This window comes from Leptospira kobayashii, from assembly GCF_003114835.2.
Lineage (GTDB): Bacteria > Spirochaetota > Leptospiria > Leptospirales > Leptospiraceae > Leptospira_A > Leptospira_A kobayashii.
This window is the reverse complement of record NZ_AP025029.1, coordinates 173014-230684: the sequence shown is the minus strand read 5'-3', so window position 1 is coordinate 230684 and position 57671 is coordinate 173014. Positions and strand designations below refer to the sequence as shown.

Below are 57671 nucleotides of genomic sequence, written 5' to 3'. Positions count from 1 at the left end.
GCTGTCGGAGCAACAACTACTGTTCCTGAAGATGTTCCGCCTGTAGTTGTCGGTGGAGCCGGGATTTGAACCGGAACAGTTCCTGTTACTTCTTGTACTTCTCCCGTAGTGGGATTCACACCGATCACACTGATTTGAACTTCCGTAACAGTCGGTGGAACGGAAACCGGAATGACGGCAGTTCCCTGGCTATTGGTTGTTCCTTGCCCGAGGATATTGGTTTCTCCGTTGGATTGGGTTTCAGAAACAGTCACTGGTGCATTTACAACGGGACCATTTTCATTTTCCAAATGAACTGTTACGGGAACAGTTACGTTGGTTTCAAAATTGAATCCGCCGTTTCCATTGGTTTGGTTTACCACGGTAGTAGTTGTATTATTGGTAACTGTAGTGTCCGCTACGGGAGGAGTAGTAACTACTTCAGGAGTAGGAGTTGTCGTAACCGGAGGTGTAGTTGTTTCTCCACCGGAAGTTGATCCTGATCCGGAATCACCGGAACCAGTACTTCCCGAATTATTTGTTTGGTCGGTAGAAGAAGGGGAAGAGGAGGAAGCGTTCCCAGTCGCGCTGCTGCTATCACTTGTTGAGGAGGAATCGGTTGCTGTTGATGATGGCGTTGTAGCGGCAGTATTAGTCGAGCTCGAGCTATTGTTCGCTACTTGGTTAGTGTCGGTTTCTCCCAAACTAACTACGGTGAAAGCGTCCTCGCTTGAATTACTGGTTGCTGCTGTTGTTGTCGCTGCGGGGGTTGATGCATCTCCGGATCCTCCCAAGAACGGGAAGAGAAGAAGTCCTCCTTTCTTTTTGTTCGAACAAGCGAACAAAAGCAAGGGAATCGTCATTAAGATCATCCACTTTTTCATTTTCGTTTAACCTACCTATGCTTAAGTATGACGACAATTTGCCTAAAAATTCGAATTTATTTTCGTTTTTTCTGAATTTTGTAACGTTTTTGGCTACAAACACAAAAAAAAAGGGAACTTCTTCCGAAATTCCCTTTTTTTCTGCAAATTTGCAGTAGGTCGATTGTGTTTATGCAGTCATGGAAAGAATCATCTTTCTACGGAGATAGAATCCGATACTTGCTCCGATCACAATCAATGAAATTGCCAATTCCCAAAGATGAACTCGGACGGAATCAATCAGAACGGCAGTAAACGGTTTAGGCAAATAATTGGATTTGATATCCACTACGTAGGCGGCTTGCGCCGAAGTCATCGTTTGCTCGAACCAGTTTCTGGATTTGGTTCCTTTGGAACTCGCCCATTCTTTGAAAGCAGGGTATCCTGTTTTTCCTTGGTTGTTTGGATCTAGAATGTTAGTGACTTCTCTCGGAAAATTAAAAACTCCCGGAACAATCACTCCGAAAGGAAATCCTGTAACACGATCTATGTAAAGATCATAACCGGAACTAGTTTCTGATGATTTCACAAAGCCCGGACGGAAGATCTTTTCTCCGGTTCCACTCACTCCTAAGAAGTAATTCAAGTGTCCGCCGGAAAGATTTTTCGCCGCGGCAAGATCCACAGGTTCGGAGAAAGTGATCGTAAAATTCGCAGTCATTCCCAATACGAAATTCAATGCTCCGCCTACACCGGGGGAGTTCTTGGAATTATAAAGAGTGTTCTGAGAATTGGGAAGGATGAGTATTCCTTTTTTCAATTGGGCGGAAGTCAAAGTTCCCCCCACACAATCTCCTGCATTTGATCCGGAGGCGAGCGCCAGAGAACAATTCATGGAAGAGATGGTTTGTCCGTTATTTCCTACGTAAGAAATAGCAAGATTTGCGGAAACGGGAACATCTAAGGAGAGTCTCAAATCATGATTGAATCCTGCACCTTTTCCAACATGTGTGAAAATGCCCCGAATTGCTTTTGCTTTTCCGGTAGGAGTGTAATCGATTTCAGTTGAGAATACGGTTACATGGTCGTTTAGGTCCATGTCATTGTTCGGATTTGCAGTTGCGTTTTGGATATGGGATGATTGATAATAGTCTTCCCAAGCAAGGGTGTGGCGCCCTGTTCGAGTGGTCCACCCCAGTTCCGCATCTGTCGGAAATTCGTCATCTGCATCCAATACTCCGTCGCAGTCCGAATCCAGATTTTGCAAACATCCTGCCACAGCTCCGAAATTCACAGTGCTGAGATCGATTTCCGGAGCGACTACAACTGTTCCTCCACCTCCATTATCACCACCACTTGAACCTCCGCCATTGCCGCCGGAACCGCCACCTACGTAGGATTCGGGAACTTGGATCGGAATACGGCCGGTAATCTCTTGAGCCTTGCCTGTTTTGGGATTGATGCCGTAAATCGTAACGATGACTTCGCTAACGGAGGGAAGAACCGTAATTCGAATAGTCACCAAACCGTCATTACCAGTCAGTCCTTGCGATAGGAACTGAGCGACGCCAGGAGTGGATTGGTCTTCCGAGGCTTTTACATTGATCCCGGATAAAACACCATCTTCATTGGAAACTTTGATGGTAATATAAGTGCTGATCGTATTATCCCAAAGAAAAGTGTCGTTAATCACTTGAAAATGGATATTGGAAAGTACTTCTGTCGGTCCGGTAGGAGTTGTGAAAATTCCGTCTCCCGAATTTCCGCTTCCACCGTTGCCGGTACTTCCGGAACCGGATTCGTCTCCGGTCAAAGGAACTACAGTGAAACTATCTCCTGACTCTGCTTGGGAGACAGTTGCGGGAGACGCCGGCACGGAAGCCGTTCCGCCGCCACCTAACATAAGTAAAAACAAAGGGATCCCTTTTTTCTTGGAAGAACATGATGCTTGTAAGCCTATCATGAGGGTGATAATTAATAATTTTTTTAACATGGTGATCCTCGCATGGGACGCGACATAAAATACAATCGTAATTTATTGCCTAATTACAAGATCGCAGATTTTTGGATAAAAATCAAGGGGAATCATGAAAAAAAGGACAAAAATTCAAATTGTAAAAAAATAGCATATGTATTGCAGATATGATAGAAACCGTGATCGTTTTTCCTTTGTGCCATCTAACATAAATTAAATTTGGAACTGTAATTATCCATTATGTCCATCTATCGTCTGTCAGTTTTGACATTTCTTTTGCGTATTCGTACTAAATTTTTTTTCCCAAAAGAATGAATTCATTAGCTGTTTCCCTTATGAGAAACTTGCAATGACATAAATGAAGCAGAATTGTCTTATTTAAACGTTCATCGGAGTTTTATTTTTTCGCTACATGCCCGACTGCATTTCCGAATACAAAATTAGTAAATCGAACGGAATGAAATCCAAGCTCTTCTAATATTTTTTTTAAATTTTCCTGATCGGGATAGGATTTTGCGGAATGAGGAAGGTAATCGAACATTTCATGTTTGCTTCCGTACAGCAAATACCCGAAAATAGGAACGATTTTGAAAAAATAAAAATCGGCGAAATACTTTAAAAATTTGGGTCTGACTCTTCCTACATCCAAATTGACAAAGACTCCTCCCGGTTTCAGAACCCTTTTGATTTCCGATAAACATTTTTTCAGATCGGATACATTGCGTAATCCGAAACCCATTGTAAGAATATCTACCGAATCATTTTTTAAGGACTTCAAGTTCATTGCATCACCCACTTGAAGTTTGACACGGTTGTCGAGAATCAGTTTGGTTTTTGCATAAGAAAGCATATTCTCGGAAAAATCAATACCTGTCACGGATTGAAATGATTTAACTCGCGATAGTCGAGCTGTAATGTCTCCCGTCCCGCAACAAAGATCGACTGCGATTTTCGGATCGGAAGATTCTTTGAGAGCTTCCTTTACGACCCAGTTCTTCCAGGATCTATGGAGAAAAAAACTATTCCAATCATTGAATCTATCATAGGCTTTCGCAATATGATCGAAATTCGATTTTACATATTCCGGTTTCTTTTCTGGAGAGGGGAGTTCGTATTGGTTCATAGGGGTTGTTTCTTCCATGAATTGGTCTTTTTCTGAGACGGCAAATTTCATTTTATTTATTTTATGCAGTTTTTCCATTTCTTCCGCTGCTATTTTTCTTTATTCCCTGTCCCGCATTCTCAAACTTTCCAAATTTTTGAAACAGGAGGGCACGGTTTTGCCTAAAGAAGAAGAATACGATCTGATCGGTTCTTCCATAGAGCGGGTGTTAGACTGGCTTCCTTCCTTGGCTTCCATTTCCATGTTGCTCGGGCTTTTGGGTACTGTGATGGGTATCTATACTTCTTTTGCCGAGATGCAGTCTGCCGGCAAAGCGACCATTGACGTACTTGCGGGCGGGATTAAAGACGCTTTGGTCACTACGATTTTCGGATTGGGAGTTGCGATTCCTTCCCTTTTGTTTCATCAGATTTTAGAAACCTTATTGCAAAAAACAAACGAAGTTTATTTTCAAAAGAAAATAGACCTTTAAATAGATGAAGCTGAAACGGATTCGTAAAAGAAAACAAATAGATATCAGCAGTTTAATCGATGTTCTGTTTATTCTTTTGATTTTTCTGATGGTATCGGTTCGATTTACCGAAACCAAATCTTATGTGGAATTGGATTTGCCTAAATCGGAAAACAGCAGAGTGGGTGATTTTGATTCGCAAATTGTATTGTCTTTGGATTCGAATGGGCAGTGGTATTGGAATGGGGCTGCCAAAACAAAAGAGGAATTGATCCTGGCGATTCAATCGGGAAAAGGTATTACTTCTGCTTCAAAGGTGATCCTGGAAATCGATAAATCTTCCGCCTTCGGTGATTTTTTTGAAATCGTCAATCGGTTGAAAAATAAAAATATCAACCAGATCGAAATCGCTACCAAACTACAAAAATAATATTCGTTAGTTGATTGATTGGATAAAATCGATCAGAAATTTGAATTTTCTATCTTTCGCCTTTTCTATCAGAATATCCTTGCCTTCCCAATCGGAAAGATCATCTTCCAGAACCAAGATCAATTTGGAATAGTCTTGGATGCGTATCAGATGCAAAATTTCCTTTTGTCGGTCTTCCGGAAGATTTTTTATATAAGCAAGAATCGCATTATTTTCATTAGGTTCTTCCTGCTTGATCGGTTTCAGATCGTTGGAATTCGTAGGTCCGATTGTTCTCGAAGGTAATTCGGCATCTTCGTTGATTCTGATTCTTCTGAGAGGGATTTTAAAAGAAAAAACAGACCCTTTGTTTTGTTCGCTTGTAACTCCGATCGTTCCGCCCAAAAACTCAACTAATTGATGTGATATGGCGAGACCGAGGCCTGTTCCTTCTTTGTAAGATGATCCTTGTTCCGTTTGTTGAAATGCTTCAAAGATTAAACCCAATTGGTTTTCAGGAACTCCTATTCCGGTATCCGTCACGGAAAAATGAACCAAATCAAGAGCCTGCGGGTCTTTTCCTTCCTGGATGGATATACTGAGTTTGATTTCACCCGATTCGGTGAATTTAAGGGAATTCCCAAGAAAGTTAACGAGTATTTGGCGAATTTTCTGGATATCACCGTCGTAGTATTTGCCTAAAATCGTTTTTGGGTCTTCCAAATAAAAACCAAGTCCTTTTTCCAAAAAACGATAGGCAAACATGGAGAATAAATTGTCCCAAAGCTGAACCAAAGAAAATGTTTCTTTGGATTCGGTCATTTTCCCCGCTTCTATTTTGGAAAGATCCAGTATGTCATTGATCATTCCCAAAAGATGGACTCCGTTTTCATACAATGAATGTACATAACCCTTCAGATGAGTCGGAAGATTGGGATCCTTTTCCAAAATCTGGGAGAAACCTATCACTGCATGAAGGGGAGTCCTTAATTCATGTGTGATTTTGGAAAAGAAAATGGATTTTGATTTGGTTGCAAAATTCGCTTCCTCCACTGCTTTTTGCAATTCCAGATTTTGGTGTTCAATCATTTGAGAATATTCATTTAACTTCTGTTCGGCTCTTTTTCTTTCCGTTATATCGAAAATTGTCGCCCTGCTGATTGTGAAGTTTCCATCTTTATCGTAAGATGCGGTCGAGTTTAAACTAACGATGAAAATAGTACCGTCTTTGCGGATGTATTCGTATTCGATATCCTGAACGGAACCTTCTATTTTAAAATCTTCATAGATGGAATAGTACCGGGATTTGCTTTTATCCGTGAGAATGGATTCGAATTTCATCTTACCGATGACTTCTTCTCTGGAATAACCGAGCCACTCGAGCTCAGTATCATTGATGGATACGATCATTCCTTCCGAATCCTGAGAATGGTATCCGCAAGGAGCGTTATTATAAAGATCCAATATTCTTTCGTAAGATTTAAGCAGATTTTCTTCTGCAAGTTTCCTATTCGTGATATCGTTTCCTATTGATAAAACTTGAAACGGATATCCGTAGGAGTCTTTTAAAATCCGATTGGACCAACTGATTGTTCTTCTATCCTGATTGGGAAGAAAAACATCGTATTCCTGCCGAATGAATTGTTCCGGAAGATGAAAGATGTTCCAAAGTTGGGATTTCATCACATTGACGTCTTCGGGTTTGATGTTAAAGAGATCGATGACCAGATCTTTGCCTTCTATCAGATATCTTTTGACCCCGAAAAATTCTTCCGCGTAAGGATTGATGGAATGGATGATAAAATTGGGATTCCAGCGGATGATGATCGAGTTGGCAGTATCGTAAATATCCTGGTATTGTTTTTCTTTCTCGATTAACACCCGTTCAATTTCGGTTGATTTGTCGATGTTCTTTTCGAACAGAAGGATTCTTAATTTTTTTTCCTTTCTGAATCTGATGAAATAATAAATACTTACTAAGAAGAAAAAAATCGATATGTAAACCAAAGGCAGAAAAATCATTCCAGTTCGATCACCAACATTGTCATATCATCGGCAATAGCTCCGTTTGAATATTCCAAAACCTGGTCTTGCAACGAATCCAAGAACGAAGGGCCTCTCAATTCCAAAGAGTTCTGAACCATATCGTAAAATGCTAATTCTCCCAAATATTCCTCAGCGGCATTCGGAACTTCGAACATTCCGTCCGAAAACAAAAACAATCTGTCTTTTTCCTGTAAAAATATTTCATTATTGTCGGTCATCAGTTGTGGAAACATCATAAGACAAAAACCTTTGGTACCTAGTTTGATGAGCTCATTCCCCCGAATTAGTACCATGGCATGATGTCCTGCCATTGAGTAGGATAAAAGTTTATTTTGAGCGTTGTATCTCAGGTAAATGCCGCTGATAAAATGAGTATTGATCATCGGACTAAGAGTATTGTGTATCCAATATAAACATTCGCTAGGTGAAAGAAACGCTTTATTCATGGTTTTAAAGGTGATGATCGCCATAAGGGAAACCATTGCGGCGGCAATTCCGTGACCGGTTACATCGCCGAAAAGAATATCCAGATCTCCGGAAGGAAGCAGGTCATACGTAATCAAATCGCCGCCTACCAGATCCATCGGTCTGTAAGACGAATAGATCTTGTAATCTTTGGAAGGAGGGAAGTGGAAACTAACAAGGTTTTGTTGGTTGGATCTGGCAAGCTCCAGATCTTTATGAATCGAATGCAGAAGATTGATCCTTTCTTTCTCCAATTGTTTGATTTTGATATGAGTTTGGATTCTCGCGAGAATTTCCGCTTCTTGGAAAGGTTTGGTAATATAATCGACTGCACCTGTTTCGAGACCTAAAACTATATCCTTTGTTTCATTCAGTGCGGATAAAAAAAGGATGGGTATGTTTTTGGTTTTTTCCTGTGATTGGAGTTTTTTGGCGACGTCCAAACCGCTGATCCCCGGCAACAGTATGTCCAAAAGAATAAGATCCAGTTCGAGAGCTTCCGCGAGTTCTATCGCATACTCACCGTCATACGCCACTGCGACTTCGTAGTTTTGTTTCAGAAGTATATGGGTGATGATTTCGACATTGGTCTCGTTATCATCTACGACCAGAATCTTGGAACTCGTTTGTTTCACTTCTCGAAATCTTCAGTCATTAAAAATATTTTGGCAAGATTTTTTTGAGTGAATAATCAAGAGAGTGGGATAAGTTGGAAAAGTGAGAAAAATTATCCATATCGATATGGATGCATTTTACGCTTCCGTTGAACAAAGAGATAAAAAAGAATGGAAGGGACTTCCCGTAGTAGTGGGAGGACCGCCGAATTCCAGGGCAGTGGTTTGTGCTGCGAGTTACGAAGCGAGAAAATTCGGAATCCGATCGGCTATGCCTTGTTACCAGGCGTTCAAACTTTGTCCTGAAGCGATTTTTACACCTCCTAGGTTTGATGCTTATAGAAAAGTATCTTACGAGATTAGGGAAATTTTTTCCGAATATACCGACTTAATCGAACCCTTATCTTTGGATGAAGCGTATCTGGATGTGACTGAAAATAAAAAAAACATTCCTCATGCCACAACAGTCGCAAAAGAAATCCGGGAAAAAGTTTTCCACAAAACAGATCTTACATGCTCTGCTGGGGTTTCTTCCAATAAATTTCTTGCGAAGATGGCATCCGAAAAAAACAAACCGAACGGTTTGGCCGTGATTCTGCCCGAAGATGCAGGAACATTTTTAGCGAACTTAAGTCTTTCCAAGTTTCACGGAATCGGTAAAAAAACTTTTGAAAAGATGCAAAGTATGGGTTTGCAGTTCGGAAAGGATTTGTTAACTCTCAAAGAGGAAGAATTGATTTCCCATTTCGGTAAAATGGGCAGAAGCTATTTTTATATGGCAAGAGGTTTGGATGACAGACCGGTTGTCCCTTACCGTGACCCGAAGTCAATAGGTGTGGAAACCACTTTTGAAAAGGATTCGGATGATTTTAATTTTTTATATACTGTTCTGGATGGAATTTCAAAAGAAACCGCGAGGCGTTTGGAAAAGAAAGATAAAAAGGGCAAAACTCTGACTTTAAAAATCAAATATGCGGATTTCACCAATGTTTCCAGGAGCATCACATCGGAGAGAGTTTTATTCTTGGCTTCCGATCTATTGGAACAATCTTCGTCATTACTTGCTAGTTTATGGAAAGAGTCTCCAGGACAGCCGAAGAAAGTTCGTTTGATCGGAATTTCAATTTCCAATTTGAATGGAAATAACGATTTGGAAATTGACGACGGGCAGTTAAAATTATTTTAGGAATAATTCTATGTTAGACGATATGGAAGATCAATTGGAAACGTTAGGGCCGTTGCAGGTTTTACGGGTGTCAGGTGACCCGGATGCTCCTACAATCATTTTGTTTCACGGGTATGGGGCAAGTGCGTTCGATCTTTATCCTATCCACGAGGTTCTTGCCACGGATCAAAAGTTCAATTGGATTTTTCCGCAAGGTCATTTAAAGATTCCCATCATGCCGGGTTATGATGGCAGGGCTTGGTTTCCTATTGATATGCAGGCTTTGCAAGAAGCCATGCAAAATAGAGATGCGTATTATTTTACCCATCGCAATCCGGAAGGATTGGATGTGGCAAGGCAAGCGGCTCTCTTAATGATTCAAGCATCCGGTGTTCCATGGAACCAGTTGATTTTGGGAGGATTTTCCCAGGGAGCGATGCTCGCAACTGATATAAGCTTGGTGAATGAATCGACTCCTCACGGTTTGATGCTTCTTTCCGGAACTTTAATCAAAGAGGATATCTGGCAAAGTCTTGCTCCCAAAAAGGCAAACCTCCGTTTTTTCCAAACTCACGGAGAATCCGATCCGGTATTGGGTTTTAAAAACGCCAAAAGATTGGAAAAACTTCTAAGAGATGCAGGCCTGTTAGGCGAGTTTATCGGTTTTCCGGGAGGACACGAAATACCTCAAGTGGCAATCCAGGGAATGAGCCGTTATCTGAATAGTCTCTCTTAGTCGGAAGTGACGGGAGTTATCTCTTTCGGTGGCAATTTCCGGGGATTCGGATCTGGAAAAAGCTTGCTTAAGAGATTTCTCAAAGGAGAATTTGGAAGGCGGTTTAACATATGATCCTTAGACTAGTTTGTATCATCGGCTTTTTTTTCATATCTCCTCTGTTAGTTGCCGAGGACTTCGACCAATCGCATAAGACTTGGGATACACTTTTAAAGAAACATGTCTCGGGTGGCCTTGTAAATTACAAAGGGTTTCAACAGGATTCGCAGGTATTAAACTCTTATTTGGACTCTCTTTCCAAATTGCCGGAAACCGATTATTCTAAATTCAATACTCAGGCAAAACTTGCTTTTCTAATCAATGCATACAACGCATTTACAGTTCGTTTGATTTTGGACCATTATCCCCTCAAAAGTATAACGGAAATAGGATCTCCCTTTTCCTCTTTGAACTTGGCGAGGGGAACTCCTTGGAAAAAAGAATTTTTTCAATTATTAGGCCAAACAAGAACCTTGGATTGGATCGAACACGAAAAATTGAGAAAGGATTTTAAAGAACCTAGAATTCATTTTGCAATCGTATGTGCTTCTATCGGTTGCCCGAGCTTACGTTCGGAAGCTTTTATAGAAAAGAATTTGGAATCCCAATTGCAAGATGCAAAGTTGAGCTTTTTACAAAACCCAACGAAAAACTCTTATGATAAAACTAAAAATCTTTTGAAGCTCAGTCAGATATTCAATTGGTTTAAAGATGACTTTACCAAAAAATCGACTTTGATCGAATTTCTGCAGGATGGATTTAAAGACAAAATCAGAGCGGACGCCCTGATTGAATACAATGACTATAGTTGGAAATTGAACGAGCAAAAATAATGTTCGTTAGACGATTTCGAATTCGTATGTGATGCTTGCGGTTTTTTCCAAAGTCTTTGCTACGGAGCAGTATTTTTCCAGGCTCAAGTCGATGGCTCTTTTGACTTGTTCCGTTTCAAAAGCACCCTTCACTTTGAATTTCATGTGAATTTTGCTGAATAAGGAAACCTGGTCTACTTTTTCCCTTTCCGCATCCACTTCTACGGAGTAGTCTGCGATTTCTATCTTATGTTTTTGCAAGATCATAATCACATCAATGCTACTGCAGCCTGCAAGGCCCATAATGAGTAATTCCATAGGTCTTGGTCCTCTGTTGGAACCTCCGATTTCGGGAGAAGCATCGATTGTGATTTTGTTTCCCGTTTCGTTTTCTGTTTCCAAAACATAGGGAGTACCCACTCGTTTGAGTTTAATCTTCATAATGATAAAAATTTTACGGAAGGGATTTGTGTAAAGAAAAAGAAAGGCGGTTCAAATCGGACACGCCTTTCTTTTCTATGAGTGGTTTTTATTTGTTTGGTTGCGGAGTGTAACGCAAATAAGGTTTTACGATTCTGAAACCTTTTGGAAATTTTTTCTTAGCATCTTCATCGGATACGGAAGGAACGATGATCGTATCTTCTCCGTCTTTCCAGTTTGCAGGCGTTGCTACGCTATAAACAGATGTTAGTTGGAGAGAATCGATTACACGCAAAAGCTCGTCGAAATTTCTTCCTGTGGAAGCAGGATAAGTCAAAGTCAATTTTACTTTTTTGTCTGGGCCGATTACAAATACGGAACGAACAGTCGTAGTTTCGCTTGCATTCGGGTGGATCATATCGTAAAGATTGGAAACTTTTTTATCCGAATCCGCGATGATAGGGTAGTTTACAGTCGTTTTTTGGGTTTCGTTGATATCGGAAATCCAACCTTTGTGAGAATCCACCGGGTCAACGGAAAGAGCTAAAACTTTCACATTGCGTTTTTCAAACTCAGGTTTGATTTTTGCAACATAACCGAGTTCGGTTGTACATACCGGGGTATAATCTTTAGGGTGAGAGAAGAGGATTCCCCAGCTAGTGCCAAGGTATTGGTGGAAGTCGATAGAACCTTCTGAGGTTTCGGCTTGAAAATTAGGTGCTTCGTCGCCAAGTCTGAGTGTCATGGGATGGTCTCCTGTAAGTAATTATACCAATTGTCCAAAATCCTCATTCTGATTTCAATAATTATTTCAATTTATTGAACAAAAAATCTATCTTAACGAATGCATGTAGAATGATTTATACAATTTGGTTAACTCAATTGCGGGGTCTCGGTTTAGACTTTTTCCCCCAATTCATAACCTTCTTCCGCAAGAAGATCGTGGATTTGTTTCCAATCCGCCTCGCTTAAGGAAGAATTCACTTCGACGGTTCGGTCTTCCAGATTGGGACTTGCAAGAATTCCTTTGCCCTCAAATGTTTTTTTGACTGTCATCAAACAGTGGTTACAGGTCATACCTTCGATTTTATATAGTTCTTTCATTGTTTTTCTCCTTTGGCTCGGGTTATTTTATTGATAATTCCCGCAAAACCGGAATCCGGTTTCTTTCTTCTTTTCATTCTAAAGCTTCCCATAATGGGAATGTCAAGAGTCGATTTTAAAAAAATGAACCTCAGTTTGGAGAAAAGGCAAAACAAATTTGCTGAATTGCTTGTCGTGGCATCTCTCTATCCGATAACGGAAGTACATAAAGAATTCACCTATGTCCATTAACCGGTTTGATATCATTGCCATCGGCGGCGGCCCGGCAGCTCAAAAAGCTGCCATCCAAGCAACTAAAATGGGGAAAAAAGCTGCCCTCATTGAAAAAGATCCTTATCTGGGAGGAGGTTGTGTGCATTGGGGCACGATTCCTTCCAAATCTTTGCAGGAAACCAGCCGGTTTTATCGCAATTTACATTTATCTACCGTGCACGGACTACGCACTCCCCAGGTGAACCAACTCAGTTTACAGGAGTTAATGCATCGTGCATCCACTGTGATTGAAAAAGAAGAAGATGTGACCCGCGAACAGATGATCCAAAACCGGGTTACCACTTTCACCGGATGGGGTAAAATTCTGGATCAAAATCATGTTGAAGTAACAGATGCTAGTGGGCGGAAAAAAGTCCTCGAAACGGATTACATACTGATAGCAACCGGTAGTTCCCCCAGACGTCCCGCAAATGAGAATATACCTTTCGAAGACGGACTCATTTATGACAGCGACGGATTGTTTTCCATTGCGAATATGCCTTCTTCCATTGCAGTCGTAGGAGCGGGTATTATCGGATCCGAATACGCCACTATTTTTTCCCATATAGGAATCAAAGTTCATCTGTTCGATTCCCAGGACAGGATACTCGGATTTTTGGATCGTGAGATTTCGGAATCGATGTCCCAATATATGAAAAATGCGGGAATAGAAATTTATACGGGACGTTCCATTACAAAATACGATAAACTGACTGATGGTAAAGGAATCGAACTTACAACTGACAAGGGTGATGTGATCCAGGTCAACCAAGTACTGATTTCACGCGGAAGAGTGGGGAATGTGGAAAACCTAGGACTAGAAACACTCGGTGTGGAAGTCAACGACAGAAAACAAATCGTCGTAAACGAGAATTATCAAACCAAGGTTCCTAATGTGTATGCCTGCGGAGACGTGATCGGCTTTCCAAGTCTCGCATCCGTTTCCATGTACCAAGGACAATACGTCGCAAAACATATATTTGGCGGAGCACCTCATCCGGTGACCGCGGAAGAGTTCCCGATCGGAATTTATACTTTACCTGAAATCGCAACCATCGGTCCCACGGAAGAAGCGTTAAAGGAAAGAGGTGTGGATTATGGTGTGGGAATCGCTCGTTTCGATACGATTACCCGTGCTCAGATCAGCGGAGATCAGGACGGAATGGTAAAAATCCTATATGATAAACCTACTAGAAAGGTTTTGGGAGTTCATATCATTTCAGACAAAGCAACCGAACTGATCGCCCTCGGCCAATGCATCGTGAGCTTGAAAGCTCCCATTGAGTACTTTACCGAACATATTTTCAATTATCCTACTATGATCGGCGCCTACAAAAATGCGGCATTTCATGCACTGCAGAAAGAAAATTAAGTTTTTTCCTGAGAAAATCCCATTCGTTATTTGTCATCATAAACAGAGAGAAAGATTAGATTTTACTTGTCAGGGCATGGATTCTCAGAACACATTATCTCTTGTGTCAGAGAATCAAATCTCGATGAGTCAAATTTACGAAAAAAATCATAAAAGGATTTATGATTTTCTCTACAAATATACTCAAAATGCGGATACGGCAATGGATTTGATGCAAGACAGTTTCTTGAGCTTTCATAAACATTACAGTGATTCTGGTCTCACGGAAGAGAAATCCCTTATGGTTTTGTACACCATAGCCCGCAATCTTTCCATCAATTACGCTAAAAAATTTTCCACTACGAAAGAAATTTATTCGGAAGATATCGATCTCCACAGTCACAATCCCCGCTTGGAAAAACAAGCCGAGTATCAGGATTTAGAGGACAGATTGTACAGTTTTCTCGGAGAACTGAAAGAAGACGAAAGAAGTGCTATTTTATTAAAGAACGTAGAAGGCTTCCAACTCACTCAGATTGCGGAGATTTTGAATGTCTCCGTTTCCACTGCTTCCCGTTTGGTTATACGTGCTACAGAGAAAGTTACTGCCATAGCTTTAAGAGAAAATTTGGTACCGGATTAAACTATGAAAAAAGATCTAGACCCAAACAAGTTAAAGCAACTGGAAAGTCGGTTGGCTCATCTTTCAAAATCAACTTTGAATCGGGAGTTTCTTTCCTGGGAAGAGCTTTCCAAGAAAGAACCTAAGTTTCCCGACCTGTACATGCCGCCTAAGACAGGTCAAGTGGTCGTCTTTCCCGGAAAATTCAAATGGGCTTTGGGAGTAGGTGGAACTGCCTTGTTTGCAACAGCAGCTTCTTTATTATTTGTATTCTTTTTGAAAGATTCTTCTTCAGGCACGGATAATCCGTCCGAAATGGCCAAAGGGGCCGCATCCCCTCCTGTTTTGTTTTCCGAATTATTGGGCGAGATTCAAACATCAAAAGGAAACAATTTTCTTTTGCATTTGGGTGAAACCGTACAGATTGCACTGAAAAAAGGGGATAAAATCCGACCGGGAGACAAAATTCTGACTGCGGAAAACGGCTCCGTTGATCTTGATTTTGAAAATAAAACCTGGATTCGGGTTGCTTCGGCCTCTCTTGTTCAACTAACAGATCTTAAGAAATCCGATTCTTCCGCCATTCAAACCATCGGAATTGAGAAAGGAAAGGTTCTTGCTACCGTTGGAAAGCTGAAAAAAGATTCTGTGTTTCAAGTCGTATCCGGTTCCTATTCTACGATCGTTCGGGGAACCACATTCAGCGTTTCCGTCGATGAAAACGGAAAACAAACCGTTTCCGTTCGGGAAGGTTCTGTTGAAGTTAAGAATAATTCACAAAACTCCGAAGAAAGTATTTATTTAGAATCTTTAAAACAAGTTTCCGTTTCTTCCGACAAAGCGGAGTCAGTGATTTCCCTAGGATCAAAGGAAGAAAAAGAACTGAAAGCGCTGCACACTCAAGTAGACCTTGCTCGTGAAAACAAACTATATGAAGAGTATTCCAGATTGGAATTGGTTAGATTAGAGGATGGAACCGAGCTCCATGGTGTCATTTTAGGCCAAACGGATACTCACCTCCAATTTGAAGGAACCGACGGAAAGATCGAAATCCCCATTGTGAAGATTGTTGAAACGGAAAAAATTAGATAAAACTGAATAGTTTTTTGACAATTTCCGTTTCTATGGCATTCTGATTTTGTAAAGATTTTGCATATTGGGGAGTCCCATCAATCCATGTCCAGCGACAATAAAGACAACAAAAAAGCCTTCCGATTTCGTTATATTATTGATAAAGAATTTCAATTTAAGTTTTTGCTTCATTATTCTTTGTTGTTTATCTCCGGAGTGACGGTCACTTTAGGATTTCTCTACTGGCTCAACAAATCGAAGTTTGACGGTGGTGCGGTTTTCCGATTGAGACAAGATGCACAGATTGTATATTGGAAAGTCGAAAATGACGATGCCGCTGCCGGAGAAGAAAAATTCAAATACGTTCCCAGGGAAATTTATCTACCGAATTACGATCATCAATTGAATATGTATACGATTCAATTCGACGCAGTCGTGACTCTTTCCGTTTTATATTTGGCATTGATCACTATTTTCTCCGTTTTCAAATCTCATAAGATGGCGGGACCGATTTACAGTATCAAACGATCTCTGCAGAAGATTGCTTCCGGGGATCCTATTGAAAAGATCCGAATCAGAAAAGACGATGAATTTCAGGAGCTTGTGGATGTCCTGAACGAAGTGATCCACAAACGTTTGGCGATCCTAGGCAAAGATATCGACAAAAAATAACCCTTCCTTTTCCTTTAGCATCTCTAAGATACTTTACTTACCTGAATGTATCTTAGAGAACCTCATAAAAAACTTGCATCTTATCCCGAATTTTATCTAATATCTTAGTAAATTTTAATATTATGAAAGCTTTAAAAATCATTCTTTCTTCCTTATTGGTTTTGTTATTGGTCGGATTGGCGGCTGTCTATTTTTTCGTTCGCTCTTTGTTCCAGGAACCGAGCGCTGTGGAAGTGGCATCTCTCAATGACTCCTTGAAATCGAAGCGGATTTTGGGAGTTTTTGCCCACCCCGACGATGAACAGTTGGTAAACAGTGTATTTGTCAGAGCTAAAAAATCAGATCCAAGCTCCTTTACCGCACTTGTCACTGCTACCAAAGGAGAGGCAGGTCATCAGGTTCCGGTGGTAGCAAGGCAAAAGGATTTGGGTTTCATCAGAAAGGCAGAAGCACTTAAAAACGGTTATGCGATGGGAATTGATGAACAAGAAGTCTGGGATTACCCGGACGGAGGAGTTCCTGAAGTATCTCTCGAAGAATTAAAGGCAAAAGTAAAACAGGCAATGGAAACCTATCGTCCTGAAATTTTGCTTACGTTCTGGCCGGAAAGCGGCGCAACAGGCCATAAGGATCATAGAAGAATGGGACTTGCGGCAAGTGAAGTGGCGAAAGAATTCAAATCACTGATTCAAAACAAAGGGACTTACCATGGACCCCGTTATATCGCATATGTAATCACTCCGCGGAACGCCTTTCGGACATTAGGTGGAGAGATAGGAAAGTTCGTAGCTGAGAACCAACCGGCTCCTACACATTCTTTGAGAAGTGAAACGGAATCCAAATTGAAAGGTTGGGAAATCCATGCATCTCAGGGAGATTATGTAAGGGAAGCCTACGGAATTCCAGCAAGGGTTTTGTACATGATTTGGGACAAAGAGTATTATTACATTACAGATTTGGATTCTGGTAAATAAAACATGTTGCTTTGATTGCTCTTATCCAAATAGGTATAAGTTTTTTAATTACATTGCAGATATAATGCGACAGAGTTTTTCGTCGCAAAAACAAGTATTGAATTGTTTTTGCTTGTCACTATAAGTTAACACACGTAAATTTTCTTAACTATGGGTTATAAAAAATTACTATATTCTTTCTTACTAATCGCACTTTGTGTCGGAACCGCTACACCGATTATCAGTAGTTACGAGTCGGATCGTAATACTACGGGTAAAATCTCCGTATATACCGCGCAAAGTAATAATGCCTGCTCGTCATCATCCGGAACCGCTTCTCCAGAAGTCAGAGCTCAAATTGCCATTTTTATTATCGAAGATATCAGCCAAGGAGTAATCTCAGAAGGCGAAATTAGCGCCGAAGCGAACTTAATCAATGATTTGGGATTAACGGAACAACAAGTTTTGGACTTGATTGCTTTGTGCAATAATTACTGGGGAATTAATATTCCTACTGATTGCTTTTATTACATTTTAACTATGCATAATTTTTGGAGATTGGTCGCTTTCAAAATTTAAGAATTGTAAAGCATGTATTGAGATAGAAGTGTAACCCATGAGAGTGTTCCAAACTGTTACCTATGTGCCTTTCCACTCATGTGCTTCAAAATCTAATGCGACATAAGATCGATTATGGGAAGTTGCATATTGAATCACGAAATAATCTACAAAGAACTTTACCAAATGACCACCACATTTTTTTGTTATGTGTGAATGTTTTTTATTTTTTCTTACTGTTTGTCTTATTATACATTTTTTCACGCAAATTTCAAGAACAATTGATCTTAGAAAATTTGTTTCTTCGCACTCAACTTGCCGGAATGAAACGAAAGAAAAAGATCTTTCATACAAGACCTTGGGACCGATTAAAGCTTGTTATTTTATCTTATTTTTTCCCAGGTTGGGAATCTTCCTTAATTTTAGTTTCTCCCAATACTCTATTGTCTTGGAGGGAACAGAAATTCAAAGATTTTTGGACGATTGTTACGAATAAAAGAAAGGCCGGCGGAAGACCTAATACTCCCTGGAGAATTATCAAACTTGTTCGTAGGTTTGCAAAAGAAAATCCCCTGTGGGGTGCTACGAAAATTCATGGAATCATCATTAAGCTTGGGCATTTGATCTCGGAAAAATCAGTTTCCAAGTATATCAAAACTCTTCGCAAAACACCTAACCCGAGAAAAAGGCTTTCCTGGACTAACTTTCTTGCGCTTCATTCCGACTCTATGATCGTTTCCGATCTATTTACGGTTTTCTCTTATAACTTTAGGGAGATATATAAAGTTATATTTTTTATGGATCTAGAAACGAGGCAAATTCTTCATTTCGACATTAGAGTAAAAACTTCTACCAGATGGGTTAGAAAAGTAATCAAAGTCGCGCTCAGAAAGAAAAATTCTAAAAATATTTCTTATGTTCTTACGGATAACGATACGTTATTCGGTAAGAGATTCTCCCGTTATTTGGAAAGACTGGGGATCAAACATAAAAAAACAGCCATCCGGTCGCCTTGGCAGAACGGTCATGCGGAAAGATTTGTCAAAACCTGTAAGGAAGAATTTTTGGATTATTTCATCCCACTCAATGAATATCATCTTAGAGTAAAGTTGGAAGAGTTCATTTACTTTTACAATCATAACAGAACGCATCTTGCTTTGGAAAAAGAAACCCCTATTCCTTCTCCCATTCTTTATAAGCCGAAAGATGGCAATTATGAATTGGTATCTCATCCTGTTTTAGGCGGGCTTTATCATACTTATTCTTGGAAGAAAGTGGCCTAAACAAACGTTTCGCACTCCACGCTCCCTCCCGCGTAACTTCCGTGTTACGACGGGAGAACTCCGGCATCCCTGCCTCCGTCACCGCGAGAAGTGCTTCACTTGCTTTTAAGAGTAGAATATAAAAACTATATTCTACTATTCTCAGGCGCTTTATCCGGCTCTCCCTCGACGACAACGCTCGGTCGATCCGGGCGAAAGCTTTATTAGTTGTTTTGCGATTTTGTTCGGAAGTTGTAAGAAGGAAGAAAAAAATAAAAGAGGATTTTTGGTCGAATACAACTCTTCAATACTTGAAGAGTTGTATTCAAAGCGAATTTGTCAAGAAGGAAGCTCGGTTCTAAAAAGAATTTCGTCAGATTGAGATCTGAGGTCTCTCCAGTTTAACGAACATTTTATTCATTTTACGAGGCTCAGTCTGTATTTACAAATCCTCCTACTCAAACGTGCAGTGTCAGCAACCAAGCCGGAAAAATTGACGGCAAAAACGTTACCGATATCATTGTTATATGCAAATAATGACATGGGAAACCATCCTTTTCCTCATCACAGGTACGTTAACGGCACTACTTGCGGGAGTATTTTTCGGTTATTCCGTATCCGTCAACTGGGCGTTACATCGTCTGAAAGATTCGGAATATGTACGGGTTATGCAGGAAATCAATGAAGTCATTCAAAATCCTTTTTTCCTACTTACATTTTTAGGACCTGCGGTTCTTCTCCCTATTTTGACATTTCTGTATGGAAATAATACACCGGATCATCCGGGCTCTTTGCGATTTTATCTTTTAGCCGCTTCTTCCGTATTCTATATTGCCGGTCCCTTCGGTTTGACCGTTGCGGGCAATGTACCTTTGAACAATAAACTGGCAAACTTCAACGGGAAAAACTCTACCGAAGCGGAAATTGCAATGGCAAGATTGGAATTTGAAAAACCATGGAATCGTTTGCACACGATCCGTACCGTTGCTTCGGTTGTTTCGCTGATTTTGTTTTTCACTGCCATTCTATTGACTTAATCTGTGTTTGGGTCGATGCCAAAAAACAATCGTTAGGCAAATAGAATCCTATATCTTTTTCTAATCAATTCGGAATATTCGGAAAGTATTTCTTTGCAGAACGGATAATTGGAAATCCGGGCCAGTAACCTCTCTTCCATAGATCGGATTCTCTCCAAAATTTTTTCCAGAGCAATTGGATGGATTTTCAAGGATTCTCCAAAGGATAAAATATCTTTTCTTTGGATTTTATTTTTCTTTCCGTTCAGGCTGAGTGCCAACTCTTCCGGATCTTCTTTATGAAAAATTGTTATGGAAAGCAAATCATAAGCCGGAGCCAATCTGATATTTCCGTCTTCTTCCGTTAGAAGGGAAAAATTCTTCAGATGCATATCCGAGTTTCCCGTCAGATAGGAAAAAATTACCAATTCGAAAAAACGAACCGTTTCAATTCCCGGCGCATTCGTATACTGACGGATCAATTTTCCTATCCCCTCATAAGATCCTTTGTATTTATCTTCTGTTAGTCGCTCTGATAATTGACAAAAATCCTCTTGCGCCAATTTACGACGGTTATGTCGATCGAAACGTTTGCTTAAAAAAGAAAGTTCTCCCGATTTAAGCGGGATCAGAGAAGAAACCGCCGTATCGATTCCGAATTCTTCCGCAAGCAACATAGTCAAATGTTCGTTTTCAGGTAGATTTCGAAACTGAAGCGAAGGCGGTTTTAAAATATAGTCTCCCATAAATCCCACGATTGTAAGTCTGCTTACATTTTTATCCTGGAGCTTCAACTCCAAAGAAATCTTCGGTTGAACACCCGGGACAGTGACCCGGGAAAGTACATTCTGTTTTGCTAATTCTTGAATCTCGGAAAATTCCAATGAAAGAGAAGGATAAGAAGACTTACCGAAAAGTTTTTTAGCGCAAACCGAATGAAACGGTTTTTCGGATGGTTTCGCACAAAAATAACAATTCATATACGATCACTCTTCTCCGACGACACTGACAGCTCCGATACAATCCTGGCATACACTTAACAATAAAGAAAGTCGATCTCTGGGATCAAGCTTCCATTCTTTGATTGTAATTTCGAGAAGCCATCCTTCCGGGATCAACCCGTCAAAAAATGGGAACAAAGTTTTGGAACGGTAAATTTCTTCTCTTTTGGGAAGAGTGAAACTGATTGAGGAAGAATTCGCATGCCGAAGGTATTCTGAATCATACTGAAAAAAATACCCTTCTTCATCTTCTCCCACAAATCCGGCCTGTATGTTTTGAAAATAGACCTTACCTCTTCTCATGGATTTTCCCAGGATCTTTTGGTACGACGGGGAACCATTTCATGACCAAAGGCGGATAGAACTTGGTTGAGTTTATCCAGCCGAAGGCTCTTTTTGCCTTGTTCCAAATCCCGTACAAACCTAAGCCCCACACCGGTCGTACGAGCCAAATCCTCTTGGCTCATTTTGTGCTTTTTGCGTTGGTTTTTTACAAATTGAATGAGATCCTGGTCTTCCATTATTATACCTGATCGGGTATAATCACAGCTTAATCAAGTATTTTATACCCGTTCGGGTATAAAATAACAAAACTATAGTAAAACTATACCCGTTCGGGGCGAAAAACTCATCTACCTAGGTAACGGATTTTCCCGAATTCGTAAATTTAACGCGCAGAAGAAGCTGATATTTGATTTCCTGTAGAACAAAAGAAAGATGCAAAACACCTCTGAGCGATATCCCATCCAAGACCATCTGGATGAAATTTTAGATTCACTCCAAAAACACAATCTAACCGTGCTGGAAGCCCCTCCCGGTTCCGGTAAAACCACTGTTTTGCCGATTGAAATCTTACGATCGGGAAAATTCAAAAAAAAAATTCTGATTTTGGAACCTCGTCGCCTTGCAGCGCGTAATGCGGCGATCCGGATGAGTCGGGTTTTGGGAGAAGAAGTCGGCAACACAATCGGTTATCGGATTCGGTTTGAATCCAAAATCGGCAAAGATACGAAACTGGAACTAGTTACCGACGGGATTCTTTCCAAGATGTTAGTCGAAGATCCGGAACTTTCCGATTATGAATTGATTGTTTTTGATGAATTTCACGAGAGAAATCTGGATTCTGATTTTTGTTTTGCACTTTGCCGAAGATGCACCGAGATCTTCCGACCCGATCTGAAAATTCTAGTTATGTCCGCAACACTCGAAGGGACAGATTGGAAAGCCAAAGAGATTCAGGCAAATAGGATCCAAACAAGCGGCAGGATGTTCCCGGTTAATATTCGTTATACTGGATCTTCCGGAAGAAGAGTAACCGACAGGATCGGAGAACTGATTCCGCAAATCCTATCACAGTCGGAAGGAGATGTTCTTGTTTTTTTCTCAGGGGTTTCCGAAATCCATACAGCGGAACGCATACTAAGCGATGTTTTTGCAAATAAAGCAATCTCAAACATATCCATATTGAAACTTTACGGTGAAATGCGTTTGGAAAATCAAGTGGAAGTATTTTCACCTCCGAAACAGGGCCAAAGAAAATTAATCCTCTCCACAAATATTGCGGAAACTTCTCTCACCATCCCCGGAGTAAAGATCGTAGTGGACACCGGGTTTTGCAAAAGAATGATTTTTGATCCCAGATCGGGGCTTTCCCGGTTGGAAAAAAAAAGAATCAGCTTGAATTCCGCCAAACAGAGATCAGGCCGTGCAGGAAGGGAATCGGAAGGAACCGCGATTCGACTTTGGTCCGAAGAAGAAGAAAAGGATTTTCCCATTTCCCACCCTCCCGAAATTTTGGAAGCGGATGTGTCCGGACTAGTCTTACTTTCTAAAAAATGGGGAGAAGAATTAAACGATCTACCCCTTCTCGATAAACCTTCGCAAGGTGCCGTTAAAGAGTCTGTTGCCATTTTACAAACATTAGGTTTGCTTGATCAGAAGGAGAAAATCACCGATCTGGGGATCTCTACTTTACGCCTTCCCCTTTCCGCAAGACTTTCCGCTATGTGCTGTCTGTTCAACGGAAGTGATCTTCCTCTTGCAAAATTATCCGCTCTGCTCTCCGAAAAGGATATTTTGGGGACTTCCGGAACCAACCTTAAGTTTTTGTCCCGGTGGGAAGCATGGCAAAAAGGAAATGTATCCGATTTCAATTTAAAATCCAGAATCGAACAAAGCATTCGCCAGATAGAAAAGATCCTGAATGATTTACCCGAAAAACCGAAACAAAATCTCTCGATTGCAGGAGCCTTAAGTTTCGCATTTCCGGACAGAATCGCAAAACGAAGAACAGCTGATTCGAATAAATACAAATTATTCAATGGGAAAGGTGCGGTTCTTGCGGATGCGGGGGGCTTAGATTTGCCGGAATGGATACTTGTATTGGATTCGGACGGAGATGGAACGGAAGCGAAGGTTCGTCTTTATTGCGAATTGAACGAAGAGGAAATATTAAAACTTCATTCCGAAAAAGTTTCGGAACACCTAAATCCCGTTATAGAGGAAACGGAGAGAAAAACGAAATTAATTCGTTTCGTGCAAAATAAGTTTTTGGGAGAAATCATTCTTTCCCGCTCGGCAAAATCCACCGGTTTTTCCAAAGAGGAAAAAGGAGAAGCTGTCATATCCTTTTGGAGAAAAGAATCTTTTTATCCCTATTTCGAAAAGGATGATAAAATCTCTTCCTTTCTGAATCGTATCCTGATCTTAAAAGAAAACGGATTTTCTTTCCCCGAATTTTCGGAAGAAAAACTCCAGGAAGAAATAGGAGATTGGTTACTCCCCTTTTATTCTTTGGAATCCGCTTCCTTAGATCCGTACAAGCTTGATTTTTTGAATGCATTGTCTTCCCGGCTGACCTATTCCGAATTGGAAATACTAAAAAAGGAAACGCCTACTCACCTAACTGTGCCCAGCGGGTCAACGATTCCGATCGAATACTCCCGGGAAGGAGCATCCGTTTCCGTGAAATTGCAAGAGATGTTCGGAATGCGTAAAGTCCCGAAGATTGCAGGTGGAAAGGTGGAAATACTACTCCATTTGCTTTCTCCGGCAAGACGTCCCGTACAAGTGACCCGGGACTTGGAAAATTTTTGGGACGTGACTTATCACGAAGTCAAAAAAGAATTAAAGGGCAGATACCCGAGACACCCCTGGCCGGATTCTCCCTGGGAAGCAGTTCCTACAAAGAAAACGAAGAACAGAAGTTAAATGAGTCTTTCGTAAACGGAAACCCATCCTTTCGGATTGATTAGAAATTTGGAAGAACAAGAAGGACATTTATAATCTCCTGGTCTGGACCATTTCAAAGTTTGGCCGCACTCCGGACAGAATACCGTCTTGATTTCCACTTCTCTCTCCAAAGAAATCTCAGTCTCTTCGGGCTCAGGAGCAGAAATCGGAAGCGGTTTTTCCTCTAAGTCGGGCCTTGCTTGGTTTGCAGGAAGTTCGGTGATTAGATTTTTTTCCAAGTCCTCTTTCGCTTCGGCACTGCTTTTAAAACCCGGGAATAAAGAACCGATCCCGAATTCTTCCAGAACCTTTTTCCATTCTTCGGAAACTCCGGAAAGAGCGACTTTGGACCCTGTTTCTTTGGTGCGGGAAGAGATCTTTTTCAGATACTCAACCCCCACTTCGTCCACGGAATCCAATGCGGATAAATCAATACAAAATAAATGGGGGGTGAGACTTGCATCCTTGATTCTCAAATAGAGATCGGAACCAAGTTCAGCAGAAAGATGACCGGAAAGATGAATAAGTAAGGACTTCAAACGAGCTTTTTCCTATTTTCTGATGATCGGTATAGATTCTGTATTTACAAGGAATTTTGCAGAATTTACACTATTTCCAGCGATGAATTCAATCCCAAGACGTTACTGGGTTTTCCCAATCGACATATTCTTCATGGTATTGTCCTATTTTCTCGCACATTTGGTGCGATTTGAAGATTTTCGATTTTTGGAAAACAAGGAATTATTCTTCACCTGCACGGCGATTGTAGTGATCAGCCGTTCGGTGGTGTTTTTTCTTTCCGGAATTTACAAATCCCTTTGGTCTTATGCTTCTCTCCACGACCTATTGGAAATCATCAAGGCGACCATTTTGTCCTCTTTGGTTTCCACCATTGCGATCTTATTTTACAATCGATTTTCCCAAATCTCCAGGATGGTTCCGATTCTCGACACCCTCATCCTTCTCGGATTTTTATGTTTAAGAAGTTTGAGTTGGAGGATGATCCGGGATCAGATTTTCAGAGCGGGAGCCAAGGACGGAATTCCTATCCTACTGGTCGGTGCGGGCAAGTTAGGTGTTACTTTCTTATCCGAAATCAGAAGGCATAGCGAACTTGATCTGCATCCTGTAGGATTTTTGGATGACAATCCTTCCAAAGTAGGCGGATACATTCAGGGAGTGCCGATCTTAGGTATTTCCGAAAGCGCGGAAGATTTTATTTATAAATTCGGAATCAAAAAAGTGATCATGACTGTTTCGCAACCTGACGGAAGGATTGTGAGCAAACTGATGAAGATTTGCGACTCCGCAGGTATTGAATTTAAAATCTTACCTTCGTTTGGTGATTATATTTCGGACAAACCGAAGATCACTCAACTTAGGGAAGTGCAAGTGGAAGATTTATTGGGACGGCCTACAGTGGATCTGGAAGTGGAATCCATCAGATCCTATCTGGAAGGAAAAGACATCCTTGTTACAGGCGCCGGAGGTTCCATAGGTTCCGAAATCTGCCGACAAGTTGCATTGTTCAGACCGCGTTCCCTAATCCTTTTGGATGCCGCAGAAACCCCGTTATACGAAATTGATTACGAGCTTAGGAAAAATTTTGCCGAATTCGGTATCGAATTCAAACCTGTTATGGCGGATGTGAAAAATCTTTCCAGACTTTCTTCGGTATTCGAAGAGCACAAACCCTCTGTGGTTTTTCATTCCGCAGCATATAAACATGTTCCCATGATGGAAATCAATCCTTGCGAAGCAGTATTGAATAACGTAATGGGAACGAAAAACGTCGCCGACGTATCCCGCCTAACGGGCGTAGAACGCTTTGTTCTCATTTCCACGGACAAAGCGGTGAATCCTGTAAACGTAATGGGAGCTTCTAAACGAGCGGCGGAACTTTATTTACAACATATTTCTCAAAATTCCAGAACCAAATTCATTACGGTTCGTTTCGGAAACGTTTTGGGCTCCAACGGATCGGTAATACCCCGTTTCCGGGAACAAATCAAAAGAGGTGGACCCGTGACAGTCACCCACCCGGAAGTCATCCGCTACTTTATGACCATACCGGAAGCAACTCAATTGGTTTTGCAGGCAGGATCCATGGGAGAACACGGCGAGATTTTCATACTCGATATGGGAGAACCGGTAAAAATCGTATCTCTTGCCGAAGAGATGATCCGACTGTCGGGGTATACTCCTCACCAGGATATAAAAATCGAATTCACAGGACTTCGTCCCGGGGAAAAACTCTTCGAAGAACTTATGTTAGATCAAGAGGGAATTAAAAAAACCCATCACCCTAAAATCAGGATCGCAGCCCCTCTCGAATCTTATAATCTTCTACTATTCCAAAATAAGATGAATAAACTTTTCTCTTTGGCGAAAGCAAATAAAGACAAGGAAATTTTCCCGAGCTTCAAAGACATCATTCCTGAATATAAAATTCATGATGAATATCTGGCATGGGAGACAAACGCTGGTAAAAAGAACCTATGAGCCAAAGTTTAAGCCCGGAAGAAATCACTACCTTACGTGAATTCAAAAGACAACTTTTCACCCTATATTGGGAAAAATTCGGAATATTTTATATTCACGTCATGCCTCACCCAAAACTGGAAATCGGAAAGAGAGGCCTTCTCAACGCGGAAAAAGAATCCGGGATTGTGTTAGTGTTTGGCGACAAAGCGGTCAAAGTATTGGACAGTCAACCGGATTATTTATTTGCAGAATTGCAGTTCGGTTCCACATGGGAGCCTACGATTCTCCCTTGGGACGCAGTATTTCGTATTTATGATAAATTTCAAAATTCGGCTTCTCAGCTTCGGTTTTTGCAAGTGGATTCAGGGCTAGACCAGCCTCCCACAAAAGATACGAAAAAGCCGGATTCTGCAAAAGAGCCGAATAAATTGGATTATTCCGAAGAAGGAAATGTGATTCGGGTGGATTTCGGAGGAAAAAGAAACGAATGAACTATTTCTCAATCACACGAGGGGATATCGACGGATTTTTCGGACTGATGGTGGACAACCTCATCCAATTGCTTGTTTTAACGGGACTTTGTATCGGGCTTTGCGGCTTTCCTTTGGACTTTGTTACTTCGGTCGTTTTGCCCGGAGCTGCCATATCTTTATTGATAGGAAATCTATTCTATTCATGGCAAGCCTATCAATTGGGCAAAAAAACAAACCGAACGGACGTTACAGCACTCCCTTACGGAATCAACACAGTTTCCTTATTTGCATTTATATTTTTTGTAATGTTACCGGTTTACCAAGCGACCGGAGATTATAAATCCGCCTGGAAAGCAGGACTTCTTGTTTCCTTTTCTTCCGGACTCATCGAATTCTTCGGTTCGTTTTTTGCGGAAAAAATCAGAAAGTCCACTCCCCGCGCCGCTTTACTTTCCGCTCTGGCGGGAATCGCAATCACTTTTATCTCTATGGATTTTCTACTGAGAACATTTGAACATCCGTTAGTTGCATTTGCACCGTTGGGTGTCATACTTTTGCAGTACTTCGGAAAAGTGAAATTTCCTTTTGCGATTCCGGGAGGACTCGTTTCGATCGTCCTCGGGATCGTTCTCGCCTATGTTTCCGGGCTTTTGGGAGAACCTATTTTCCAGGAAGGGGCATTTGCACGAGGAAAAGAAACCATCGGGTTTTATCTTCCTCATTTGGCAGTGGGCGAACTTTGGGAAGTACTGAGTTTTGCCAATGTAAAAACATATTTTGCAATCATCCTGCCGATGGGTGTTTTCAACGTAATCGGTTCCTTGCAAAATATCGAATCCGCCGAGGCCTCGGGAGACAGTTTTGACACCAAATCCTCGTTACTTGTAAACGGTATCGGAACATTGGCCGGAACTTTTTTCGGTTCGCCTTTCCCTACTACGATCTACATAGGACACCCCGGCTGGAAGGGATTAGGTGCCAAACACGGTTATTCCGTATTAAACGGTATATTTATAACATTTGTTAGTGTCTTTGGGCTAATGGGGATTTTGCAGGCAATCATTCCGATCGAAGCAGGTATGGCGATCGTACTTTGGATCGGAATCATCATCGCTTCGCAAGCTTTTCAAGCAAGTCCTAAAAATCATTCCCCCGCAGTGGTAATCGGTTTACTTCCTGCATTTGCAGGATGGGCGGCACTCCTCATTCAAAATGTGTTTTTCTTTCTGGATGGTAGATTGCAGGCGATACTCTTGGAGCTAGGAACTCCCAAATCCTATCATTTCAATTTATCCGATCTTTCTCCTCATGTTCCTTTTTTACCTTACGCCCTGGGAGGAGTCCTTTCCTTGTCGCAAGGTTTCCTGCTTACTTCGATGGTTTGGGCGGCAATGGTGGTTTTTCTTTTGGAAAGGGATTTTTTGAAGTCCTCACTTTGGGCTTTGGTCGGTACCACTTTATCACTTTTCGGATTCATACATGCTTACGAATTGGCAGGGAACGCCATTTTAAATCAATTTGCGTTTTTCGTTTCTTGGCAATTTCCCGTAGCCTATCTGGCCTTAGCAGTTTTGTTTTTCCTGGCGTATTTGGCAAACCGATACTTCCCCGAACAGAAATCCTGATAAAAGGCTTGTATATTTTTGGAAATCAGGTGTTTTTGAAAGTCTAAATAACAGAAGCTCAAAGAAGCATTTAGCTATAAGGAGAGCAAACTTTCTATGACCTGGATCAAACGGATTGGTTTTTTCCTACTTACAAACATATTAATCATGACTACGATTTCCATCGTAACCAACGTGCTTGGTTACTTTGGATTCGGTATACAAGCATTCGGTGTAAACTTAACTCAATTGATCGTATTCTGCTTGATGTGGGGTATGGTAGGATCTTTCATTTCCCTCTTTCTCTCAAAGTACATGGCAAAATGGTCTATGGGTGTAAAAACCATCGATCCGAAAAATGCCTCTTCTCATGAGATGGAAGTGTACAGAAGAGTTCAATCTCTTGCACAAAGAGCACATCTTCCCATGCCGGAAGTGGGGATTTACGATTCACCTGAAGTGAACGCATTCGCCACCGGCCCAAGCAAGTCGAGTTCTCTAGTCGCTGTTTCCACAGGACTATTGAATCGAATGAGCGGTCAGGAATTGGAAGGAGTTTTAGCACACGAATTATCACACGTTGCCAACGGTGATATGGTGACTCTAACTCTCATCCAAGGTGTAGTGAACTCATTCGCTATGTTTATTTCCAGAATTATTGCAATGCTGATTGCGAATTCCGTGAAAGAAGAGATGGCACATATGGTGCGTTTTCTTGTCACCATCGCATTGGACATTGCATTCTCGATTCTCGGTTCCATTGCTGTGGCATACTTTTCCAGAATCAGGGAATTCCGTGCGGATGCGGGAGGAGCGAAACTTGCGGGGCGTGAGTCCATGATTTCCGCTTTGGAAGCTTTGCGTAAAGTGATAGATCAACCTGAGGATGAAAGAGGAGCGGCACTTGCCTCTCTCAAGATTTCATCTAAAAAAGGCGGATTTTTATCCTTGTTTGCAACTCACCCTCCTTTGGAAGAAAGGATTCTAGCACTCAGACAAATGAGATAACCGAAAGAGAAAAAAACTCTTAATTGGAAGAAGGCAGGGTTAAACTCCTGCCTTTTTTTATTGTCACAGCCGGACAAAAATAAGATTCATTTCTTATGTCTATTGTAAAGTCCAAGATACGAACCATTCCCGATTATCCGAAACCTGGAATTCTTTTCCGTGATATCACGTCCCTACTCATCGATCCGGAAGCATTCCGACTTACAATAGCAATGTTTGTAGAACGTTATCAAAACCAAGGGATCAAAAAGGTGGTGGCCATCGATGCACGCGGATTTATCGCAGGAGCTGCACTCGCCTTTCAATTGGGAGTGGGATTCGTTCCCGTTCGTAAAAAAGGAAAACTTCCTGGCAAAACGATTTCGGAAGCTTATGCTTTAGAATACGGAGTAGATCATGTAGAAATCCATATAGATGCGATTGAAGAAGGGGAAAAAGTAGTGATCATGGATGATTTGATCGCTACCGGAGGAACCTTGGAAGCGTCCATCAAACTAGTGCAAAACCTAAAAGGGATCATTCATGAATGTGCAACCATCATCGACTTACCAGATTTAGGCGGGACTGCGAGAATCAAAGAAAAATACGGAATCAATGTTTATTCCATCTGTGAATTCGAAGGACATTGAAACTTAATGGAAACTTTTCCAATTTTCGGATTTGGACTTGTCGATTCGGATACAGATTTCATTTCCCAAAAAATTCCATCTAACAATAAATAATTTTTTTAAGATATGAATCCCTCTTCCCGTGGAAACCATTTTCCGGTCGGTGTGAAGAGGGTTCGGAACCAAACGGGGGTTAAACCCTTTGCCTCTGTCGATTACATAAACATCTATATACCTTGCCGATTCGAATACATGGACAGTGATCTTGTCATCTCCTCTTTTCCCCCCATGTTCCAAAGCATTGTCCAAGGTTTCATCCACCAGGATTTGAAACCAGAAAGAGTCCATGATCGATTTCCAGTTTCTTTTTTCGTACAATGCCCATAGGTTTTGTTTGAGTTCCCTCGAACCTTCCAAACTGGCATCATCGTAATCTTCGAAAATTTTCTTTGAAGCTTCGAATAGATATGAAAACGGATGAGTCAGGTAATCCGCAGTAAATGAAAAATGAATCAGAAAAAAAACAAAACAGAGTAAAAAACATAAATCACAAAATACCAAAAAATGTAAGTAATAATGATTTAAATTGGGAATATAATCATCATTTGAAAAAAGATAAATCGAAAATAAGAAAGATAAAATTACAGAACCGTAAGCACTGTGCATAAATTTGGAAATCGCGGGAAAACTAAATTGCAACTTGATCGAAATCACAGAAGCAAATGCAAAAAAGGAAATCGTATAAAAAGAAGGATAAAATACATTTAAAATGATCTCGCTTGCAAGAGGATTCATTTCATTTGACAATCCCCAATCAACGAGAAGGAGCATAGCGCCTGCACCTAATATAAATGATACTAATAAAGACAAAGAAGGTCTGTTTCTGAAATAAGTGGGGAACTGGAGTCCGAAATTCAGAAGGGCAAAACAAAAAATAACAAGAAAACTGGGAGAAGTATGCGGATTTGCCAGATACTGAAATTGAAAAAAGCTAGAGTCTAATAGAACGCCGAGATTCCCTAGAGAAAACAAGCCTGTGAGAATGCTAAAACTAATTTTCATAGGTGTGCGGGGATTTTTACTAAATGATACAACCCCTGCGATTGCACTAAAAACAGTGGTAGATACCAAAATGCTTAATTCAAACAAACCCATGGCGTTACAATGGAGAAAGTTTCTTTCCTGTTTTACCCTTGTCAGCCTAATTTTTTCATCTTACAGTCTTTTTGCCGAAACATCCGTCTTAACCGAAACGGGGATGTCGATAGAAACAATCAAAAAGGCGGTAGTTCAGATCAAAGTGTACTCTCAATCCAATGATCCCTACTCCCCCTGGTTGTCGGGTAATGTGACAAGCGCTACAGGAACGGGATTCCTCATCGGCAAAAACAGAATACTAACAAACGCTCATGTAGTATCCAATGCAAAATTCATAGAAGCACAAAGAAACAAACAAACCGAATGGTATGAACTAAAAACCGTATATATTGCCCATGATTGCGATCTTGCCATCCTGGAAGCTAAGTCAGGATCCTTCTACGATGATAGTTACGAATTTTCCTTCGGAGATATTCCCGAGCTGGGAACTCCTATCGACATAGTGGGTTATCCGATCGGTGGTAGCAAAATATCCATTAGTCGGGGGATCGTATCACGCATCGAACAATCGACCTATGCACATTCTCAAGTTGACAGCCATTTGGTGATCCAAGTGGATGCAGCGATCAATCCGGGAAACTCCGGCGGACCTGCTTTGCAAAACGGTAAGGTGGTGGGAGTCGCTTTTCAGGCAGCAACTAAGGGAGAAAATATAGGATATATCATTCCGACCAATGTAATCAGCCATTTTTTAAAAGACAGTGAAGACGGGAAATACGACGGTTACGTGGAGCTAGGCGTACATGTTCAATCTTCCTATTCTCTTTCCCATAGGAAATTCAGAAAAATTCCGGACGATGCGGAAGGTGTATTTATAACAAATGTTCTGCGGGGAGGGGCCGGTGAAGGATTTCTGTTTCCGGGGGATCTATTGTTGTCCATCGACGGTATGCCAATCGGGAAAAATGGAACCGTTGCCTATAATTCCGAATCCAGAGTAGATTTTATCGAGATTGTAGATAATAAATTTGCAGGGGAAGAAATCAAATTCGAACTGATTCGCGACGGCAAACGTCTGAATGTATCCTTTCCCGCAAAGAGAATGGAAGATTTGGATTATATGCGTTCCAGTTACGATCGCCCCTACCCTTATTTTATTTTTGCAGGTTTGGTATTTCAACCTCTCAATCGGGATTTATTGGAAGCTTGGGCGAGAGTCGGCCAAACGCAAGGAGGAAGTCAGTTCCTGTATAGATTTCAGAATTTTCCAGAAATCAAGGAAAATCAAAAGGAAGATGTGGTTTTATATAGAAAACTTTCTCACCCTATCAATTCCGCTTTGGATTATTATATCAATATGACCGTTTCCGAAGTGAACGGTAAAAAAATTTCCAACTTGAATGAGATGATCCGACTCCTGCAAAATTCAAAATCGAAATATGTTCGAATTTCTTTTTTAGACCTTCCTCTTCCTTTGATATTGAATCTGGAAGAAACATTGAAGGCGGACGAAGAAATCAGACAAGCCTACAACCTAACAGAGATCAATAAATGAAAAATATTCTAACGTCTGTTTTACTTTCTTTTTTCTTTTTATCCGTAGAAATTCATTCCAAATCCCAACCGGTAGGAAAAGACGACAACTTTATCGTTCAGGTGAAATCAACAGTTCAGTACCCCAATTTCATCCAACCTTGGCGTTTTAAAAATCCTGAGACCCGTCATTCTTACGGGGTTGTGGTCGGAGAAAATCTGATTCTGACTACCGCTCAAACTGTTTATTACCAAACCAATACGGAAGTTCAAAAATTCGGTTCATTGAAAAATTATACCGCAAAACTGGTAAAGATAGACCATGATTTGGGACTCGCTCTTTTAAGAGTGGAAGAGAAGGAATTCGGAACAGGACTTACACCCATTCAATTCGGTTCCGAAATCTTTCTTGCTTCCACAGGAACCGTTCTGGAGTACAAGGAATTCAGAAACTTATCTGAAAAAAAGATCAGAACCATCAAGCTGGATGTAGATACTTATGCCAACGGATATATCGAACTTCCTTATGTGGAGGTTCAATCCGATGATAAACTGGAAGGAATCGGAGAACTGATTGTGGACGAAGTATCAAAGATACCACAAGGTCTTTTGATTTACTTTAAGGATTCGCAAAACACCGGTAAAATGGTTCCTAATTTCACCATCAACCAGTTTCTAAATTGCAATATCACAAAAAAATGTTTTTCATACAAAGGCTTTCGTTTCCGTCCTTTGACGGATGCATCTTCCCGAAGTTTTTACGGAGTTAGGAAAGAAAATTCGGGAGTGCTCATCGCTGAAATCTATCCGGAATCATCCGCCTCTTCCTTATTAAAATTGGAAGATGTTCTTTTGGAAGTAGGCCCTTATAAAATCGATCCCAAAGGCTACTTCGAACATCCCAAATACGGGAAAATCCTGCTCTCTTATCTATTTCATTCGGGAGAAGATTTGGGTTTGGGTAAGGATAAAAAAATTCCTCTAAAAATTTTAAGAAACTCCAAAATCATGAATATCGATTTTGAAATGAAAGCTTTCCCAGAGACTGCAGTGAAAATTCCATTCGGGAATACAAGATACAGAAAGCCCGAATATCTAATGCTAGGTGGGATTGTGTTTCTGGAATTATCGGAACATTATCTTACGGAATTCGGAAATCAGTGGAGAACCAGAGTCAGTAAACAATTGCTGTATCTGAATGATTATCATAGAATCAACAACACCGGTGAAACAAAAAAGGTGATTCTGTTGTCCCAGGTTTTGCCTCTACCCGGAAATCAAGCATATCATTCTTTGCAACAAGTCGTATTGAAAAAAGTCAATGGTAAGGAACCGAAAGATATAAGAGATCTTTTTCAAATAGCAACGGAAAGTGAAGACCCTTTTTTAGTCATCGAATTGGATGACGGAACTCAGGTAGTTTTTGAAAAAGAAGAGATTACGAATCTAAACAAAGAAGCGATCAAGGTTTTTCATATACCGAAATCGCACAATCTGTCAGAGTGAAGTGCCGACCTGATATAACATGGGTTTTGTTATAAACAGAACCTTCAGAAGAAATAATCCCAGAATCAAAACCGTCAGAAGGATGTATTCCTTGTGACGGACTGTCTCGTCTTCGCCTATCAGAAGGATCAAAATGGGAATGGAAAGAGTAAACATTCTGGAAACATTTTCATATACGGACCAAAAATGATAAAACCCGCCAGTTCCTATCATAAACATTACAAACAAGATGGCAATTCTAAACTCCCAACCTTTTCTCAGTTTGCCTGTAAAAGCAAGAAACGTTCCCAGAAAAAACAAAATTAGCAATGGGAAACGGGAGAGAATTCTTGCCGTTTCTTTAAAACCGGACCCGCTTTGTAAGCTGACGAAAATCGATTCGGAATAGCGAATCATTCCCTCGAAAGGCAATATAAAATCCGTTAGACGAGCTGCTCTCCAATTGGGAAATCTGTAGGAAAGATAGGAATGCCAAAGAACAGGTATGATCAAAGTAGCGGCAACTGCAAAGATTTGTTTTAGATTCTTATTCGATAATGCCTTCAACCCCAGAGGGAAGAGGAAAAAAATAGCAGGCTCCTTGGTAAGAATCGCAAGACTCGACAAAAGAATGAATAAGAGAAAATTTTCCTTTTTGAAGAAATAATAAGCAAGAATGACGAGAGACACCATAATCGAATCGCTTACCAGAACATAATAACTTCCCAATGAAAATGGATTCAGAAGATAAAAAATTGCCAAATAACCATACTTAGGGGAAAGAAGGGACCTGAGTGCAAAGAAGGATAAAACAAGAAGCAGTATATTCCAGAAGTACATCCCGAAAACAGAAAACTTCTGACCTGCAAATCCGAAGACGGAAATCAAAAACGGATATCCGATCCGAGGAGCTCGATAGGACTCATCAAACCCTTTGGGCCAGTCCAGAGAAAGATTGGATAACGATCTGGAAAAATAATAAAAAATCTGGCCGTCATAACCTGCTCCCAGATCACCCTTCTCTCCCAAAAATACGATCGCATTTTTAGGAGTCTCTTTCTCGTTCATCAATGCAAATTCTTTTCCGAAATTCACCATAGATGTCGGATTCCATTCGTATTTTTTCCAATAACCGAAAGTAACCGAACCCCATAACAGGATAAATACGGTAAATAAAACCGGAAGTCTGGAATCAAGTTTGCGGAGACTACTTGTCAGAAAGTTGTATACAAGATTCATGTGTTTTACCTGGTTTTCGAATTTGCTGAGATGATTGCATACAGATCCGACTGAAAATACGAAGCACCTTCATAAGTCAAATGGTGCGGGTCAAAGAACAAACGTTTGTCGGAGATATAATTAGTCCTGTCATACAGCTCATGGCCGTTTTTATCCAAGCCGTTTTTTAAATAATTTTTCAATCCGGCAAACCATTTACCTTTTGAATAAAGAGAAGCTTCTACCGGATTTTCCGGAGAGAATATGACAAGGAAAGGAATATTCTTCTCTTTGAAGTAAGTTGAAAGTTGAAGAACCCGATCCACTTCAAGCCAAGGTTCAAAACCGAGATTGTTCACTTCCTGTTTCTTGGAATGAACCAAACGCAAACGATGCAATTCATTTCTATGTTCTGCATTTTCCAACATTCTTTGAAAATAATCTTTATCGTATTCGGCGGAAGACATTCTTTGAAAACGGGATTCATCAAAGTAGGATTTTCTAGAATAGGATCTATCGTTATATACCGGTGTTTTGCAAAAATAATGGGATAAACGTATTCCTACGGGATAATCCAGCCCGGTTCTATACAAATCAACTTCTTTCGCAGTATTCATCCCTTCCAGGATGCGAAATCTCAGATAAAAGTCGGAAGCTTTGACGCCTAACTCTTGCCAGTTGATCGTTGTCCAGCCCGACTTAGAAAACGAAATTTCCTTTTTGGAAACAAGAGAGGTCATCTGTGAATTACTAAAAACGGAAAATTCTATCTTTGTATTCGCCTTAGGGATAAAAACGGAATCATCTTGTTTGTTTCCCGTCTCACAAGCCATCGTCGCCTGCCCGAGAGTCCAACCTTTCGCCCAGATCCCTTCTTTCGGTAAAGAACCTTCATAGCGATGGAAACTTCTTCCGCTTCGAAAATGGTTCTCAATAAATGCATCGATCGGATCCCAAAAAAAAGAACGATACCGACTAACATAGAACAATGACTTGCCGGCCAGTTTTGACAGACGTTTTCTGTCCAAATCGGAAAAATATTCGAATAAATAGGAAGTCGGGTAAAATGTTTTGGCGGGATAACGATCCGCAAATTCAAGCAGCCATTTGGTTTTATCAAATTGCAATTTTCCATTCGGAAAATCGACGTATTCCCATTGGAAATCGGCAAAGTTCACAAGGTAAACAACCAACTTCGGTTTTAAGGACGAAAGATTTTCCTTATAATAATACAGATCACTAGGCGCCATTGCCACATGGGAATAAAAATCGGCATGGAAAGCGCCATTCGTCTTTTCGTTCATTTCTTCCGGTAATGCGGAATACAAAGCGACAGAACTACCTGCAATCAATACCTGATTGCCGTAATCTTCCGATTTGATATTTCTTCTTTTTTTTTCGAAATTATACCAAGGAGAAGTATCCCACTCCATCTCACTCGGAAAAAGAAAATATAATTTTTCAAATACGAGATAATCCAGAAAGAATGTCGCGCCACTTAACAAGATAAATATGGCAAATGCTTTGAATTTCAAAGATGCAAAAAGAGATTTCACAGCAATCAAACGCTAAATCCGAATTTCCGTAGCAAAAGTTTTTTGGCAAATTGAATGGCAAGTTTTAATACTTTGGAATTGAAAGAACTGTTTGAAAATACGTAACTGATCGGTATTTCTTTGATTGTTCCACCTTGCAAAGATACAATGGAAAGCGCTTCCATATGAAAATCGAATGCAACCGATTCCAATTTATGATCGGCAATCTTTTGAAATGCCCATTTGGAATATCTTCGATAACCGGAAGTACAATCCTTAATCCCCGGTCCCAGCAGATTGAATATGCCTTTGGAAAGACAATAGTTCATCGCTCTTGCAGCGAGAAAAGAAACCACCTTACGATAGAACGGAACATTCAGAGTATCCTTCCTACTTCCAATTAACAGATCACAGTTGGGGAAGCCGATGAAATCCTTAAGTTTTCCCGCATCATGGGAAAGCCCGGCATCCATTGTAATCACCCAATCGTATTTTTTCTCAACAGCGAGCTTCATCCCGTCTTGAATACCACCGGGTATATGAGTGTTTTTTTCATGCCGAATCACATAAAGCCGTCCCGGGAATTCTTTCTGAAGTTTTTTCAGAATTTCCGGAGTTTTGTCTTTGGAAGCGTCATCCGTTACGGAAACATCCGCATGAATGATCGCTCCTCGTACAACTTCTTCTATCGTTGATTCTTCGTTATATGCAGGGATGACAATAAGAGTTTTGGAGCTCACTACGAATTTAGCCTGCGATATTAAAAACCGATTTTTCGGATTCGATCCATTTGAGAAGTCTTGTCACACCTTCTTTCGGTTTTATGGAAGGAGCAAATCCGAATTTTTTAGCCTCGGTAATATCACATACAAAGTATCTCATATCTCCCGGTCTTTCCACTTCGAATAGGATCTCTTGCTTTTTACCCAAAATCTCACCGATCAATTGGATGCATTCCAATAACGAAATCTTATGAGCACTCGCTCCGCCTATATTATAAACACCAGGAATCGGGTTTTTAAAAAATGCCAGATAAGATTGTGCTCCATCCGCCGCATGAATGATATCTCTGGTTTGTTTTCCTGTTCCGAAGATACGAAGAGGAAGTCCGAAAACGGAACGAATTGCAAAATTCGCCACCCAACCGTGATCTTCTCCACCAAACTGGCGTTCACCGTAAATCCCCGTAAAACGGAAACTCGCGGCTTTGATTCCGTACATATCCGAATAAGCACGCACATAATGTTCTGCGCTCATTTTGGATGCGTGAAGAGGAGAAATCTGGCCGATCATCGTGCCTTGCGTCTCTGGTATTTCAACCGGAGTTCTTTCGTAAGAAGTTGCCCCTTCTTTCAAACTCGCATTGATGGAGTTACCGTAAACATGGATGGAAGAAGTATTTACCACAGGAATATTTCTTTTGCGAGCCACTTCCAAAACATTGAAAGTACCGAGTACGTTTGTGGAATAATCCAATTCGGGATCTTCCCAAGAAATGGTCATCGCAGGTTGCGCCGCAGTATGAACGATAAAATCACATCCTTCCGTTCGGTCCAAAAGATGTTCCTGGTTTCGGATATCACCCTTTACCATGGTAACACCGAGTGATTTCAGAAAGTTCCAATTATAATCGCGAGTTGCATCCGTTCCATAACCGGTTCGTTTCAATTCGTACTTTGTCATGCTGTCGAAACTGACAACATCCCAACCTTCTTTTCTAAATAACTCGCAAACATGAGATCCGAGAAAACCACACCCGCCAGTAACTAATACTTTCTTAGTCATTATTCTTCCCCTAAGGATAATTTCTTTCTAATGATAATTCCGAATATTCCCCAAGCATCCTTAATCATATCCCGCAAACGATAGGTTCCTACGTTCACTGGTTTAAAATAAGAAACGGGAATTTCAATACAACGCATATGGGAACGAACGATTTCAATCATCAGTTCCACTACGAATTTTTTGTCGTGCACATCTAACTGCGGTTTGATTTGAGAATAAGATTCCTTCCAGATCGCAAAAAAATGACAGTCAGCATCCGTGAATCTCGGTTCTTGCCCCCACCAGAACAGCTCCACCATTTTTCCCATAAGCAAATTGACTAGTCGGTAAAGGGGACTAAGGTTACTACCTTGTTCGATCATCTGCCTTGTGGTTCTCGTTCCGATCACCATATCCGAATCCTTCATATATTCCATGAGTTTTGGAAAATCTTTGGAACGAAACGATCCGTCGGGAGAAACAACAACAATGATATCACCTGACGCCTGTTCAATCCCTCTTCGGACTTGTTCTCCCAACCGGTTAGAATCGCCTTCTCCATGGAAGGTAAGAACTTTTACTTTTTCTTTTTTACTGAGGTTTACGGTATCATCGGTAGATTCATTGTCGATGACTATGACTTCATGAAACTTATCTTTGAAATCCACAATCACATCGGTGATGGATCTTTCGTTATTGAAGGTCGGGATGACTAGTGAGGTTTTGAATTTGGGAAACAAATCGTTTCTAACTTCATAGACCGCATGATGATAGTCTTGCATGGAATTGATATTGAAGTATTCGCAAGACAATTTGGTGGCATAAACTCCTCCGGGAGATTCCTTCGCCATTTTATCGATAACATCTGTTATTTCAATTACGCCCGATTTTTGGGAAGGAGGAGTCTTTCCGAAATATTCGAAAAACATAGGGGTAAAAAGATAAGATCCAAGTCCTAAAAGTTCGTTCGGAGGATCTTCCGGTTTTTCCACCAGATTCAAGATCCGGTCTCCTCCTAGTTCCACAGAATAATTTTTTCGGATTCTGGAAAGTAATGAGGTCTTTACGATTCCGATCGAAGCTGCAAGTTTGGGATAGAGTTTGATCGTTTTTAAGAAATTTTCATGATCCGTTTTATAATAAAACTCATCCCCGAGGATAGTGAGAAACGGTTCTACAATTTCGTCGCTGAGACTCGCTACATCCGAGGCAAGACCCTTCTCGGTCCAATGTTTGGATTCAATACAAACTTTGGGAATGGCCAATCGGATATGTTCGATTTCGGCGAGCACTTGTTCTTTTAAGTGGCCGACCAAAATGTACACCTTTTCCACACCAAAGGTCTTGTAGAGCAACTCCACATTTCTGTGTAGAATTGTCTTTCCTTCGATATCAAACAGTGGTTTGGGGATGAAACTAGTTCGCGGGTATGCCCTCGTGCCTTTTCCTGCAGCGGCAATTACCCCGATTCTGATTTTTTTCAATGTAAAACGAAGGTCTTTCCATTTTGGTTCTGGGTCAATTAGAAAAGGTCCGTTTCCATCTGTAGATGGAAGGTTTGGATGGCTCCGATTCGTGAATCCAGCCATTCCAGGGCTTCCAAAGACCGGATTTCCGATCCCAGACCTGGATCGGGCTTTTGTTGCCTAGTCCGTTCAAATGGAATCCCCAAATTCCCTCTTCCTTTCCGTCGGGAAGAGGAAACGATATCCCTATCGGTTCGGAAGACATATTTGCTAAAAAAACGGGAAGACGGAGGTCTTTGAATGTTCCCGCCAAACTGGAATTCAATAAATTAGCGTCAGAATCGGTTTGCAGTGTAAATGAAAGATGTTCGCAGTCAAATCGGCGCAAAAGCCCCTTTTTCTTCTCAAATTCTCTGCTCGCTCGGATTTGGCAGGAACCGGGAACCAATACCCATTCGCCTAACTCATCCTTTGCGGTTCCGGAATACAGAATTTCTTCCCAGCCGATCAGGTTGTGGTATCTCAATTCTTGTGCTAAAAAAACAAATCCTTCTTTTTCTTTGCCGATCGCCACGCCGAGAAAAAGGAAACCGTTTTTCGTTTTCATCTCGTCAGATAAATAAAGGCCCGATTTTGGTTCGGAATAGATCCCGAACGGCAAAAAAAGAAATTGAACCAGACCGATCGCCAGAATAAAATTTCTCATAGAGTGGTTCCCTTGTTAAACAAATCCAAAATCAAATCAATCAGGAATTATTTTCTATTATCATTTATTACTTTGTGGCTCTCCTTTTGTAATATAAACACTCCGTTTTCAAGAAAAGAATCTTCCAATGACAATAATCTATTGCTTGGAGTGGTTTTGTACACTGCGCTTGCAAATAATGGAAATTGCGAAACCGGAGGAGATATTTGGGCAAGGAATATACAAACTCAAAACTCCTACTGCGTACCTGTGGAGTTAGTCGCTTCTTATGCCAAAGTCGATGTTTACAAACAACGCGGCCTCTCCGTAAATTATAATCTCCAAACCTTCGGAAAAGAATTCAATGATACCACCTATCCTAAGTTAATTTCCACTTTCGGTGAGCCTTCGGACGTGGACAAAAACGGGAAAATCAAAATTTTGGTTTTGGACATCCGGGACGGTGCTACGGCAAACTCATCTTATGTGGCTGGATTTTTCGATCCGGTCAATTATTTTGCGGACCAACCGGGAACGAATTTGCGATCCAATTATTCGGAGATACTTTATATGGATGGAAAGGAATTGATCGATGCTTTGGTAAGGGATCCTACCGCATTCTCTTCCACTGCCGCACATGAATTCCAACATCTGATCCGTTATCCGTATATGGTTGCAACAAGGGCTACAGACGATTCATGGATCAACGAAGGTACAAGCGAAGTAGCGAGTGATATAGCCGGTTACGGACCTCAAAAATACAGAATAGATTGTTTTCGAGGTGCGGATTCTACAAGATGCCCGAACGGAGTGAATGGAGTTAGTTTTTTAAACTGGTCCGCAGGCACTACCTCCTCCGTTATTCTCAAACAGTATGCATTCGCTTATGCATTTATGCGCTATCTTTATGATATTTCAGGCAATACGGAAGCCGAGAAAAACGAGTTTTTCAGAAAGTCGGTTCAAGGAAACAGCATCGGAATCCGTGCAGGTTCCGCAAGCCAGCTAATGTCTGTTTTTCGGGAATCCGCTAGGTTCAACACGACTCTTTTGGGAAGTCTAAACAGTGATACTTTTTTCCGCACATTCACTCTGTTTATGGGTCAATCTGCAGGGACTTTGAATTTTGCCGGTGTGGAACGATTTGATGCCAGCACAAATGTAGAAGCTCTGGATTTGAGTACCGCATATGCGGCCTATCCGTTCGAATCGACTTTGAATGATATAGTGGCGGGACCATTGGGTGTCAATACCGCAACGGGAACTCTTTCCTTTGCGCAAGGTTCCGGTTATGCGTTTACAGGTAATTACAATCTGGCAAGTTATAGTAGTACGAGATATCCCAACATGACAACCGTTAAGTCAGCCGGCAATACCAAATCCGTTTTGGCATGGGCCGCATATTCTACGAATGTGAATGCTTCGGTGAAAAACGGAATTACAACAACCAGCACGAAATCGGAAGAAGCGGAAAACCGTTACAAATCGGTCATCTTGGGAGATACCATTACGGAAGGACCTCTACCGGTTTGCGGAACTCAGTTTATAAACGATGAGCCTCATATCTACGAAAGTATTCCATTAGAACAGCCCTCATCAAAGAATGGTAACACTCCTTAGCGACGTGGCCTCCGTCAGCGAACGCATTACATGAATAAGACGGTTCATCTTTCAATTTCATGATTTTCTGATCGTATTTGGAGCTTAAAAGATCGATCCTCTCTTCCCAGGTTTTAACCAACTTTTCTTTATGAACCAATTTTTCAAAATTGGGCGAAGATGTAGGCCAAATGATGATGGATTTGATTTTTTCAGATTGCAGTCTGGATAAAATTTTCTCGTAAAAACCATATTGCATCTCGCTCGGATGATAAGAAGCGAACAACCAATCCAAAGTTCTATGACTTGTCAGTTCTAAGACGTTAGCATCCTTCTCCACATAATTGTCAATAGGCGAAAGACCGTGACCGTTGTTTTTCACTATAAAATCAAAAGTTGTCTGATTCATGGATAAAAACCCGGCTAGTTCCGGATTTCTGTAATTTTTCCACATCTGATCTATATAAGGTTTATAAGTACCTACAGCAAACAACTTCCTTCCCAGAAAAAAAGATACATTATCCTTTCCGAAAAGATCCATATTTTTCAATACGTAGAATAAATCGAAACTGTAGGTAAGATTGGAAATTTTAAATACGGAATTGTGATTGAATTGATTTGGGTCCGTTTCCATCAAAATCAAATCGGGAACCACGCCTGAGTCCAAAAGCCTGGTCAGTTGATAATCGTAATAAGCAGGGGTCGTGACAGCGGAAGATAAATTGTAAATCTCCCAGTCTGGATAAAACTCTTTCAGATCTTTTGCATCAAAATAAAGAAGTCTGGATGATCCGAGGATGATCATCAGTTTTTTATCTTTTTTCAGGTTTCCTTTTTCTATCAAAGAATCCAGAAGCGCTTTTTTAGCAGAATAATTAACTGCCGTTAAATCGAGTTTTGTTAAAAATTGGATGTATGGAATGCGGAAAAACGAATCTACGAAAAAAAGAAAAATTAATAAAAATAAAGGATAAAGAAGGTAAGGTTTCCCTTTCATAAGGTAAACCTAAATATATACGGGGATAAAAGTAAAGCCAATTGAGAGTGTATTCGGAAGAACCCCGGAGATAATCTCCGGAGCCAGTAAAGAACTCTCTATGCTACTTGAGTTCTCAGCATTTTACGACGTTTCTTGAGTCCAAGAAACCAATCGTCAGCGTTTTTAATATGTGATACAAGCTTTTTTACATATTCTCTATTTTCAGGATTCAAGATCTCTCTCGCTTCTTGAACGATTTCTTCAACCGTTTTTACATGAAATGTAAAGTAACTTGTGAAAAGTTCGTAATATTCACGTTCGGTGGTTTCCCACGCATGACTTTGCATGTCATCGTAGAATTCATCTAACATAGGAATATCAACATCTGGTGTCGCATCGAAATGATTGTTCATCATTGCAATACGATCTGTAATGTCCGTCAAATTCTGAAAATAGGATTCTAGTTCGGGAAATTCCAATGAAACCCTCCTTAATAACCTCTACTTTTACCAGGATTTTAGAAGGAGGCGAGAGATCAAGTTTTTTTAATAAATTTTGTGAAATCAGGTTTTCCCGCCAGGAATGTTATTAGTTTTTCTACCTGGCCGTCCCAACCTTCTTTTGCGCCATCTAACCAAACGTTAAACGCATTAGAACTGGGATATCCACCGTTAACAACCGTAAGTTTGGATTTGTTCTCGGAAACCGGCTCAAACAGAAGTTGTAAAAAAATATCGCCTGCAGGATGGTCTTTCCATTCCATCACCAATTCTTTGCCCGGTACGATTTTTTTATAGATTCCCTTTGTAGTGAAATCCCCTTCCAAACCCAACTTCCAAGTCCAGGAAAATTCTCCCCCTTCCTTGGGTCTGCCTCTCACTTCATCCGCAAGCCAGTGAATTAACACTTCATAAACGGTAATCGCAGACCATAGCCTTTCGATTGGTTCGTTAAATTCAAAAATGGATCGAGTTTCCCGCATATTGGGAAGATTGGGCAACCTTCCGAGGATTGGCAATCCGTTTTTCAAAAAGACAGATAGACAATAAAAGTTTCTTCCCCGATTATTGGTTATTCACTTTCGGAGAAAGGACTAACATGCCTTCCCATTTTTTATTTCAATTTATTTCTTCTACGATCGGTATCCTGACGCTTACGGCACAACTCTACCTTTCCATTTCGACCGCATATGACAACGGGACATCCCTCATTGCAGCGATTGTCCGTTTTTTCAGTTATATGACTATATGGACGAATATTCTGATCACCCTCTACTTTACGGTTTCACTCGTCCGACCAAAATCGAAGTTAAGCGGCTTCTTTGGGAAACCCGTCGTTCAAACCGGGCTTCTTGTTTATATCCTGATCGTTGCAATCGTTTATCATTTTCTACTTTCCAAAACATGGAATCCGAAAGGTTTGCAGTATATCGTAGATATCAGCCTTCATTCAACCGTACCTTTACTCTATTTGATTTACTGGGTGTTCTACTTAAAAAGAGGAACTCAAAAGTTCGGGAATGCACTAGTCTGGCTTCTCTATCCGATTCTATATGCGGTATATATTTTTTTCAGAGGAGAAATGATTCAAGAATATCCTTATCCGTTTATTAATGTCACCCGGCTAGGATATGAAAAAGTATTCGAAAATTTTCTATTATTAAGCAGCGCATATTACATTCTTGGAATATTTATCGTTGCAATGGATCGGCTACTTTTCAAGCTTAAGCCAGAACATGGAAGAAGCTAAAGAACATCTACTAACACTTGCACGTTATCATCAATGGGCGACAGGCCATTTGTTTTTACACATCCAAGGGATACCAGAGGAAGATTATAAAAGAGATTTCGGTTTGTTTTTCAAATCGGTTCACGGGACACTCAATCACCTGTTAGTTGCCGAGAGACTTTGGTACACCAGATTTGCCGACAATTTTTCTCCCGTGGTTTCATTAGACACGGAAGTGGAAAGCGACAGACTGAAATTAAGAGAATTGGCGATTCACGAATCGGGCAAATGGGAAAGTTTTATCCAATCTTTGAGTTCGATTCCGAAAAAGTTGGAATACAGTACCATGAGAGGATTCCAAGCCAACCTACCTTATATACTAACACTTGCTCATGTTTTCAATCACGGAACCCATCACAGAGGACAGATCATCGCCGCTATTACTGCAATGGGTTATTCTTCTCCCGAGATTGATCTTGTGTATATGTTACAAGCGGAAGAAAAGTTACAATCCGCTTCGCCTTAAATTCGATTTCCCCCGTTATATGTTCAGGTTGTTCGGCCTTACATAGACGGATTGGATTACACTGATATTTCTCATTTGAAATGCCGCAGCGCAATAACCCAGATAATATTTCCATTTGCGGATAAATCTTTCGCTATAACCTTGCTCTCTTACCTCTTTTAGATTCTCTTCAAAAGCTTTGGACCATAAGCGTAAAGTTCTGGCATAATTCAAACCCATATCTTCCAAATGAAATAAATTCAAGTCTCCGGTATGATTAATCGCTTCATTCATTCTTCCGATGGAAGGAAGAAGAGAACCGGGGAAAATATGTTTCTGTATAAAGTCGATTCCGTTTTTAAAGGATTGAAATCTGGAATCGGGGCAAGTAATTACCTGCAAAGCAAGAATACCGTCTCTCGTCAAAAGCTCATGGCATTTACCGAAAAAAGATTCGTAATAAGCATCTCCCACGGCTTCCAACATTTCTACGGAAACTATTTTGGAAAAAGAACCTCGGATGTCTCTATAATCCTGGATGCGAATCTCTATCAGATCGTTTAGGTTTTCTTTCTCAATCTTTTCTTTGGCAAATTTGAACTGTTCCTCGGACAAAGTAATCGTAGTCACCTTACAGCCGTAATTTTTTGCAGCATACACCGACAAAAATCCCCAGCCGCTTCCGATTTCCAATAAATGATCTTTGTCGGACAATTTCAGTTTTTTGCAGAGTAAATCCACTTTTTTTATCTGTGCTTCTTCCAAACTTTGATCCAAACTTTCAAAATAGCCCGAACTGTAAGTCATCGTGGGATCCAAAAACAATTTGTAAAAACTGTTTCCAAGATCATAATGTTCCACAATATTCTTCTTACTCCCTTTCAAAGTGTTTTTGCGGAGAAAATGCAGAAATTTATTTCCTAAATTAAAAAGATCCAGATGGAACGTTTTCCTTTTTGCGCCTGACAAAGCGGGAGAATCATCCACATTCAAAATAAACCAAGAGATCACATTTTCAATGGAATCCGTAGTCCATTCGTCCAAAAGATACGACTCTGAAAATCCTATATCCCCGTAGATTACAGCTCTTTTGAAAAATTTAGGGTCTTTGATATGGATCATCGCAGAATGAAACTCCGGAGAAACCTCCGAGTCCGGATCACCTAGCAGTCGATTGGTTCCATCGGGAAGAATCAATCTGAGTGAACCTTTTTGCATGCGACCCATTGCTTTGAAAAATATCTTTTCAAAAATCGGGTATCGTTTTAGTTTTTCTGCCTTCGATGATTCTGTGAAAAAAGTCTTCTCAGTCGGATTTTGTAAGAGAGACCGGTTCGCTGACTTGTCCAAGGGAAACTCCTGTTTGTTTGTTTGGATTCTCATCTTTCTTTATATATGGTATTTTTCTGATCCACAACTTGACTGCCTGCCAATGGATCAGAGCTATTATTTTGACTGTAATGAACGGGTATTGGCAAAAAAGAATGAATAAGTTTTCATCAGTAAATGAAATTTTTTTTCCAAGAAAAGATGTAGTGAGAATCCTTTCCCCTTCTTCCCAAGAATCCACACCTATCTTCAATTCTCCTTCGGGAAAATTAAGTCTGAATTCGAATTCTGAATCGAGAGAAATGAACGGTGATACGTAAAAATTCTTTTTTGTTCTTAAATGAATCTGAGGATCGGAAATAGTTCCTTTCGCACCCGAATTCACCAAACCGACATAAGGTTTTATTTCTCCGAATGTATTCCCCACTTCCGGAACGGAACAAATCAATGTTCCCGATTCGGAAAAACAAAAATAAAAACTGACCGGATTGAAAACATAACCTAAGATCCGGAGATTTGTGAGTAGATATATTTTTCCGACCGAATCCTTAATGCCCGATGCAGTCAAAAAACTTTTTACATTTTCATATGTGTCTTTTTTTCCGAACTGCAGATGATCTTTGTCATAAAAGGAAAAAAAGCCGAACCGGTTTCTGCGAAAAAAAAAGGAATTGCGATCCAAATCACCCAATTCCTGCAAATCGATAAGAAAAGTGAACACTTTGTACGTAAATTGATTTTTGACAGGTTTGGTTCTGGTATGCGAGACCGATGCTTTGTATATCACCGAATTCATATCCAAGGATCCCTCTTCAAAATGGATTCGGCAACACCAACCGCAGATAAAAATCCGTCCTCATGGAATCCATATCTGAAATAAGCACCCGCATAATAGATAGGACCTTCTTCATTCAAGGCAGGAAATTTTTTCTGAGCCTTTGCGTTTTCTACGGAAAACAAAGGATGTTCATACTCTATTTCACGAATGATATGTTCTCTTTTGATTCGCCCGGGGTCGTTGATGGTAACAAAATAGTTTTTGTTTTTAGAAACATTTTGCAAACGATTCATCCAATAGATTGTGAATGGCTTTTGATTCCCTGCCTCGTCCTTTAAAATTTTGTAATTCCAACTGGACCAACAAAGTTTTTTCTTCGGCATATCCGATTCGTCTGTATGAAGGGTCGCCGTATTTTTCTGATAGGCGAAGAGAGGGAGCAGTTCCTTTTCCAAAGAAGTCGGATTCCCCAGTAATTTTGCCGAAGTATGTCCGTGCGTCGCTAAAATCACCTTATCGAAAATCTCAGAAGAACCGTTTTCCAATACGATTCTCACCTTGTCTTCCTCACGTAATACTTGTTTAACGCTTGAATTAAGACGAACCCTATCGGAGAAATTTTCCGTAATCCGCTTTACGTATTCTCTTGATCCGCCGTCCACAGTCCACCATTGATGTTGGCTATTCAGCCCTAAAAAACCGTGGTTATAAAAAAAACGAACCAACGATTGAACGGGAAAAGACAACATCAGACCGGGAGGTGTCGTCCAAACTGCAGAACTCATGGGAATCAGATAATAATTGAGAATATCCTCTCCATATCCGTTTTCTTTCATATAATCTCCCAAGTCCCAGTCTTCGTATTTGGGATTGTCCAGTATATGGGGGGCCGTCTCATTGAAACGATTGATTTCAAGAAGCATTCGAAGGTATCTTAGGTTGAAAAAATTCTTTCTCTGTGCAAACAAACCGTTCAAACCGGAGCCACAAAACTCTAGTTTTGTGGGATCATGCTGAACGCTGAAAGACATATCCGATTTTTTAGTGGGAACCTTTAACCGGTTGAATAAGCGAAGCAAATTCGGATAAGTTACGTGATTAAAAACGATAAACCCCGTATCGATGGGAATTTCTTTTCCGTTTTCCGAAACATCAATTGTGTTTGTATGTCCGCCTATATAATTTTCCTTTTCAAACAGGGTTAAATCATATTCCTTGGACAAAAAATAAGCAGCTCCTAATCCGGATATGCCTGTCCCTACGATCGCCAACTTTTTTTTCACATTTGCCTCTGGTCTATGTTTAGACAAAACGGCAACGAAATCGGAGGAAATTTTTTGCCAAGATCTCTTTAATGAAAGAGATGATTCATCTGAGTTTGAATCTCCAAGGCTTTTTCCTTTGCCAACCGGGAAAATCCATCTTCTCTGGAAAGTAGTGTCACTCCTCTAGAGGAATTGATTATGGAGTTTTTACCGCTCGCCCAATAAATTTCTTCCAGACTTGCTCCCTGTGCTCCGTATCCCGGAATTAGAAAAAACAAATCCGGGTGGCGGTTTCTGATTTTTTTGAGTTCCGCAGGATGAGTTCCCCCGACAACGATACCCACTTGACCCGAGTATTCTTCACCGAGCCTTGCGGCAAAGTCGGACATCTCTTCATATACAAATCCGTTATCTTTTTTCAAAACTAACTTTTGTAAGTCGCTAGAGGAAGGATTGGAAGTAAGACAAAGTATGAATATGTATCCTCCTGCATCCAAATAAGGAAGAAGAGTATCCTTACCCATATAAGCATTTACGGTTAGTGCATCCACTCCTAGGGTTTCGAAATAATATTTTGCATATTCTTTTGAAGTATTGGCCAAATCCCCTCTCTTCGCATCCGCAATGATGGGAACATCAGGACATAGAGTCTTACAAAGTTCAACATAGAGTTCGAATTCCTTAAATCCTTTGGAACCGAATCTTTCGAAAAAGGCTACATTGGGTTTCCAGGAAGTGGCAAAAGAATGAGTCGCCTCCACAATTTCCTTACTAAAATGAAATAGAGGGGTTTCCGACTTCAAACTGGAAAAAGGAAGTTTTTCCCATTCCGGATCGAGACCTATGCACAATAGAGAAGAAAGTTCTTCCCTTCGTTTGATGAATTTTTCTTGAAATTTTGAGACGTTGGACACTTATTTTACTCTTTTATTTCTTTCTTCCAATTGAAGAGGAATACTTCTTTTTTTCCATCTACCGTAAATATGACCCGGCAATACGGTAACCGCCGTTATGGGGCTAGGGACTAAATCTCCGATCGCTCCACCTATATAAGTCGAGTAAGCCGGAAATAACAATTCATGCGACTCTTCCAATTGTTTGGTGTCCTCATTTTCCGCAAAATAATTAATCGCATCATCACTTGCACGGGCCTCATGGTAAAGAGAACCTACGACGGGAACTGCATAAGCCATAGAATACCAAGTTCTGTTTTCCCTTTGTGCGAAATCTTTGGCATGTCCTCCTTCATGGATGACAACTGCCGGAAGATCGGAATAGACGTTGATCGTATTCGTGTAAGGATTATAATGATCTCCTCCTACAAATCCCGCAAGCAGTCTATCCGGCAAAAAAGTATAGGATAATAACGAAATGGATCCTATGATATATTTTACAAAAGGATTGATATTTTCATTCTTAGCGAGTCTTTTCCATTCGGACAAAGGTGCGTATTGATTGAACCTTACTTTAACATCACGTAGGTTATTCTGTTTGATATATTTTATCAGATACTGCTTTGTTTCTTCCGAAAAATGATGGTTGGTCATTTTCCTGTTCCACAAAATCAATTTTGTTGGAAGGGAAAAAAAATAATTTCCGATCGTATCTACAATCCAAACAGGTTCCCCTTCTTCAAACTGAGGATCATCTTCCTCAAAATAGGGAGAAGGATGGTAGGGATTTCCGTAATTGTATTTTTTTTCTATCGAATAACAATTATTACATACAATCAGAACGGTAAAGAGAAGGATAAAAGTGATGTTTCGGTTCATAACTCTTCCAGAATCTCCTTAAGTTTAGGATCCGGAACATTAGGCAATGAGTTCAGATTCGGTTCTTTCTTTCCAGGATGAAAGTCCGATTCATTTTCTAAAAATTGGAAAAAAGCTTCGATTGCATTTCTACCCAATTGGTTCAATTGATCCTGGCGATTGCCCCGAAACCCCATATAAGGAACATACCAAATCAGTGGAACAATCGTAAGACTGCTTCCCAACAAATAACAATTCGTTACATGGGAAACTATTTTATCTTCGTATTCGAAATTAGAAGCCTTACCTCTTCCGACTTGCGCCAAGGCGGACATCTTTACATGAACTTCGTTGGAATAACATCTATCAAGGGATTCCAATTGAAATTTCGTAATCTCAATCTTGCCGCCTTGAAAAAGGCCGGGGTATCTGGATTTGCGGATGCTGATTTCTTTTTGAATGAGATAATTCAAACTTCCGTATTCATTTGGCAAATCATCCGCACTTACGAAATAACCGTCGTACATCGCAAATCTTTGCAGGTTTTCATTAGGCGTAACTATAGTTAGTTTTTTTTCGGGAACAACCAACTCGAAAGGCGCCTCTTCCGGAAAAGGTCGGTACACACGGATGGCGACTCCGCATTGCAAAAAGAAAAAAAACAAAACCGATAGAAGCGGAAAAAATCTAAAACGCATAACTGTATCCGATGAATATATTAGAAACCCCGAAGTATCTTCCGATCCTCTTTCCGTTTCCGTCCGCTTCGTAAACTCCCGAAGACTTGTACCAATCCATTACCGCTGTTCCGTATGTTTCCGGACTCAAAGCGTAAAAATTCGGCATCTTGGATTCATTCGCCCTCCAGGAATAACTGGTAGATTGAAGCCCAAGACTTAATCTATGTTGTTTGAATAATAAAACCGAATATACAAAATTCAAATCTATCCCGGCAACGGTCATCTCCAAAGGTTTGTTAGACTGAATGGAATACCGGTCCAAAGAATTTCCCGGAGTTCCGAAACCGCCTTCTTTCGTTACCGATCTCTGATAATCCAAACTGCCAAGAGGAGTTACAAAAAAATCCGCACCTACTTCCAATCTCATAATCTCTTCAAAAGCATGATAAAAACGAAAACCCGCGCTGGGAGCCAAATACCTGGACTGCTCACGCAAATCTCCCGCTTGCCCCAATGTAGCGGATAAATAAGAAGAATCTGTTTTCCAACTTCCTCCACGAAGTCCGAAATCCCAACTGAACCAGCTATCTTTCGTTAACTCTTCGTAAATTTTTATGACAAACCTGTGATCTTGCATTCTATATCTGGTCTCGTAATTGGCAAATTGAAACGGACCTACAAGTCCCCAGGCATAATGGGTGAAAGAAGATTGAAACGGCAAAGAAGTATATTCAAATCCCCACTTTTTACTATCGTGCCGGTAGGAGAAGGAATAAGAAGGAAGTTTGGATGACAAAAACTTCGGCTCTTCAACGACGGGGAGTACCGAGCCGTTTTGATAAGGAATATTGCTTCGCGGAAAAAAAAGATCTCCTGCTTGAAAGGCGAGTTTTCCGTCTTTATGAAGCCAATCGGTGCCGCCTCCGAAACTTGCAATGGAATTGTTTCCTCTGATTCCGAATTCCCAAGTTCCACCAAGAAACAGCTGTTTGCCTGAGTCAAACGGATGGGAAATATCTTTGGGATCTCTCGAATAAGAATATCTTTTTTCCCTGTAGAAATTGTTTTTTCTGATTTGGATCGCACGAAGACGTTTCGTTTCCGCCGCCGGCAAATCGCCCGCTTTTTCCAGATTTTCAGCTTCTAACTCAAGTTTGATTGCTTCCGATTCCTGAGAGTAAAGAACGGGCGGAGAAAAAAGAAATAAATAAAATAGGACAACCCCTCCGAAACCTATGGAGAAGATATTTTGGAAAGGGTGTCTTTTCAAGATGGATTTACCGTTTTCTTTTGATATACGCCTTTGCAAATTCTGGCAATACAAAAGCTGCTTTGTGAATCTCCGGACTGTAATATTTTAATCCTTTCGGCAAACGGGAAATATCGGGTGTTACAGAATACGGATCGATCGCATTGGAAAGAAATGTGAATCCGATGATTCCGGACGGGTAAGTCGGAATCGTAGTGTAATAGTATCCGTATTCCGGAAAAATCTTAGGAATGAATTCGAATAGGGATGAAATCACATCTCCGTGATACCAATAGGATTCCGCTTGCGTTGCAATGATTCCCGTAGGTTTCAAGGCGCTCGCCATATCTCTGTAAAACGGTTCTTTGAATAATACTTCCGCAGGACCGACAGGATCACTGGAATCCACCAAAATCACATCGAAACGGCCTTTGTTGTCACGGGCGAATTTAGCTCCGTCATCATAATGATGAATTACTTTTTTATCTTTCATGGCATCCGCACATTCCGGAAAGTACTGATAACTGATATCCACTACCGCTTTATCAATCTCACATAATACGACTTCTTTTACGGAGGGATGTTTCAAAACTTCCCGAACGGTTCCACCATCTCCGCCTCCGATGACCAAAACGGATTCAGGGTTGGGGTGACTCATCATAGGAATATGGGCGATCATCTCATGATAGGAATGTTCATCTTTATTTGTAACCATAGTCACACCATCCAGTGTGAACATACGTCCGAAAGATTGGGTCTCGAATACGTCGATTTTTTGAAATGGAGACTGGATGCTATCCAGGGTCTTAGTCACTCTGTAACTAACTGCCCTCCCTTTTTCCAATTCCAATTTTTCAGTGTACCAAATCTCCATTCTATTCTCCTAGTGACGATTTCCGTGTAATTTCTGCCAGACTGAGGTTCCGGCGCGGGAAGTGTAGTTTTTTTTCCTTAAAAAGTTCTTTCCAATTTCTTGTACAGGTATAGAAACTTGGAGTTTCAAGAAATTAGTTCGAAAAGGGAGAAAAGAATGTTAGGAAATTTTACGGAAAGTTTGAAAGGAACCGTAGGGGGAGTCGTTCTACTGATAGCGTCCTTTCCCATTCTGTTTCAAAATGAAGGCTGTGCGGTCGATATTGCCAAAGGATTGGAAGAAGGTGCGGCACTCGTGCAAAGTATTGATGCCAAACAAAACATCGGAAATTACAACGGCAAACTCATCCATGCCAGCGGAGAGGCCAAAGCCGGGGCAAAAATTTCAGACTCAACTTTCGGGATAGAAATAGCTGCTCTTGCACTTTCCAGAGACGTGGAAATGTACCAATGGGAAGAAAAAGTCGTGGAAAAGGAAGACAAGACCAAAACATACAGCTATGATGCGGATTGGTCTTCGGCCAGAGTCGATTCAAGCAAATTCAACCAAAAAAAAGATCATATCAATCCTGCATTCCCTTACGAAAGTAATACGACTCATGCTTCTTCCGTATCTTTGGGAAATCTTAGTTTTTCCCAAGCATTGATCGAATCCATTTCACCTAACTCCGATTTGGAATACGACTCTGCGACTACTGCGCGTTTAAAAGCAAAACTGGGTGCAAAAGCGCAAATCCATGACGGTAGGATCTACATTGGGAAAAATCCTCTCAGTCCGGAAATAGGAGATGTTAGGGTAAATCACCAAGTGGCACCGGAAGGAGCTGTTTCCATTATCGGTCTGTTAAACGGAGACATCGTAAATCCCTACCAAACAAAAAGGGATACTACGATTTTGGTTTTTGATTACGGAACCAAAGACGCAGCAACTATGTTCCAGGAGGAACAAGACGCAAATGTATTCCGTACTTGGGCGGTAAGAATCGCAGGCTTTTTCGCAATGTTCCTCGGTTTTCGTCTGTTATTCGGACCAATCGCAGCTGCAGGCGGATGGATCCCAATCCTCGGAGGAATCCTTGAGATGGGAGTGAGCATCGTTGCAGGAATCCTGGCATTCTCATTTTCCTTTGTCACCATCGCCATCGCTTGGATCTTTTTCCGACCTCTTCTCGGAATCGGATTACTTATATTAGGTGGTGGAGCTTTCGCGTATCTGCTCTACCAAAAAGGCAAGTTCGGAAACAAACCCGGGGCTGCAAAAGCCTAATTAAAACTCCATATAGAACCTCCGCAGATTCTTTCTCATTCTTAATGCGGAGGTCGGGAAAAAGTTCGACTTTCTCCCTTTTTCCACTATACATAGGTTACGTATAAAAATACACTTGCCCAAATGGGAATCTTAAATTCTAAAAATACAAGAACCGCGGCAGTCGGTTTCATCTTTACTACCATCCTGATCGATTCTATCGGATTTGGGATCGTTATCCCGGTTCTTCCTAAACTGATCATCGAACTGACGGGAGACTCCATCGGACAGGCATCTTCCCACGGCGGCTGGCTGATGTTTGCGTATTCCATCGTTCAGTTTTTATGCGCGCCTTTTGTAGGTGCTTTGAGTGACAGATTCGGAAGAAGGCCCGTTTTGTTAGCCTCCTTATTCGGATTCACCCTGGATTATATTTTGCTGACACTGGCACCAACACTTGTTTGGTTGTTTGTGGGTAGGATCATTGCAGGGATTATGGGTGCCAGTTTCACTACTGCAAATGCCTATATTGCGGATGTTACCGAGCCGGAAAAAAGAGCCCAAAGTTTCGGAATGATCGGTGTTGCTTTTGGGGTCGGATTTATCATAGGACCCGTGATCGGGGGACTACTCGGTCATTTCGGGCCGAGGATTCCTTTCCTAGCCGCAGCCATCCTAACATTCATTAACTTTTTATTCGGTTATTTCATACTTCCCGAGTCTTTGGGGGAAGCAAACAGAAGAGCTTTCTCTTGGAAAAATGCAAATCCCGTAGGGGCACTTGTAAGATTGAAGCGTTATCCGTTGCTTACCGGACTTATCGGAGTCTTTTTTCTAATGAATCTCGGTTCCCACTCCGTCCAATCCAATTGGTCTTTTTACGTAATCGAAAGATTCAAATGGGATGAAAGATTGATCGGTATCTCTCTCGGAGTTGTAGGTGTTGTAATTGCTTTCGTACAAGGCGGACTTGTGGGCCAGGCGATGAAACGGTTCGGTGCAAAAAAAACAGTTTATATCGGGTTCATTTTCTTTATCATCGGATATGTGTTATATGCATCCGCAACACAAACATGGATGATGTTTGCCATCACTGTTCCTTATTGTTTGGGAGGGATTGCAGGACCTGCATTGCAAGGGATCATTTCTTCCCATATTCCTGCCAATGAACAGGGAGAGCTGCAAGGTGCGTTGACCAGTCTGATGAGTGTCACAATGATTGTGGGTCCCGTGATGATGGCCGAGACATTCGCCTACTTCACAACGAAGAGCACTGTTTATCTACCGGGCGCTCCAATGTGGCTCGGTGCTTTTCTTACTTTGATCGCACTCGTACTTGCCTACAGGTCCTTGCAACACGAAGAACAATTAGGTTGATTGGGGCTTACAAGTCTCTCCCGGATTTTCGAATTCTAAGGTAACGTGAGCTACTCCCATTTCGTTCAGTCTGGACTTGATGGAGTTTTTCATCCGATACCTTAGAGTTTGCAATTCCGACTTGATCACTATATGACCGGAATAAACATGAGACTCACCATCTAACGACCAGAGGCGGGAATCATGCACATCCACAATCGAACGGTCCAAGGTTTTAATCTGGTTCTCCACATCCGTCACACTTAGATTCTCGGGAACATATTGCAAAAATATCTTTCCTATCTGAATCAGATTGGGAATGGATCTGGACAATATAAACAAGTTCAAACCGAGAGAAAGAAGAGGATCCAACCAAAACCAATCCACTATTTTTAAAATCACTCCCATGATCAAAACCAATGCCCAACCCAGAACATCTTCCAAAAGATGGAGTCTGACAGATTTTTCGTTCCATCCTCCGCTAGCATTTAACTTTAAAAAGCCGAATCCATTCACCAAAAGTCCCAAAACGGCAAGTCCTAAAACTCCGCTCACTTCCATCGGTTCCGGATTCCATAATTTAACAAATGAAAAATAGCTAAGCATAATGGCACTTGAAGTTAGGATAAGTGAAGTCACAAATGCGGAAAGAATGGAAAATCTCTTATATCCGTAAGTTAGATTTTTCGTCTTTCGTTTGCTCGACTTTTTTTCCATGGCATAAGCAAGCCCTAAGGCGAGAGAGTCTCCTAAGTCATGAAATCCGTCGGATAAAACTGCCATACTATTTGTAAGTAACCCGCCGACAATTTCAAGAATGGTAAAGCCGGCGTTGATTACAAATGCCAAAGCAATATTTTTCGCACCCTCTCCCTTTCCATGATCGTGATGATTGTGAGAGTGCCCTGAATGAGAATGGTGATGATGAGAGCCCATATAATCCTTCCTAATGAATGGTTCGAAAATAATTATCAATCGAAGCCATAAATTCTTTTAAGTCTGTTTTTAATTCGGGGCTTTTGGTTTGGGCGAGGATAGAATGGGAAAAATGATCTTCAATCAGAAGTTTCGCCACTTTCGAGAGTGCGGCTTGAACTGCTGCGATTTGATGGATCACATCATTGCAAGGTTTACCCTCTTCCACCATTCTTTTTACGGACTTCAAATGTCCTTCCAACCTGG

The 57671-nt window shown here is 40.9% G+C and carries 58 protein-coding genes (2 of these 58 only partly in view); 26 read left to right on the top strand and 32 right to left on the bottom strand.

The window, feature by feature from the left end:
• The 3 genes from DI077_RS19340 to DI077_RS19330 form a co-directional block, all read right to left on the bottom strand.
• Positions 1–863: the 5' end (the start) of an LruC domain-containing protein gene (locus DI077_RS19340; protein ID WP_109022303.1), read on the bottom strand. The gene continues 1078 nt to the left of window position 1, outside the view; only the first 863 of its 1941 coding nucleotides appear in the window; its start codon is at positions 861–863; the stop codon falls past the left edge of the window.
• Positions 864–1032: 169 nt separating this feature from the next.
• Positions 1033–2835, bottom strand: coding sequence for an LruC domain-containing protein (locus DI077_RS19335; RefSeq protein ID WP_109022304.1), 1803 nt, complete (start codon positions 2833–2835; stop codon positions 1033–1035).
• A 379-nt stretch (positions 2836–3214) separates the two neighbouring features.
• Positions 3215–3940 (bottom strand): ubiquinone/menaquinone biosynthesis methyltransferase, encoded by a 726-nt coding sequence (locus DI077_RS19330; protein WP_109022462.1) that lies wholly within the window; start codon positions 3938–3940, stop codon positions 3215–3217.
• Between the two features lie 16 nt (positions 3941–3956).
• On the opposite strand from DI077_RS19330, the gene DI077_RS19325 reads away from it, so the two are divergent.
• Together DI077_RS19325 and DI077_RS19320 are read left to right on the top strand one after the other, a co-directional pair.
• Complete coding sequence (locus tag DI077_RS19325) at positions 3957–4412, top strand: MotA/TolQ/ExbB proton channel family protein (protein WP_109022305.1); 456 nt, start codon at positions 3957–3959, stop codon at positions 4410–4412.
• A gap of 4 nt (positions 4413–4416) precedes the next feature.
• Positions 4417–4821: an ExbD/TolR family protein gene (locus DI077_RS19320; RefSeq protein WP_109022306.1), complete on the top strand. Its 405-nt coding sequence runs from the start codon at positions 4417–4419 to the stop codon at positions 4819–4821.
• A 6-nt stretch (positions 4822–4827) separates the two neighbouring features.
• On the opposite strand, the gene DI077_RS19315 is transcribed toward DI077_RS19320, so the two are convergent.
• Complete coding sequence (locus DI077_RS19315; protein WP_109022307.1) at positions 4828–6822, bottom strand: PAS domain-containing sensor histidine kinase; 1995 nt, start codon at positions 6820–6822, stop codon at positions 4828–4830.
• Positions 6819–7946 carry a PP2C family protein-serine/threonine phosphatase gene (locus DI077_RS19310; protein WP_109022308.1) on the bottom strand — a complete coding sequence of 376 codons (1128 nt, stop codon included), beginning with the start codon at positions 7944–7946 and terminating at the stop codon, positions 6819–6821. Before DI077_RS19310 ends, DI077_RS19315 begins: the two co-directional genes overlap by 4 nt.
• Positions 7947–8052: 106 nt before the next feature.
• On the opposite strand from DI077_RS19310, the gene dinB reads away from it, so the two are divergent.
• From dinB to DI077_RS19295, 3 genes are all read left to right on the top strand, one after another.
• Positions 8053–9111 carry a DNA polymerase IV gene (gene dinB, locus DI077_RS19305; protein ID WP_242935471.1) on the top strand — a complete coding sequence of 353 codons (1059 nt, stop codon included), beginning with the start codon at positions 8053–8055 and terminating at the stop codon, positions 9109–9111.
• 10 nt (positions 9112–9121) lie between these two features.
• Positions 9122–9826: an alpha/beta hydrolase gene (locus DI077_RS19300; protein WP_109022310.1), complete on the top strand. Its 705-nt coding sequence runs from the start codon at positions 9122–9124 to the stop codon at positions 9824–9826.
• A gap of 110 nt (positions 9827–9936) precedes the next feature.
• Complete coding sequence (locus tag DI077_RS19295) at positions 9937–10698, top strand: DUF547 domain-containing protein (RefSeq protein WP_109022311.1); 762 nt, start codon at positions 9937–9939, stop codon at positions 10696–10698.
• Positions 10699–10704: 6 nt separating this feature from the next.
• Here DI077_RS19295 and DI077_RS19290 read toward each other — a convergent pair whose 3' ends face one another.
• The 3 genes from DI077_RS19290 to DI077_RS19280 form a co-directional block, all read right to left on the bottom strand.
• Positions 10705–11118, bottom strand: coding sequence for an OsmC family protein (locus DI077_RS19290; RefSeq protein ID WP_109022312.1), 414 nt, complete (start codon positions 11116–11118; stop codon positions 10705–10707).
• A gap of 88 nt (positions 11119–11206) precedes the next feature.
• Positions 11207–11842 (bottom strand): peroxiredoxin, encoded by a 636-nt coding sequence (locus tag DI077_RS19285; RefSeq protein WP_109022313.1) that lies wholly within the window; start codon positions 11840–11842, stop codon positions 11207–11209.
• A 152-nt stretch (positions 11843–11994) separates the two neighbouring features.
• Complete coding sequence (locus DI077_RS19280) at positions 11995–12201, bottom strand: heavy-metal-associated domain-containing protein (RefSeq protein ID WP_109022314.1); 207 nt, start codon at positions 12199–12201, stop codon at positions 11995–11997.
• Between the two features lie 220 nt (positions 12202–12421).
• Here DI077_RS19280 and sthA point away from each other — a divergent pair, with 220 nt between their 5' ends.
• The 8 genes from sthA to DI077_RS19240 all read left to right on the top strand — a co-directional run bounded on the left by sthA (position 12422) and on the right by DI077_RS19240 (position 19979).
• On the top strand, positions 12422–13825 hold the full coding sequence (sthA, locus tag DI077_RS19275; protein WP_109022315.1) for a Si-specific NAD(P)(+) transhydrogenase: 1404 nt from the start codon (positions 12422–12424) through the stop codon (positions 13823–13825).
• Between the two features lie 124 nt (positions 13826–13949).
• Positions 13950–14447: an RNA polymerase sigma factor gene (locus DI077_RS19270; protein ID WP_109022316.1), complete on the top strand. Its 498-nt coding sequence runs from the start codon at positions 13950–13952 to the stop codon at positions 14445–14447.
• 3 nt (positions 14448–14450) lie between these two features.
• Positions 14451–15518, top strand: a complete 1068-nt coding sequence (locus tag DI077_RS19265; protein ID WP_109022317.1) for a FecR family protein — start codon at positions 14451–14453, stop codon at positions 15516–15518.
• Positions 15519–15602: 84 nt separating this feature from the next.
• Positions 15603–16169 carry a HAMP domain-containing protein gene (locus tag DI077_RS19260; protein ID WP_109022318.1) on the top strand — a complete coding sequence of 189 codons (567 nt, stop codon included), beginning with the start codon at positions 15603–15605 and terminating at the stop codon, positions 16167–16169.
• Positions 16170–16291: 122 nt separating this feature from the next.
• Positions 16292–17143, top strand: coding sequence for a PIG-L family deacetylase (locus tag DI077_RS19255; RefSeq protein ID WP_109022319.1), 852 nt, complete (start codon positions 16292–16294; stop codon positions 17141–17143).
• A 150-nt stretch (positions 17144–17293) separates the two neighbouring features.
• Positions 17294–17701, top strand: a complete 408-nt coding sequence (locus tag DI077_RS19250) for a hypothetical protein (protein WP_109022320.1) — start codon at positions 17294–17296, stop codon at positions 17699–17701.
• A 302-nt stretch (positions 17702–18003) separates the two neighbouring features.
• Positions 18004–18963, top strand: coding sequence for an integrase core domain-containing protein (locus tag DI077_RS19245; protein ID WP_423241800.1), 960 nt, complete (start codon positions 18004–18006; stop codon positions 18961–18963).
• Between the two features lie 506 nt (positions 18964–19469).
• Entirely contained in the window at positions 19470–19979 is a 510-nt protein-coding gene (locus tag DI077_RS19240; protein WP_109022321.1) for an anthrone oxygenase family protein, read from the top strand.
• A 32-nt stretch (positions 19980–20011) separates the two neighbouring features.
• Here the strand turns inward: DI077_RS19240 and DI077_RS19235 are convergent, their stop codons facing one another.
• Genes DI077_RS19235 through DI077_RS19225 form a run of 3 tightly spaced genes read right to left on the bottom strand, consistent with a single transcriptional unit; the run spans position 20012 to position 21480 of the window.
• On the bottom strand, positions 20012–20938 hold the full coding sequence (locus DI077_RS19235) for a type II toxin-antitoxin system HipA family toxin (protein WP_109022322.1): 927 nt from the start codon (positions 20936–20938) through the stop codon (positions 20012–20014).
• A 6-nt stretch (positions 20939–20944) separates the two neighbouring features.
• The gene (locus DI077_RS19230; RefSeq protein ID WP_109022323.1) at positions 20945–21262 is read right to left on the bottom strand and encodes a HipA N-terminal domain-containing protein; all 318 of its coding nucleotides are present in this window, start codon (positions 21260–21262) and stop codon (positions 20945–20947) included.
• Entirely contained in the window at positions 21259–21480 is a 222-nt protein-coding gene (locus DI077_RS19225) for a helix-turn-helix transcriptional regulator (protein WP_109022324.1), read from the bottom strand. Before DI077_RS19225 ends, DI077_RS19230 begins: the two co-directional genes overlap by 4 nt.
• A 196-nt stretch (positions 21481–21676) precedes the next feature.
• Here DI077_RS19225 and hrpB point away from each other — a divergent pair, with 196 nt between their 5' ends.
• Complete coding sequence (gene hrpB / locus DI077_RS19220) at positions 21677–24169, top strand: ATP-dependent helicase HrpB (protein ID WP_109022325.1); 2493 nt, start codon at positions 21677–21679, stop codon at positions 24167–24169.
• Here the strand turns inward: hrpB and DI077_RS19215 are convergent.
• Positions 24166–24729, bottom strand: coding sequence for an STAS domain-containing protein (locus DI077_RS19215; RefSeq protein ID WP_109022326.1), 564 nt, complete (start codon positions 24727–24729; stop codon positions 24166–24168). The two genes, hrpB and DI077_RS19215, sit on opposite strands and share 4 nt — an antisense overlap.
• Positions 24730–24811: 82 nt before the next feature.
• Here DI077_RS19215 and DI077_RS19210 point away from each other — a divergent pair, with 82 nt between their 5' ends.
• From DI077_RS19210 to DI077_RS19190, 5 genes are all read left to right on the top strand, one after another.
• Complete coding sequence (locus tag DI077_RS19210; RefSeq protein ID WP_174705673.1) at positions 24812–26692, top strand: polysaccharide biosynthesis protein; 1881 nt, start codon at positions 24812–24814, stop codon at positions 26690–26692.
• Positions 26689–27165: a ClpXP protease specificity-enhancing factor SspB gene (locus DI077_RS19205; protein ID WP_109022327.1), complete on the top strand. Its 477-nt coding sequence runs from the start codon at positions 26689–26691 to the stop codon at positions 27163–27165. Before DI077_RS19210 ends, DI077_RS19205 begins: the two co-directional genes overlap by 4 nt.
• Entirely contained in the window at positions 27162–28772 is a 1611-nt protein-coding gene (locus tag DI077_RS19200; protein ID WP_109022328.1) for a permease, read from the top strand. Before DI077_RS19205 ends, DI077_RS19200 begins: the two co-directional genes overlap by 4 nt.
• Positions 28773–28868: 96 nt before the next feature.
• On the top strand, positions 28869–29759 hold the full coding sequence (htpX, locus tag DI077_RS19195; RefSeq protein ID WP_109022329.1) for a protease HtpX: 891 nt from the start codon (positions 28869–28871) through the stop codon (positions 29757–29759).
• Between the two features lie 95 nt (positions 29760–29854).
• On the top strand, positions 29855–30388 hold the full coding sequence (locus tag DI077_RS19190; RefSeq protein WP_109022330.1) for an adenine phosphoribosyltransferase: 534 nt from the start codon (positions 29855–29857) through the stop codon (positions 30386–30388).
• A gap of 3 nt (positions 30389–30391) precedes the next feature.
• Here the strand turns inward: DI077_RS19190 and DI077_RS19185 are convergent, their stop codons facing one another.
• Positions 30392–31429, bottom strand: a complete 1038-nt coding sequence (locus tag DI077_RS19185; RefSeq protein WP_109022331.1) for an ATP-binding protein — start codon at positions 31427–31429, stop codon at positions 30392–30394.
• Between the two features lie 70 nt (positions 31430–31499).
• Between DI077_RS19185 and DI077_RS19180 the strand changes: the two genes are divergently transcribed.
• Both DI077_RS19180 and DI077_RS19175 read left to right on the top strand, forming a co-directional pair.
• Positions 31500–33020 carry a S1C family serine protease gene (locus DI077_RS19180; RefSeq protein ID WP_423241809.1) on the top strand — a complete coding sequence of 507 codons (1521 nt, stop codon included), beginning with the start codon at positions 31500–31502 and terminating at the stop codon, positions 33018–33020.
• Positions 33017–34504 carry a PDZ domain-containing protein gene (locus DI077_RS19175; protein ID WP_109022333.1) on the top strand — a complete coding sequence of 496 codons (1488 nt, stop codon included), beginning with the start codon at positions 33017–33019 and terminating at the stop codon, positions 34502–34504. Before DI077_RS19180 ends, DI077_RS19175 begins: the two co-directional genes overlap by 4 nt.
• Here DI077_RS19175 and DI077_RS19170 read toward each other — a convergent pair.
• Genes DI077_RS19170 through DI077_RS19145 form a run of 6 tightly spaced genes read right to left on the bottom strand, consistent with a single transcriptional unit; the run spans position 34496 to position 41172 of the window.
• A complete protein-coding gene (locus DI077_RS19170; RefSeq protein ID WP_109022334.1) occupies positions 34496–35722 on the bottom strand; it encodes an AZOBR_p60025 family cell surface glycopolymer formation protein in 1227 nt (408 codons plus the stop codon). The genes DI077_RS19175 and DI077_RS19170 overlap by 9 nt on opposite strands.
• 5 nt (positions 35723–35727) lie before the next feature.
• On the bottom strand, positions 35728–37257 hold the full coding sequence (locus DI077_RS19165; protein WP_242935469.1) for a cupredoxin domain-containing protein: 1530 nt from the start codon (positions 37255–37257) through the stop codon (positions 35728–35730).
• 5 nt (positions 37258–37262) lie between these two features.
• Positions 37263–37976, bottom strand: a complete 714-nt coding sequence (locus tag DI077_RS19160; protein WP_109022335.1) for a glycosyltransferase — start codon at positions 37974–37976, stop codon at positions 37263–37265.
• Between the two features lie 7 nt (positions 37977–37983).
• Positions 37984–39021 (bottom strand): NAD-dependent epimerase/dehydratase family protein, encoded by a 1038-nt coding sequence (locus DI077_RS19155; protein WP_109022336.1) that lies wholly within the window; start codon positions 39019–39021, stop codon positions 37984–37986.
• Positions 39021–40484 carry a glycosyltransferase family 2 protein gene (locus tag DI077_RS19150; RefSeq protein WP_109022337.1) on the bottom strand — a complete coding sequence of 488 codons (1464 nt, stop codon included), beginning with the start codon at positions 40482–40484 and terminating at the stop codon, positions 39021–39023. The genes DI077_RS19155 and DI077_RS19150 overlap by 1 nt, the downstream gene beginning before the upstream one ends.
• 34 nt (positions 40485–40518) lie before the next feature.
• Positions 40519–41172: a hypothetical protein gene (locus DI077_RS19145; RefSeq protein ID WP_109022338.1), complete on the bottom strand. Its 654-nt coding sequence runs from the start codon at positions 41170–41172 to the stop codon at positions 40519–40521.
• Positions 41173–41184: 12 nt separating this feature from the next.
• On the opposite strand from DI077_RS19145, the gene DI077_RS19140 reads away from it, so the two are divergent.
• A complete protein-coding gene (locus tag DI077_RS19140) occupies positions 41185–42771 on the top strand; it encodes a peptidase MA family protein (RefSeq protein WP_242935455.1) in 1587 nt (528 codons plus the stop codon).
• Here DI077_RS19140 and DI077_RS19135 read toward each other — a convergent pair.
• From DI077_RS19135 to DI077_RS19125, 3 genes are all read right to left on the bottom strand, one after another.
• Entirely contained in the window at positions 42695–43747 is a 1053-nt protein-coding gene (locus DI077_RS19135; RefSeq protein ID WP_109022339.1) for a DUF1574 domain-containing protein, read from the bottom strand. The two genes, DI077_RS19140 and DI077_RS19135, sit on opposite strands and share 77 nt — an antisense overlap.
• 98 nt (positions 43748–43845) lie before the next feature.
• Positions 43846–44208: a PLU-1-like domain protein gene (locus DI077_RS19130; protein ID WP_109022340.1), complete on the bottom strand. Its 363-nt coding sequence runs from the start codon at positions 44206–44208 to the stop codon at positions 43846–43848.
• A 56-nt stretch (positions 44209–44264) separates the two neighbouring features.
• Positions 44265–44711, bottom strand: a complete 447-nt coding sequence (locus DI077_RS19125) for an SRPBCC family protein (RefSeq protein WP_109022467.1) — start codon at positions 44709–44711, stop codon at positions 44265–44267.
• 116 nt (positions 44712–44827) lie between these two features.
• Here DI077_RS19125 and DI077_RS19120 point away from each other — a divergent pair, with 116 nt between their 5' ends.
• On the top strand, positions 44828–45478 hold the full coding sequence (locus tag DI077_RS19120) for a Pr6Pr family membrane protein (protein ID WP_109022341.1): 651 nt from the start codon (positions 44828–44830) through the stop codon (positions 45476–45478).
• Positions 45465–45983 carry a DinB family protein gene (locus DI077_RS19115; RefSeq protein WP_109022342.1) on the top strand — a complete coding sequence of 173 codons (519 nt, stop codon included), beginning with the start codon at positions 45465–45467 and terminating at the stop codon, positions 45981–45983. The genes DI077_RS19120 and DI077_RS19115 overlap by 14 nt, the downstream gene beginning before the upstream one ends.
• Positions 45984–45998: 15 nt before the next feature.
• Here the strand turns inward: DI077_RS19115 and DI077_RS19110 are convergent, their stop codons facing one another.
• The 8 genes from DI077_RS19110 to speE all read right to left on the bottom strand — a co-directional run bounded on the left by DI077_RS19110 (position 45999) and on the right by speE (position 53888).
• The gene (locus DI077_RS19110; protein WP_242935468.1) at positions 45999–47312 is read right to left on the bottom strand and encodes an SAM-dependent methyltransferase; all 1314 of its coding nucleotides are present in this window, start codon (positions 47310–47312) and stop codon (positions 45999–46001) included.
• Positions 47269–48087, bottom strand: coding sequence for a DUF1365 domain-containing protein (locus tag DI077_RS19105; protein ID WP_242935454.1), 819 nt, complete (start codon positions 48085–48087; stop codon positions 47269–47271). The genes DI077_RS19110 and DI077_RS19105 overlap by 44 nt, the downstream gene beginning before the upstream one ends.
• The gene (locus DI077_RS19100; protein ID WP_109022344.1) at positions 48084–49352 is read right to left on the bottom strand and encodes an NAD(P)/FAD-dependent oxidoreductase; all 1269 of its coding nucleotides are present in this window, start codon (positions 49350–49352) and stop codon (positions 48084–48086) included. The genes DI077_RS19105 and DI077_RS19100 overlap by 4 nt, the downstream gene beginning before the upstream one ends.
• A gap of 68 nt (positions 49353–49420) precedes the next feature.
• Positions 49421–50248, bottom strand: a complete 828-nt coding sequence (gene pyrF / locus DI077_RS19095) for an orotidine-5'-phosphate decarboxylase (RefSeq protein ID WP_109022345.1) — start codon at positions 50246–50248, stop codon at positions 49421–49423.
• Positions 50249–51106, bottom strand: coding sequence for a hypothetical protein (locus tag DI077_RS19090; protein ID WP_109022346.1), 858 nt, complete (start codon positions 51104–51106; stop codon positions 50249–50251).
• Positions 51103–51783 carry a hypothetical protein gene (locus DI077_RS19085; RefSeq protein ID WP_109022347.1) on the bottom strand — a complete coding sequence of 227 codons (681 nt, stop codon included), beginning with the start codon at positions 51781–51783 and terminating at the stop codon, positions 51103–51105. Before DI077_RS19085 ends, DI077_RS19090 begins: the two co-directional genes overlap by 4 nt.
• Positions 51773–53035 (bottom strand): hypothetical protein, encoded by a 1263-nt coding sequence (locus DI077_RS19080; protein ID WP_135354940.1) that lies wholly within the window; start codon positions 53033–53035, stop codon positions 51773–51775. Before DI077_RS19080 ends, DI077_RS19085 begins: the two co-directional genes overlap by 11 nt.
• A gap of 7 nt (positions 53036–53042) precedes the next feature.
• The gene (gene speE / locus DI077_RS19075; protein WP_109022349.1) at positions 53043–53888 is read right to left on the bottom strand and encodes a polyamine aminopropyltransferase; all 846 of its coding nucleotides are present in this window, start codon (positions 53886–53888) and stop codon (positions 53043–53045) included.
• Between the two features lie 156 nt (positions 53889–54044).
• Between speE and DI077_RS19070 the strand changes: the two genes are divergently transcribed.
• Positions 54045–55154 carry a TMEM43 family protein gene (locus DI077_RS19070; protein WP_135354941.1) on the top strand — a complete coding sequence of 370 codons (1110 nt, stop codon included), beginning with the start codon at positions 54045–54047 and terminating at the stop codon, positions 55152–55154.
• Between the two features lie 123 nt (positions 55155–55277).
• Complete coding sequence (locus DI077_RS19065) at positions 55278–56510, top strand: TCR/Tet family MFS transporter (protein ID WP_109022351.1); 1233 nt, start codon at positions 55278–55280, stop codon at positions 56508–56510.
• On the opposite strand, the gene DI077_RS19060 is transcribed toward DI077_RS19065, so the two are convergent.
• Both DI077_RS19060 and DI077_RS19055 read right to left on the bottom strand, forming a co-directional pair.
• Positions 56502–57425 carry a cation diffusion facilitator family transporter gene (locus DI077_RS19060; RefSeq protein ID WP_109022352.1) on the bottom strand — a complete coding sequence of 308 codons (924 nt, stop codon included), beginning with the start codon at positions 57423–57425 and terminating at the stop codon, positions 56502–56504. The two genes, DI077_RS19065 and DI077_RS19060, sit on opposite strands and share 9 nt — an antisense overlap.
• 10 nt (positions 57426–57435) lie before the next feature.
• Positions 57436–57671, bottom strand: partial view of a metal-sensitive transcriptional regulator gene (locus DI077_RS19055; protein ID WP_109022353.1) — the 3' portion only. The gene runs 46 nt beyond the window's last position; the window shows 236 of its 282 coding nt (coding positions 47–282); its start codon lies beyond the right edge, outside the window — the gene reads right to left on this strand; its stop codon occupies positions 57436–57438.

Excerpts from the sequence above, each read along its gene's own strand:
- DI077_RS19335 (WP_109022304.1), bottom strand. The coding sequence starts at position 2,835 with ATGTTAAAAAAATTATTAATTATCACCCTCATGATAGGCTTACAAGCA.
- DI077_RS19265 (WP_109022317.1), top strand. The coding sequence starts at position 14,451 with ATGAAAAAAGATCTAGACCCAAACAAGTTAAAGCAACTGGAAAGTCGG.
- DI077_RS19060 (WP_109022352.1), bottom strand. The coding sequence starts at position 57,425 with ATGGGCTCTCATCATCACCATTCTCATTCAGGGCACTCTCACAATCAT.
- DI077_RS19085 (WP_109022347.1), bottom strand. The coding sequence starts at position 51,783 with ATGCGTTTTAGATTTTTTCCGCTTCTATCGGTTTTGTTTTTTTTCTTT.
- DI077_RS19135 (WP_109022339.1), bottom strand. The coding sequence starts at position 43,747 with ATGAAAGGGAAACCTTACCTTCTTTATCCTTTATTTTTATTAATTTTT.
- DI077_RS19175 (WP_109022333.1), top strand. The coding sequence starts at position 33,017 with ATGAAAAATATTCTAACGTCTGTTTTACTTTCTTTTTTCTTTTTATCC.
- dinB (WP_242935471.1), top strand. The coding sequence starts at position 8,053 with ATGGATGCATTTTACGCTTCCGTTGAACAAAGAGATAAAAAAGAATGG.
- htpX (WP_109022329.1), top strand. The coding sequence starts at position 28,869 with ATGACCTGGATCAAACGGATTGGTTTTTTCCTACTTACAAACATATTA.
- DI077_RS19090 (WP_109022346.1), bottom strand. The coding sequence starts at position 51,106 with ATGAACCGAAACATCACTTTTATCCTTCTCTTTACCGTTCTGATTGTA.
- DI077_RS19240 (WP_109022321.1), top strand. The coding sequence starts at position 19,470 with ATGCAAATAATGACATGGGAAACCATCCTTTTCCTCATCACAGGTACG.
- DI077_RS19170 (WP_109022334.1), bottom strand. The coding sequence starts at position 35,722 with ATGAATCTTGTATACAACTTTCTGACAAGTAGTCTCCGCAAACTTGAT.
- DI077_RS19290 (WP_109022312.1), bottom strand. The coding sequence starts at position 11,118 with ATGAAGATTAAACTCAAACGAGTGGGTACTCCCTATGTTTTGGAAACA.
- DI077_RS19145 (WP_109022338.1), bottom strand. The coding sequence starts at position 41,172 with ATGAGAAATTTTATTCTGGCGATCGGTCTGGTTCAATTTCTTTTTTTG.
- DI077_RS19115 (WP_109022342.1), top strand. The coding sequence starts at position 45,465 with ATGGAAGAAGCTAAAGAACATCTACTAACACTTGCACGTTATCATCAA.
- DI077_RS19320 (WP_109022306.1), top strand. The coding sequence starts at position 4,417 with ATGAAGCTGAAACGGATTCGTAAAAGAAAACAAATAGATATCAGCAGT.
- DI077_RS19125 (WP_109022467.1), bottom strand. The coding sequence starts at position 44,711 with ATGCGGGAAACTCGATCCATTTTTGAATTTAACGAACCAATCGAAAGG.
- DI077_RS19270 (WP_109022316.1), top strand. The coding sequence starts at position 13,950 with ATGAGTCAAATTTACGAAAAAAATCATAAAAGGATTTATGATTTTCTC.
- DI077_RS19225 (WP_109022324.1), bottom strand. The coding sequence starts at position 21,480 with ATGGAAGACCAGGATCTCATTCAATTTGTAAAAAACCAACGCAAAAAG.
- sthA (WP_109022315.1), top strand. The coding sequence starts at position 12,422 with ATGTCCATTAACCGGTTTGATATCATTGCCATCGGCGGCGGCCCGGCA.
- speE (WP_109022349.1), bottom strand. The coding sequence starts at position 53,888 with ATGGAGATTTGGTACACTGAAAAATTGGAATTGGAAAAAGGGAGGGCA.
- DI077_RS19230 (WP_109022323.1), bottom strand. The coding sequence starts at position 21,262 with ATGAGAAGAGGTAAGGTCTATTTTCAAAACATACAGGCCGGATTTGTG.
- DI077_RS19315 (WP_109022307.1), bottom strand. The coding sequence starts at position 6,822 with ATGATTTTTCTGCCTTTGGTTTACATATCGATTTTTTTCTTCTTAGTA.
- DI077_RS19280 (WP_109022314.1), bottom strand. The coding sequence starts at position 12,201 with ATGAAAGAACTATATAAAATCGAAGGTATGACCTGTAACCACTGTTTG.
- DI077_RS19190 (WP_109022330.1), top strand. The coding sequence starts at position 29,855 with ATGTCTATTGTAAAGTCCAAGATACGAACCATTCCCGATTATCCGAAA.
- DI077_RS19295 (WP_109022311.1), top strand. The coding sequence starts at position 9,937 with ATGATCCTTAGACTAGTTTGTATCATCGGCTTTTTTTTCATATCTCCT.
- DI077_RS19235 (WP_109022322.1), bottom strand. The coding sequence starts at position 20,938 with ATGAATTGTTATTTTTGTGCGAAACCATCCGAAAAACCGTTTCATTCG.
- DI077_RS19260 (WP_109022318.1), top strand. The coding sequence starts at position 15,603 with ATGTCCAGCGACAATAAAGACAACAAAAAAGCCTTCCGATTTCGTTAT.
- DI077_RS19185 (WP_109022331.1), bottom strand. The coding sequence starts at position 31,429 with ATGAAAATTAGTTTTAGCATTCTCACAGGCTTGTTTTCTCTAGGGAAT.
- DI077_RS19250 (WP_109022320.1), top strand. The coding sequence starts at position 17,294 with ATGGGTTATAAAAAATTACTATATTCTTTCTTACTAATCGCACTTTGT.
- DI077_RS19200 (WP_109022328.1), top strand. The coding sequence starts at position 27,162 with ATGAACTATTTCTCAATCACACGAGGGGATATCGACGGATTTTTCGGA.
- DI077_RS19210 (WP_174705673.1), top strand. The coding sequence starts at position 24,812 with ATGAATTCAATCCCAAGACGTTACTGGGTTTTCCCAATCGACATATTC.
- DI077_RS19255 (WP_109022319.1), top strand. The coding sequence starts at position 16,292 with ATGAAAGCTTTAAAAATCATTCTTTCTTCCTTATTGGTTTTGTTATTG.
- DI077_RS19205 (WP_109022327.1), top strand. The coding sequence starts at position 26,689 with ATGAGCCAAAGTTTAAGCCCGGAAGAAATCACTACCTTACGTGAATTC.
- DI077_RS19105 (WP_242935454.1), bottom strand. The coding sequence starts at position 48,087 with ATGAATTCGGTGATATACAAAGCATCGGTCTCGCATACCAGAACCAAA.
- DI077_RS19245 (WP_423241800.1), top strand. The coding sequence starts at position 18,004 with ATGAAACGAAAGAAAAAGATCTTTCATACAAGACCTTGGGACCGATTA.
- DI077_RS19325 (WP_109022305.1), top strand. The coding sequence starts at position 3,957 with ATGAATTGGTCTTTTTCTGAGACGGCAAATTTCATTTTATTTATTTTA.
- DI077_RS19330 (WP_109022462.1), bottom strand. The coding sequence starts at position 3,940 with ATGAACCAATACGAACTCCCCTCTCCAGAAAAGAAACCGGAATATGTA.
- hrpB (WP_109022325.1), top strand. The coding sequence starts at position 21,677 with ATGCAAAACACCTCTGAGCGATATCCCATCCAAGACCATCTGGATGAA.
- DI077_RS19285 (WP_109022313.1), bottom strand. The coding sequence starts at position 11,842 with ATGACACTCAGACTTGGCGACGAAGCACCTAATTTTCAAGCCGAAACC.
- DI077_RS19300 (WP_109022310.1), top strand. The coding sequence starts at position 9,122 with ATGTTAGACGATATGGAAGATCAATTGGAAACGTTAGGGCCGTTGCAG.
- DI077_RS19155 (WP_109022336.1), bottom strand. The coding sequence starts at position 39,021 with ATGACTAAGAAAGTATTAGTTACTGGCGGGTGTGGTTTTCTCGGATCT.
- DI077_RS19070 (WP_135354941.1), top strand. The coding sequence starts at position 54,045 with ATGTTAGGAAATTTTACGGAAAGTTTGAAAGGAACCGTAGGGGGAGTC.
- DI077_RS19180 (WP_423241809.1), top strand. The coding sequence starts at position 31,500 with ATGCTTAATTCAAACAAACCCATGGCGTTACAATGGAGAAAGTTTCTT.
- DI077_RS19065 (WP_109022351.1), top strand. The coding sequence starts at position 55,278 with ATGGGAATCTTAAATTCTAAAAATACAAGAACCGCGGCAGTCGGTTTC.
- DI077_RS19120 (WP_109022341.1), top strand. The coding sequence starts at position 44,828 with ATGCCTTCCCATTTTTTATTTCAATTTATTTCTTCTACGATCGGTATC.